Origin of the sequence: Aminobacter sp. BE322 (assembly GCF_050433525.1) — a bacterium.
Lineage (GTDB): Bacteria > Pseudomonadota > Alphaproteobacteria > Rhizobiales > Rhizobiaceae > Aminobacter.
In genome coordinates this window covers 53625-109961 of sequence record NZ_JBNPXB010000015.1, presented here as the reverse complement: position 1 = coordinate 109961, position 56337 = coordinate 53625, and the positions used below count along the sequence as shown (strand labels likewise).

The 56337-nt window shown below is 65.4% G+C and carries 51 protein-coding genes, 1 tRNA gene and 1 pseudogene (2 of these 53 running past the window's edge); 33 read left to right on the top strand and 20 right to left on the bottom strand.

The window, feature by feature from the left end; genetic code table 11:
- From J2X50_RS19345 to J2X50_RS19325, 5 genes and pseudogenes are all read right to left on the bottom strand, one after another.
- A protein-coding gene (locus J2X50_RS19345; protein WP_429097466.1) for a ribbon-helix-helix domain-containing protein crosses the window boundary here: on the bottom strand, positions 1–356 show its 5' portion. Its footprint begins 280 nt before the window's first position; only the first 356 of its 636 coding nucleotides appear in the window; it begins with the start codon at positions 354–356; its stop codon lies off the left edge, out of view.
- A complete protein-coding gene (locus J2X50_RS19340) occupies positions 346–1635 on the bottom strand; it encodes an HlyD family type I secretion periplasmic adaptor subunit (RefSeq protein WP_429097464.1) in 1290 nt (429 codons plus the stop codon). Before J2X50_RS19340 ends, J2X50_RS19345 begins: the two co-directional genes overlap by 11 nt.
- A 56-nt stretch (positions 1636–1691) precedes the next feature.
- Positions 1692–3827, bottom strand: coding sequence for a type I secretion system permease/ATPase (locus J2X50_RS19335; protein ID WP_429097463.1), 2136 nt, complete (start codon positions 3825–3827; stop codon positions 1692–1694).
- A gap of 30 nt (positions 3828–3857) precedes the next feature.
- A pseudogene (locus J2X50_RS19330) lies at positions 3858–5246 on the bottom strand (TolC family protein).
- Between the two features lie 350 nt (positions 5247–5596).
- Positions 5597–6511 carry a transglutaminase-like cysteine peptidase gene (locus J2X50_RS19325; RefSeq protein WP_429097461.1) on the bottom strand — a complete coding sequence of 305 codons (915 nt, stop codon included), beginning with the start codon at positions 6509–6511 and terminating at the stop codon, positions 5597–5599.
- A 298-nt stretch (positions 6512–6809) separates the two neighbouring features.
- Between J2X50_RS19325 and J2X50_RS19320 the strand changes: the two genes are divergently transcribed.
- The 9 genes from J2X50_RS19320 (at position 6810) to J2X50_RS19280 (ending at position 15052) form a co-directional block, all read left to right on the top strand.
- On the top strand, positions 6810–7496 hold the full coding sequence (locus tag J2X50_RS19320) for a thermonuclease family protein (protein WP_429097460.1): 687 nt from the start codon (positions 6810–6812) through the stop codon (positions 7494–7496).
- 143 nt (positions 7497–7639) lie between these two features.
- Positions 7640–8431 carry a GGDEF domain-containing protein gene (locus tag J2X50_RS19315; protein WP_429097458.1) on the top strand — a complete coding sequence of 264 codons (792 nt, stop codon included), beginning with the start codon at positions 7640–7642 and terminating at the stop codon, positions 8429–8431.
- 139 nt (positions 8432–8570) lie between these two features.
- Positions 8571–9797: a TadE/TadG family type IV pilus assembly protein gene (locus J2X50_RS19310; RefSeq protein WP_429097457.1), complete on the top strand. Its 1227-nt coding sequence runs from the start codon at positions 8571–8573 to the stop codon at positions 9795–9797.
- A gap of 128 nt (positions 9798–9925) precedes the next feature.
- Positions 9926–11026: a hypothetical protein gene (locus J2X50_RS19305; protein WP_429097455.1), complete on the top strand. Its 1101-nt coding sequence runs from the start codon at positions 9926–9928 to the stop codon at positions 11024–11026.
- 207 nt (positions 11027–11233) lie between these two features.
- Positions 11234–11905 carry an amino acid ABC transporter permease gene (locus J2X50_RS19300; protein ID WP_429097453.1) on the top strand — a complete coding sequence of 224 codons (672 nt, stop codon included), beginning with the start codon at positions 11234–11236 and terminating at the stop codon, positions 11903–11905.
- Positions 11905–12576: an amino acid ABC transporter permease gene (locus J2X50_RS19295; RefSeq protein ID WP_429097451.1), complete on the top strand. Its 672-nt coding sequence runs from the start codon at positions 11905–11907 to the stop codon at positions 12574–12576. Before J2X50_RS19300 ends, J2X50_RS19295 begins: the two co-directional genes overlap by 1 nt.
- Positions 12577–13308: an amino acid ABC transporter ATP-binding protein gene (locus J2X50_RS19290; RefSeq protein WP_429097449.1), complete on the top strand. Its 732-nt coding sequence runs from the start codon at positions 12577–12579 to the stop codon at positions 13306–13308.
- Between the two features lie 2 nt (positions 13309–13310).
- Positions 13311–14234, top strand: coding sequence for an isoaspartyl peptidase/L-asparaginase (locus tag J2X50_RS19285; RefSeq protein ID WP_429097447.1), 924 nt, complete (start codon positions 13311–13313; stop codon positions 14232–14234).
- A gap of 20 nt (positions 14235–14254) precedes the next feature.
- Positions 14255–15052, top strand: coding sequence for a transporter substrate-binding domain-containing protein (locus J2X50_RS19280; protein WP_429097445.1), 798 nt, complete (start codon positions 14255–14257; stop codon positions 15050–15052).
- Between the two features lie 181 nt (positions 15053–15233).
- Here the strand turns inward: J2X50_RS19280 and J2X50_RS19275 are convergent, their stop codons facing one another.
- Positions 15234–16232, bottom strand: coding sequence for a LacI family DNA-binding transcriptional regulator (locus J2X50_RS19275; RefSeq protein ID WP_429097443.1), 999 nt, complete (start codon positions 16230–16232; stop codon positions 15234–15236).
- Between the two features lie 65 nt (positions 16233–16297).
- Between J2X50_RS19275 and J2X50_RS19270 the strand changes: the two genes are divergently transcribed.
- Positions 16298–17212, top strand: coding sequence for an ROK family protein (locus J2X50_RS19270; RefSeq protein ID WP_429097442.1), 915 nt, complete (start codon positions 16298–16300; stop codon positions 17210–17212).
- 37 nt (positions 17213–17249) lie between these two features.
- Complete coding sequence (locus J2X50_RS19265; protein WP_429097506.1) at positions 17250–17975, top strand: copper homeostasis protein CutC; 726 nt, start codon at positions 17250–17252, stop codon at positions 17973–17975.
- 18 nt (positions 17976–17993) lie between these two features.
- Here J2X50_RS19265 and J2X50_RS19260 read toward each other — a convergent pair whose 3' ends face one another.
- From J2X50_RS19260 to J2X50_RS19250, 3 genes are read right to left on the bottom strand one after another with little or no spacing between them, the layout of a single operon-like run.
- The gene (locus tag J2X50_RS19260) at positions 17994–19550 is read right to left on the bottom strand and encodes a SpoVR family protein (protein WP_429097440.1); all 1557 of its coding nucleotides are present in this window, start codon (positions 19548–19550) and stop codon (positions 17994–17996) included.
- Positions 19551–19559: 9 nt separating this feature from the next.
- Positions 19560–20876 (bottom strand): YeaH/YhbH family protein, encoded by a 1317-nt coding sequence (locus tag J2X50_RS19255; protein WP_429097438.1) that lies wholly within the window; start codon positions 20874–20876, stop codon positions 19560–19562.
- Between the two features lie 25 nt (positions 20877–20901).
- Entirely contained in the window at positions 20902–22851 is a 1950-nt protein-coding gene (locus tag J2X50_RS19250) for a PrkA family serine protein kinase (protein WP_429097436.1), read from the bottom strand.
- A gap of 381 nt (positions 22852–23232) precedes the next feature.
- On the opposite strand from J2X50_RS19250, the gene J2X50_RS19245 reads away from it, so the two are divergent.
- The 6 genes from J2X50_RS19245 (at position 23233) to J2X50_RS19220 (ending at position 30104) form a co-directional block, all read left to right on the top strand.
- Positions 23233–24273: an ABC transporter substrate-binding protein gene (locus J2X50_RS19245; RefSeq protein WP_429097434.1), complete on the top strand. Its 1041-nt coding sequence runs from the start codon at positions 23233–23235 to the stop codon at positions 24271–24273.
- Positions 24274–24467: 194 nt separating this feature from the next.
- Positions 24468–25295, top strand: a complete 828-nt coding sequence (locus J2X50_RS19240) for an ABC transporter permease (protein ID WP_429097433.1) — start codon at positions 24468–24470, stop codon at positions 25293–25295.
- Entirely contained in the window at positions 25295–26083 is a 789-nt protein-coding gene (locus tag J2X50_RS19235) for an ABC transporter permease (protein ID WP_429097504.1), read from the top strand. Before J2X50_RS19240 ends, J2X50_RS19235 begins: the two co-directional genes overlap by 1 nt.
- Positions 26084–26089: 6 nt before the next feature.
- Positions 26090–27151, top strand: a complete 1062-nt coding sequence (locus J2X50_RS19230; RefSeq protein WP_429097431.1) for an ABC transporter ATP-binding protein — start codon at positions 26090–26092, stop codon at positions 27149–27151.
- A 179-nt stretch (positions 27152–27330) separates the two neighbouring features.
- Positions 27331–28653, top strand: coding sequence for an amidohydrolase family protein (locus J2X50_RS19225; RefSeq protein WP_429097429.1), 1323 nt, complete (start codon positions 27331–27333; stop codon positions 28651–28653).
- 41 nt (positions 28654–28694) lie between these two features.
- Positions 28695–30104, top strand: a complete 1410-nt coding sequence (locus J2X50_RS19220) for a M20/M25/M40 family metallo-hydrolase (RefSeq protein ID WP_429097428.1) — start codon at positions 28695–28697, stop codon at positions 30102–30104.
- 300 nt (positions 30105–30404) lie between these two features.
- Here J2X50_RS19220 and J2X50_RS19215 read toward each other — a convergent pair whose 3' ends face one another.
- Positions 30405–32279, bottom strand: coding sequence for an adenine deaminase (locus J2X50_RS19215; RefSeq protein WP_429097426.1), 1875 nt, complete (start codon positions 32277–32279; stop codon positions 30405–30407).
- A gap of 145 nt (positions 32280–32424) precedes the next feature.
- On the opposite strand from J2X50_RS19215, the gene J2X50_RS19210 reads away from it, so the two are divergent.
- Positions 32425–33198, top strand: coding sequence for a nucleoside hydrolase (locus J2X50_RS19210; protein ID WP_429097424.1), 774 nt, complete (start codon positions 32425–32427; stop codon positions 33196–33198).
- Between the two features lie 465 nt (positions 33199–33663).
- Here the strand turns inward: J2X50_RS19210 and J2X50_RS19205 are convergent, their stop codons facing one another.
- Positions 33664–34845, bottom strand: coding sequence for a M20 aminoacylase family protein (locus J2X50_RS19205; protein WP_429097422.1), 1182 nt, complete (start codon positions 34843–34845; stop codon positions 33664–33666).
- 91 nt (positions 34846–34936) lie between these two features.
- Here J2X50_RS19205 and J2X50_RS19200 point away from each other — a divergent pair, with 91 nt between their 5' ends.
- Together J2X50_RS19200 and J2X50_RS19195 are read left to right on the top strand one after the other, a co-directional pair.
- Positions 34937–35638 (top strand): phosphoribosyltransferase, encoded by a 702-nt coding sequence (locus J2X50_RS19200; protein ID WP_429097421.1) that lies wholly within the window; start codon positions 34937–34939, stop codon positions 35636–35638.
- Positions 35639–35804: 166 nt separating this feature from the next.
- Positions 35805–36284: a c-type cytochrome gene (locus J2X50_RS19195; RefSeq protein WP_429097420.1), complete on the top strand. Its 480-nt coding sequence runs from the start codon at positions 35805–35807 to the stop codon at positions 36282–36284.
- A 93-nt stretch (positions 36285–36377) separates the two neighbouring features.
- Here J2X50_RS19195 and recQ read toward each other — a convergent pair whose 3' ends face one another.
- Together recQ and J2X50_RS19185 are read right to left on the bottom strand one after the other, a co-directional pair.
- Positions 36378–38177, bottom strand: a complete 1800-nt coding sequence (gene recQ, locus J2X50_RS19190; protein ID WP_429097419.1) for a DNA helicase RecQ — start codon at positions 38175–38177, stop codon at positions 36378–36380.
- A gap of 189 nt (positions 38178–38366) precedes the next feature.
- Positions 38367–39131 carry a class I SAM-dependent methyltransferase gene (locus tag J2X50_RS19185; protein WP_429097418.1) on the bottom strand — a complete coding sequence of 255 codons (765 nt, stop codon included), beginning with the start codon at positions 39129–39131 and terminating at the stop codon, positions 38367–38369.
- Between the two features lie 384 nt (positions 39132–39515).
- On the opposite strand from J2X50_RS19185, the gene J2X50_RS19180 reads away from it, so the two are divergent.
- On the top strand, positions 39516–40124 hold the full coding sequence (locus J2X50_RS19180) for a tyrosine-type recombinase/integrase (protein ID WP_429097416.1): 609 nt from the start codon (positions 39516–39518) through the stop codon (positions 40122–40124).
- Positions 40125–40189: 65 nt separating this feature from the next.
- Here J2X50_RS19180 and J2X50_RS19175 read toward each other — a convergent pair whose 3' ends face one another.
- From J2X50_RS19175 to J2X50_RS19165, 3 genes are all read right to left on the bottom strand, one after another.
- The gene (locus tag J2X50_RS19175) at positions 40190–40411 is read right to left on the bottom strand and encodes a hypothetical protein (protein WP_429097415.1); all 222 of its coding nucleotides are present in this window, start codon (positions 40409–40411) and stop codon (positions 40190–40192) included.
- 11 nt (positions 40412–40422) lie between these two features.
- Positions 40423–40617 (bottom strand): AlpA family phage regulatory protein, encoded by a 195-nt coding sequence (locus tag J2X50_RS19170; RefSeq protein ID WP_429097413.1) that lies wholly within the window; start codon positions 40615–40617, stop codon positions 40423–40425.
- A 606-nt stretch (positions 40618–41223) separates the two neighbouring features.
- Positions 41224–41313, bottom strand: a tRNA-Ser gene (locus J2X50_RS19165).
- Between the two features lie 440 nt (positions 41314–41753).
- On the opposite strand from J2X50_RS19165, the gene J2X50_RS19160 reads away from it, so the two are divergent.
- The 4 genes from J2X50_RS19160 to J2X50_RS19145 all read left to right on the top strand — a co-directional run bounded on the left by J2X50_RS19160 (position 41754) and on the right by J2X50_RS19145 (position 44777).
- Positions 41754–42464, top strand: coding sequence for a hypothetical protein (locus tag J2X50_RS19160; RefSeq protein ID WP_429097411.1), 711 nt, complete (start codon positions 41754–41756; stop codon positions 42462–42464).
- Between the two features lie 92 nt (positions 42465–42556).
- A complete protein-coding gene (locus J2X50_RS19155; protein ID WP_429097409.1) occupies positions 42557–42877 on the top strand; it encodes a hypothetical protein in 321 nt (106 codons plus the stop codon).
- A gap of 51 nt (positions 42878–42928) precedes the next feature.
- Positions 42929–43588 (top strand): peptide-methionine (S)-S-oxide reductase MsrA, encoded by a 660-nt coding sequence (gene msrA / locus J2X50_RS19150; protein WP_429097408.1) that lies wholly within the window; start codon positions 42929–42931, stop codon positions 43586–43588.
- A 199-nt stretch (positions 43589–43787) separates the two neighbouring features.
- Entirely contained in the window at positions 43788–44777 is a 990-nt protein-coding gene (locus tag J2X50_RS19145; protein ID WP_347968379.1) for a BMP family lipoprotein, read from the top strand.
- A 62-nt stretch (positions 44778–44839) separates the two neighbouring features.
- Here the strand turns inward: J2X50_RS19145 and J2X50_RS19140 are convergent, their stop codons facing one another.
- Positions 44840–45049 carry a SlyX family protein gene (locus J2X50_RS19140; RefSeq protein WP_340035990.1) on the bottom strand — a complete coding sequence of 70 codons (210 nt, stop codon included), beginning with the start codon at positions 45047–45049 and terminating at the stop codon, positions 44840–44842.
- A 165-nt stretch (positions 45050–45214) separates the two neighbouring features.
- On the opposite strand from J2X50_RS19140, the gene J2X50_RS19135 reads away from it, so the two are divergent.
- The 6 genes from J2X50_RS19135 (at position 45215) to deoA (ending at position 51729) form a co-directional block, all read left to right on the top strand.
- Entirely contained in the window at positions 45215–46747 is a 1533-nt protein-coding gene (locus J2X50_RS19135) for an ABC transporter ATP-binding protein (RefSeq protein WP_429097406.1), read from the top strand.
- Positions 46744–47886, top strand: coding sequence for an ABC transporter permease (locus J2X50_RS19130; RefSeq protein ID WP_429097404.1), 1143 nt, complete (start codon positions 46744–46746; stop codon positions 47884–47886). Before J2X50_RS19135 ends, J2X50_RS19130 begins: the two co-directional genes overlap by 4 nt.
- A gap of 1 nt (position 47887) precedes the next feature.
- Positions 47888–48859, top strand: coding sequence for an ABC transporter permease (locus J2X50_RS19125; protein WP_429097402.1), 972 nt, complete (start codon positions 47888–47890; stop codon positions 48857–48859).
- 138 nt (positions 48860–48997) lie between these two features.
- Entirely contained in the window at positions 48998–49390 is a 393-nt protein-coding gene (gene cdd, locus J2X50_RS19120; RefSeq protein WP_429097401.1) for a cytidine deaminase, read from the top strand.
- Entirely contained in the window at positions 49387–50193 is an 807-nt protein-coding gene (locus J2X50_RS19115) for a purine-nucleoside phosphorylase (RefSeq protein ID WP_429097399.1), read from the top strand. Before cdd ends, J2X50_RS19115 begins: the two co-directional genes overlap by 4 nt.
- Positions 50194–50409: 216 nt before the next feature.
- Positions 50410–51729, top strand: coding sequence for a thymidine phosphorylase (gene deoA / locus J2X50_RS19110; RefSeq protein ID WP_429097397.1), 1320 nt, complete (start codon positions 50410–50412; stop codon positions 51727–51729).
- 79 nt (positions 51730–51808) lie between these two features.
- Here the strand turns inward: deoA and J2X50_RS19105 are convergent, their stop codons facing one another.
- The 3 genes from J2X50_RS19105 to J2X50_RS19095 all read right to left on the bottom strand — a co-directional run bounded on the left by J2X50_RS19105 (position 51809) and on the right by J2X50_RS19095 (position 54169).
- Complete coding sequence (locus J2X50_RS19105) at positions 51809–52351, bottom strand: retropepsin-like aspartic protease family protein (RefSeq protein WP_429097395.1); 543 nt, start codon at positions 52349–52351, stop codon at positions 51809–51811.
- Between the two features lie 114 nt (positions 52352–52465).
- Positions 52466–53092: a uracil phosphoribosyltransferase gene (gene upp / locus J2X50_RS19100; protein WP_429097393.1), complete on the bottom strand. Its 627-nt coding sequence runs from the start codon at positions 53090–53092 to the stop codon at positions 52466–52468.
- Between the two features lie 102 nt (positions 53093–53194).
- Positions 53195–54169 carry an adenosine deaminase gene (locus J2X50_RS19095; RefSeq protein WP_429097391.1) on the bottom strand — a complete coding sequence of 325 codons (975 nt, stop codon included), beginning with the start codon at positions 54167–54169 and terminating at the stop codon, positions 53195–53197.
- A gap of 110 nt (positions 54170–54279) precedes the next feature.
- Between J2X50_RS19095 and ubiE the strand changes: the two genes are divergently transcribed.
- Positions 54280–55056, top strand: coding sequence for a bifunctional demethylmenaquinone methyltransferase/2-methoxy-6-polyprenyl-1,4-benzoquinol methylase UbiE (gene ubiE, locus J2X50_RS19090; RefSeq protein ID WP_429097389.1), 777 nt, complete (start codon positions 54280–54282; stop codon positions 55054–55056).
- 13 nt (positions 55057–55069) lie between these two features.
- Positions 55070–56337, top strand: the 5' portion of a protein-coding gene (gene ubiB / locus J2X50_RS19085) for a 2-polyprenylphenol 6-hydroxylase (RefSeq protein WP_429097387.1). 307 nt of this gene lie beyond the right edge of the window; the window shows 1268 of its 1575 coding nt (coding positions 1–1268); the start codon lies at positions 55070–55072; its stop codon lies off the right edge, out of view.

Here is a 56337-nt window from a genome sequence, read left to right as displayed (position 1 = left end):
GACAGTGCGAAGGCGGGGGCGGGGCAGGCGCCGAGGATCGCGTTGATGGTGCGAAGCGAGGCGAGCGCACCGAGCTCCGCCTTCTGATCGGAGATCCAGCGCAGGCAGGCGACCCGTATCGCCGATGCGAGATTGCTGCTGTCGTCGTTGGCGGTGGCGATCTCTTCGACCATTTCGCCGATGGTGAGCCGGTTGTGCTCGGCGAGCTGCTTGAGCGTGGTCCAGAACAGGCGCTCGAGCCTGATGCCGCGTCGTGTTCCCTGGCGGACGACGACGCGGAAGTCGGTCGCCAGGTCGTCTGCGGAAAAGACGCTGACCGGGGGCGGTATCGGCTGTCTCGCGGCGCTATCGTTCACGCAGGGCCTCGTTGCGTGCCTTGGTGATCGGCTTGAGCAGGTAGCTCAGGATGGTCTTGCGGCCGGTGATGATCTCCACCGTGCTGATCATGCCTGGGATGATCGAATAGGTCTTGCCGTCCTTTTCCAGGGTCGACCGGTCTGTCGACACGCGGACCTGGTAGTATGGCTCGCCCGTGTTCTGGTCGACGAGGCTGTCGGCGGTGATGTTCTGCACCTTGCCGTCGAGGCCGCCGAAGATCGAGAAATCATAGGCCGAAACCTTGATCAGGGCCTTCTGCTCGGGGCGGATGAAGGCGACGTCGCGCGGCGACACGCGCGCCTCGACCAGCAGCGTGTCGGATGTCGGCACGATGCCGGCCACGACGCCGCCCGGCTGCACGAAGGCGCCGAGCGTGTTGACGTCGAGCGTGTTGACGATGCCGTCCACGGGGGAGCGGATGTCGGTGCGGGCGACGCGGTCGCTGGCGCCGCGGATGGTCTCGTCGACCACCGACAGTTCGGCCAGCGCCTGGGTCAGTTCGTCGAGCGCCTGCTGCCTGAGCTCGAGGCCGAACTCGTCGACCTGCAGCCTGGCTTCGACGATGGCCGCCTCGGTCCGCTTGATGGTTTCGCCGGCGAGCTTGAGCTGGCCGTTGAGGTCGGCCTGCTCGCGGTCGACCCGGATCTGCTCGGTCTGGGCCATCAGGTTGCGCTTGACCATCGAGGTCACCAGCGCGGCCTCCTTCTCGCTGACCGCGATGTTCTCGGTGAGCCGCTGCACGTTGGCCTGCGCCTCGCTCAGCTCCTTCTGGCGCTGGTCAAGCCGCGACTTGAGCACCGACAGCTTGGTGTCGAAATTCTGCCGCCGCGCGACCAGCAGCTTCTGCTCGTTCTCGCAGATCTCCGGCGCGGTCTCTATCAGCTCGTCCGGACAGGCGAGCGGCTCGCCGATCCTGCCGTCCTGTTCCTGCTTGAGCCGGGCGATCCGCGCCTGGAGCGTGCGCGCCTTGGCCTGCTGCTCGCCGAGGCTGGAGGTACTGACGGTATTGTCCAGCCGGACGATCAGGTCGTTCTTCTTGACGATCTGGCCGATCTTGACGGCGATTTCCTGCACGACACCGGCCTCGCTGGCCTGGACGATCTGCGTTTTCGACGCGGGAATGACCTTGCCCTCGCCACGGGCGATCTCGTCCACCTCTGCAAACGACGCCCAGCCGACGAACGCCGCAAACAACGCACCTATGATCAGCACCGAGGCCGACGCGAACAGCGGCGGCCTGTCTTCCCTGGCTATCATTCCTGCCCCAGTATATTGAACGGGTTCAATATAACCAATCGCCCAGACGTCCGTGCTCAGCCGTTCGGCCGCTGCAGCGCCTGGATGACCTTATCCTTCGGCCCGTCTGCAACTATCCGGCCCTGTTCGACGACAATTAGGCGATCGACGATCTCAAGCATACTATAACGATGCGTCGATATGATCAGTGTCGTCTTGTCGTCGAAGGCGATTTTCAGTTGTTTGATTAACTGCCGCTCCGAGGCCAGGTCCATGGAGCCCGACGGCTCGTCCAGGAAGACGATCTTGGGCTTGGTCAGGAGCAGCCTGGCGATGGCAACCGACTGGCGCTGCCCGCCGGAGAGGTTGGTTCCGCGCTCGCCGACATTCATGTCGTAGCCGCGCGGGTGGCGGGACACGAATTCGTCGACGCCGGCCGCCTTGGCGGCCGCGATGATCTCCTCGTCGCTGGCGTCCGGCCGCGCCATGAGGAGATTTTCCTTCACCGTGCCGGAGAAGAGATCGCCGGCCTGGGCGACGATGCCCACCGCGGCGCGCACTTCCGAGGGGTGGTATTGGCGCACGTCGATGCCGTCGAGCAGCAATTCGCCCGATGTCGGCAGGAACAGGCGGCCGATCAGGCGCCCGAAGGTGGTCTTGCCCGAACCGATCCGGCCGATGATGCCGACGCGCTCGCCGGGATTGACCGTCAGGTTGACGCCTGTCAGCACCTGCGCCTCGGTGCCGGGATAGGCGAAGCCGACATTGCGCAGCGACAGCGCCCCGAACCGGATCGGGCGGTTGACGAAGCCGACCGTGTCCGGCCGGTCCTCGGGCTGCTGCATGATGGTGTTCAAGACCTTCAGCGACAGCGTCGCCTGGCGGAAGCGCGAAATGGTGATGGCGAGCTGGCCGAGCGGCGCGACGGCGCGTCCCGACAGCATCACCGCGGCGATGATGGCGCCGGTGGAAACGGCGCCCAGCTCGAAAGCGTAGGCCCCGGCCACGACCAGCGCCACCGTCACCAGCTGCTGGATGAACTGTGTGATGTTGGCGGCGGCAGCCGAAAGCTGCTTGATCTTTTCCGACGTGTTGGCGGCATTCTTGGAATGCTCGCGCCACTTGCGCAGCAGATATGCCTCGGCGCGCAGCGACTTGATCGTCTCGACCGTCGAGATCGATTCGATCAGCAGCGCCTGGCGCTGCGAGGCCTCGTTCATCGACGCGGCGACCCGCTTGCCGATGCGGTGCTGCGCCACCAGGCCGATCACGATCGCGGCGATGAAGGCGACGACCGGAACGATGACCAGCCAGCCCGCGACCGCATAGATCACCAGCAGGAAGATGAAGACGAAACCGGTGTCGATGAAGGTGCTGACGGTGTTCGAGGTGAAGAACTCGCGTACGAATTCGTATTGCGACACACGATTGGCATATTCGCCGGTCGAGGCCGGCCGCGAGCTCAGGGACGAATTGAGCACCTTCTCGAACAGCATGTAGGAGATGCGCAGGTCGGCCTTGCGGCCGGCATGGTCGATCAGCGCCGCCCGCGCCGTCTTGAGCAGCAGGTCGAAAAGGATCGCGGTTGAAACGCCCAGCGCCAGCACCCAGAGCGACGAGATCGCCTTGTTGGGCAGGATGCGGTCGTAGACGTTCATGGTGAAGATCGGCGAAGCGATCGCCAGCAGGTTGATGAAGATCGCCGCCAGGGCCACCCGCGAATAGGATCGCCAGAAGGCGCCGACGGTGCCGAACAGCCAGTGCTTGCGCTCGATGCGGGCGGCGGTGCCGGCGCTCATCTCCTCGGCGGTGTTGGCGTAGGTGATCGAGAAGCTCGCGCCGCCTTCGATCGCTATGCTCAGCAGTTCATCGCGCGAGATCGAGGTGCGCCCGTCCTCCTGCGGTCCCGTCAGGAACGCCGCGCCGTCGCGCTGCTCGGCCAACAGTGCAATCGGCAGGCGGTTCTGGCGAAAGATGATGACCGGCAGGTCGAAGCGGCCGCGCGCGAAGTCGCGGTGGTCGAATTCCTCGGTCTCCAGCCCGATCCGTTCGGCGAGATGCCGGATCTCCTGCATCTCGATACGGGAATCCGAGATCGGGACGCCGGAGAACAGGACTGTCTCAGCGCTCGGGCGGCCTAGATAGGCCGCAACGGCCGAGAAGCATTTCTTGAATGCTTCGGCCGGCGTCTGGATGTGTGCCTGTTGGTTCATGAGCGGCGGGGGCGGCCGTCAGGCTACACCCTACTTCTTTCTGACGGGAGCCAGCAGGTCGAAAGGCAGATCGTTCGCCTGCTGCGACGGTGTCCGTGCATAGGTTTCCGTATCGGCGGTCTCGGGTACGTTGAACTCGCTCCGCGCGTAGGCGTCCGACTGCTTGGCCGGCGCGACGTTCATGGTCTTCAGCAACTGGCCGGTCGCGGCGTGCAGCCTGTACTCGGCAAACAGCGATGCGAAGGCCGCGGTATTCGACAGCGTCTCGGTGTTGAAGCGGGTGTTCTGCGCATCGAGCACGTCGAGCAGCGAACGCTGGCCCACCTTGAACTGTTCGCGATAGGAGGCGACCAGCCTGTCATTGGCGATGGACTGCTGGCGCAGGGTCTTGGCCAGATCCGCCTGGCGGAAGCGGCGATCCCAGGAAATGCGCACCGCCTCCTCGACTTCGCGCTGCACCTGGTGCAGCGCGAGACGCTGCTCGCTGACGCGGCGGATCTGCTCCTGCTCGTTGGCCTAGTCGATGCCGCCGCGGTAGAGGTTCCAGCGCAGCACCAGCCGGGCCTGCAGGTCGTTGGTGTCTTCCTCGGCGCCGTCGATGTCGTAGCCGACGCGCGCGCGGCCTTCGGCGACGACTTCGGGGCCGTATTTGGCCCGTGCCGCGTCGACCAGTGCCGCGGCCGCGTCGATGTCGCTGTTGGCCATGCTGACGCGCGGATTGTTGCGGCGGGCGATGCCCAGCGCATCGTCGAGCGAGCGGGGCAGGGCCTTGGCCACGGAGCCCGGCTTCGACGCATTGACCAGCGGCTTGCCGACGGTCTTGAAGAACCTGATCTTGGCGGCTTCCAGCTCTTCGGAAGCCTCCTGCACGCGTGCCTTGGCGGCAAACAGCCGCTCCTCGGCCTGCTGCCTGTCGGCGTCGGTCAGCGCGCCGCCCTTGATGCCTTCCTGGATGTCACCGAGGATCGACTGGTGGAAGCCGAGGTTCTTCTTGGCGTCGCCGACGATCTGGGCCTGGAGGATGTATTCGAGATAGTCCTGGACGACCGACAGCCCGATGAACTCCGAGCGCTCGAGCACGCGGAACGAAGCGCCGTCGACGCGCGATGCCTGGCGGCTGAGTTCGGCCCTGCGGGCGCCGTTGTCGAACAGCTTCTGGGTGACCACGACGCCGGCTTCCGACGGATAGAGCGCATCGTCCTCGCGGTCGCTCAGGCGCCGCGACGGGTTGTCGAGCCGGCGCACGCCGGTCGAGGCCTCGAGGTCGACGCTGGGCAGGTAAAGACCCTTGGCCTGGCGTAGCTCGAACTCGATCGCCTCGCGGTTTTCGATGGCCTGGCCGATCTCCGGGTTGGATTCGACTGCGACGGCAATCGCTTCCTTGAGCGTCAAGGCGCCGGCACTTGTGCCCGACAGCATGGTCGCTGCAAGCAGGAAGCCGAACCGCGTCGCAAACTTTCCAAGATGCATTTCGAAAACTCCCCGCTCCACCACGGCGTTCCCGCCAGCGTCGCCCCTCAGCACATCCACCGACTGCAATTATCCAGCTGTTGGCGAAAAGCGACAGCAAATTGATTGCGGTTGTACCGGATTGATCCGATTCGCGCCATTTGACCCAGGACCTGTAGCAAAAATGCTACATTCTTAAAGGCTAAAACTACTTTCGCTCCAAGGATATCCGAAGTTTTTCGGTCTTGCGGGAGTGCCTCGGTGATTGAAACCAGGAATTGTCGTGCGACCCCCTCATTCGAGGGACGTGCAGGCCAAGATTACTGCAGGCCTTCTCCGGGCGCGATCGTGGTGAAATCGCCGGATAAGGCAGCCACCTGATCCGATCCGGGGCGTCCACCATGGATCCAGGCGCGGTCGGTGCTGAAGGAATAGAGCGGCACGTAGCTCTTCAGCTCGTCGTCGCGGCGGACGTCGTTGTAGAGATTGTCGAGAATGAAACTGCCACTCTGGGTAGCAATCGACAGTACCGCGTGGAACACCTTCAGTTCCCTGTCCTGGAGCACGACCAGCGACATGCTCTGGGCCGGTACGCCGGCCTTGATCAACGCCGCCATCTTGAGGATCGCGAAGTCCTCGCAATCGCCGATGCCGCGCGCCAGCGTTTCCGCCGGCGTCGCCCAGTAGTCGAGGCCGCCGTAGATTTCCTTGTCCTTGCGGTAGCCGATCATGGTGTTGACCACGCGGTTGACGGTGGCGAGCTTGTCCAGGAACTTCTTGTCGCGGACGCCCACCGTAAGCATCGCGAAGGAGGCGCCCCGCTTGCCGCAGGCGACGCCTTGCGTGCATTCGCCGATCTGGCTGTAGACCTTCCTCCAGCGCCAAGCGACGGGAAAGTTGCGCATCGGAATGGCAACCGAGCCGAACACGCCCGGGACGATGCCGGAGGTCTGGATCGGGTCCACCCCGGCGCGCTCCTCGGCAGCTGCCGATGCGACGACCTGGACGGCGCGTTCGATGAGGCCGCTGGCGTCCGCCGCCGGATCGAACGATGTCGCTGCCCGGGTCGCGGCGGGCAGGCGCAGCGCCACGCCGCCGAGAAGGGCCGGCATCTGCACCGAGGACTGCATCTGGTCGTCGCTTGCGGTGGCATTTTGCAGTGTCGTGGCGACAAGTGCCGCCGTTGCAAGAAGTCTAATTCCACGTGCGATGTATTTGTTTGACGTTGCTTTCATGGCGCCCACCAATTTTGATGAACGGTAGCAACGGGGTCTCAAATTATCGCAAAGAGATACAGATAATCATGGAATAATTTGTAGAACGCATTTTTCTTCAAATTTTATGAGAATTCTGATCTTTGGAGATGCTGGCTGGAGCCGAGGTGCGTGCCGCCTCGACGAGGGGCTGGTGCGCCGGCGGGATTCGTGGCCTCCTGTGCCATCGATCGAGGTCGTCATGGAACGCCGTCCGCCTGATCCCATGCCGCCGGCTCCGGCATCCGCATGGAAAGATCGGTCACTGCGCGGGAGCGCCATGCTGGTCGCTCTCGCCGCCGTCGTCGCGGTCGCTGCCGTCGCCTTGCTGATCATGGCTGCGGGCAGAGTCCATGTGCCGCCGCAACCTGTGTTCAGGCATGCGGAGCGGCTACCTGCGGCCGACGAGACCTCGTTGCCTGGCCCGGCAGCCTCCTCCCACGCGCCGCCCGCGTCCGCGCGCCTGGTCGCCCCCGACGTCGTTGCCCCTCCGGACGTCCGTCCGCAGGAACTCGAGCGCGTCGCCGCCCGCGCGCCGCTCGGCGCGCTCGGCCTGGCCTCGTCCGGCAGGGGCTCGCGGCAGGACGATTGGCAAGGGACGCTGCTCTATCGCCCGGTCGTCACCTCTTCCGCCTCGTTCGAGGCGATGGGCCATGCGATCCTCATCGCGGGTACGGAACCGGTCGACCTCGAAAGCACCTGTGAGTTCGAGGGCGTGCGATGGCGCTGCGGCGAGCGCGCCTTGCTGGCGTTTCGCTATTGGCTACGGGGGCGGGCGCCGCGGTGCCAAGTACCGCCGGTCGCCGAACGCTGGCCCGTCGCCGCGCCCTGCCGACTGGGCAAGCAGGATGTCGGGGCGTGGCTGGTCTCCAACGGCTGGGCCCTGGCGCGTCCGGGCGGCGGCTACGAGAAGGCCGAACTGGTGGCGCGAGAGGCACGGATGGGTGTCTTCGGGAGCCCTGAATGAAGCTCTTTTGTCGGTGAAGATGCCTCGAAACAGGAATTTCCAACCGCTTTTCGACAAATTCGTTAAACTGTTCGAATTCGTACAAGGAATGTTTCATTCTCGCCCAGTAGATCGATTCGTCGACGAGTACGGAGGGATCTGGCGTGGACAATACTGGTTCGGGGCGATCGGGCGGCAACGGCACGGGACCGATCGTGCGCTACACACTTCTCGGCACCACTGCGATCGTGGCGGTTGCCGCCGGCGCTGCCGCAATCCTGTTCCAGGGCCAGGGCGACGCAACCTTGTGGCGCGGCGTCATCGGCGCGGGCGCCATCGCAGCGCTGGTCGCGGCACCCTTGCTCGCGTTGGTCGCCAACGAACGGCGCAAGTTCACTGCGCTCAGGTCCGAGGTCAGCCGGCTGTCGTCGATCGATACGCTGACGTCCTGTCTCAACAGCGGCGTCTTCGCCAATCTCATAGATGCTTTCCGCGGCAACTCGGCCCAGGGCGGGCGCAGGCAGGGAGCGCTGCTGGTCGTCGAAATCGATGATTTCCGCGCCATCAATGCCCGGTTCGGCCATGCCTGGGGCGACGAGGTGCTGAAGAGCGTCGCCGGCACGGTCAAGGCCTCGGTGCGCTCGGGCGATCTCGTCGGTCGCATCGGCGGCGAGGGGTTCGGCATCTTCCTGCCCGGCACCAGCCGTGAGAATGCCGAGCGCGTCGCCGAACGCATCCGCGGCACGGTGTCCGAAACCATCCTGGAGCCGGGCGGCCGCAAGCTGCCGCTGTCGGTCAGCGTCGGCGCCGTGCTGTTCGAGGACCAGCTCGAATTCGACGACCTGTTCCGCAAGGCGGACGACCGCCTGACCGAAGCCAAGGCGCGCGGCCGCAACCGTATCGAGTTCGCCGAGCTTCCCGCCGAGGATGGCGACCGGCCCGGCCTGGACGCCTGAGGCGGACATTCCGGCATGCTGCGGGTATAACTTCCCACAGCCTTTTCCGCGAGTTGTTCGGCATTTTAGCGGTTACCGCAACAAATCCTGAAATGTCAGCGTGCCCTAATGTGTCCACGGCTTGACTAGGGGGCGGGCAATGCGGGAATTCCTGCGGTCGCGGCGGGGCAATTTCGGGGTGATGACGGCGTTGGCCATGGTTCCGATCATGGCGGGCGTCGCTGGCACCATCGATTTCGTCAGCCTCAACAACAAGGCCGCCAAGCTCCAGAACTCGCTGGACGTCTCCGGCCTTGCGATCGCCACCAAATATTACTCCGGCATGACCAAGACCGAGCTGACCCGGCTTGGCCGCGACTTCTTCGATTCCAACCTGGTCAACGACCGCCCCGATGCGAGCGACCTCATCTACAACGACGAGGTGGCGGATTTTCAGGCCTCGGCGTCGTCCAAGGGCGACCTCAGCTTCATCGAGGTGACCTCGACGATCCAGCAACAGGGCATGATCGGAGGCTCGATCACCTGGAAGACGGCGCGCCGCGCCGTGGTCGAAGTGGCGCCGGGACAGCCCGCCTGCGTGCTGGCGCTCGATCCGCACGCCGCGACCGCGGTGAAGCTGCAGGGCTCGACCCAGGTGACCCTCGACGGCTGCGTCATCGCCTCCAATTCGGATGCGGGCGACTCGGTGTCGCGAGGCGGCTCGGCCCAGGTCGCGGCCGACTGCGTGGTGACCGTGGGCGGCACTTCCGGGCTGACCGGCTACAATACCAACCTCGATTGCGGCATTCCGCGCGAAAAGCAGTACGCGTCGATGGATCCGCTCGCCAATATCGTTCCGCCTGCCTATACGGCCTGCAAGTCCGTGCCCGGAGGCAAGACCAAGACGCTGACGCCCGGCACCTTCTGCAACAAGACGATATCCGGCGAGGTGACGCTCGATCCCGGCACCTACATCCTGCGCGGCGGCCAGATCAAGCTCGGCGGCAATGGCACGCTCACCGGAAAGGGCGTGACGATCTTCCTGATGGAGGGCGCGGAATTCACCTCGAACGCCAACGAGGTGATCAATCTGTCGCCGCCCGCGGCCGGGCCCTACGCCGGGATCACGATCTACCAGGAGAAGAGCAACACGCACGAGGTGCAGATCAACGGCGGCTCGGGATCCAACGTGACCGGCTTCATCTACGCGCCCGGCGCCCATGTCTTCTACGCTGGCAACTCCGACATGTCGGGCGTCGGACAGTGCATCCGCATCGTCGGCAACACGATCGAGATGACCGGCAACTCGGCTGTCACATCAAATTGCGAGGCCGAGCTCGGCGGCAAGAAGATGTATGCCGGCCGTATCATTTCGCTGGTCAGGTGATCGCGTGACCGTCCGCAGCCATCCCAATGTTGCAGCCTGCAACAGTTCGTGGATGGCGCCTATATCGCCGGCCCCTAATGTGTAGCGGGCTTGATTCGAACACCGCACCGAGAGAGGGAGAAATTCCGGTGGTCACCAGTAGGAAATTGCTAGTCTGCGCGGCGTCCGCGCTCGCCATCAGCGCGTTGCCGATCAAGCTCGACGCGTCCTCGATCGTTGGTTTCGCCAAGGCCTACGCCAAGAGCGAGAACGGCGGCGGCAACGACAAGGGCGGCGGCAACGACAGGGGCGGCGACCGCGGCAAGGGCGGCGGCTCGTCCAACGGCAAGTCGGCTTCGGCCGGCGGCAAGAGCGATACGTTTGGTGGGTCGCTGAAGTCTCTGTTCGGCGGCGGCCAGACCAAGAAGGCCTCGCTCCAGGATAGCAAACAGAAGGGGCCGAAGCACGCGAACGCCACGCAGAAGAAGGCGCCGGTCGCCGATGTGCTGCAGGCTTCCGTCCCGGGCAAGCAGAAGAACCTCAACGCCAGGCTTGCCGGCCTCAATTCGCTCAAGCGCAACTACCACGCCTACCTGAACTCGCAGTCGCCGCGCATGGCGCTTATCCGCGAGTACGTCATCAACTCCGCCAAGCTCGACCTCGCGGTCGAAGCCGCCGCTGCGGCGCAGGCCAAGGCCGACGCGGCGCAGCTCGAGCTCGACGCCGCCATGACCGCCCTGGGCGGCATCACCCCCTATGACGGTGCCGCGCCGGTCAGCGATCCGGCCGCGCTCCAGGATCGGCTCGACGCGCTGACGGCGGCGGGCGCCCCGGTCGATCCGGCGCAGCTCGAGGCCTACAATGCCGAGCTGGACGCCCTTTCGGACGCAATCGCGGCGGCCGACAGCCTGGCCACCGCCGAGCAGGAAGCGGCCGATGCCCAGGCTACGGCGGATGCGGCTGCCGAAGGCACGACGGAAGAGGACCTCCGCGAGGCGCTGTTGGCTGCGGCCAATCAGAATCGTGTCGCCGAATATGGCGACGCCTATCTCGACGACGGCGTGCTCGACTGGGCGAAGGACGTCCTCGGCGTCGGCGACGCCTATGGCAAGATCGACCAGGTCAAGGAAGTCCTGGCCGAGGAAGCCGCGGCGGAAACGCCGGCCGTTGAGCCCGAGCCGACGGCTGAACCCGTGCTGGAGCCCGTGGTCGAGCCGGCCCCGACCCTGGTGCTCGCCCCGGCCAACTGACGGGACCGGCAGGCCGTCGATACGGGCGGCCCCGGATAGCAGACCCTCGACCGCCGCCGGTTCCCCCGGCGGCGGTTGTCGTTTCGGCCCGCCGTTGGGCGCCGTGCACCGGATGCCCAAAACTGTGTTTCATGCCGGTTGGCCGTTGACAGCGGCCTGGCCGTCTTGCAAAAGTGAAACCGGTTTCACTCTTCGGGAACGTGCCGCTTGAAGTTCGACCTGTCGATCCTCGCCAAGCATATCCCCTTCCTGCTGGAAGGGGCGTGGCTGACGTTCCAGGTCTGCCTGCTGGCTGTCGTCGGCAGTCTGGTGCTCGGGCTTCTGGTTGCCGCAGCCCGCACTTCGGCCTCGCCGCTGCTCAACCGGCTGTCGGCTGTTTATGTCGACATCTTCCGCAACATCCCCTTCATCGTGCAGTTGTTCTTCTTCTATTTCGGGCTGCCCGAGATCGGCATCTACATCGATGCATTCACGACAGGCGTCATCGCCATGTCTATCGCCGGCGGCGCCTTCACCTCCGACGTCATTCGCTCGGGCATCCTGGCGATCGACCCGGGCATCATCGAGGCAGCCCAGGTCAGCGGGCTGACGAAGAGCACGATCTTCCGCAAGATCGTCATGCCGATTGCGCTCCGCGCCTCGGTCCGGCCGCTGGGCTCGGTGTTCATCAACCTGATCCTGACCTCGTCGATCCTGTCGACCATCACGCTCAACGAGCTGACCGGTTCGGCCAAGATCGTCGCCTCGCAGACCTTCCGGCCCTTCGAGGTCTATTTCGTGCTGCTCGTCGCCTATGCGGCGCTGACCTGGTTCGTCTCGATCCTGATCGGCATGCTGCACCGCCACCTCAATCGCAACCAGGCGGAGGGAGCGGTCTGATGCGCTACGGCGATTTCACGCCCTACGATCTCGTGCTCCTGCTGCAGGGGCTCGGCGTCTCGCTGGCGCTGTTCGTGTCGACCACGCTGATCGGCCTGGCCGTCGGCACGCTTTGGGCGGTGGTTCGCTTCTACCGCGTGCCGGTCCTGGCGCAGGTCGTCGCCTTCCTCGCCGAGCTGCTCAAGAACTCGCCGGTGCTGGTGCAACTGTTCCTGGTCTTCTTCGGCCTGCCGGCCTTCCTCAGGATCAACGTCACGCCGACCGAGGCCGCCGTCATCACGCTCTCGGGCAACAGTGCCGCCTTCATCTATGTCATCGCCGTTTCGGCCATCGAATCCGTCGGCCGCGACCAGCTCGAGGCCGCGCGCGTCTTCGGCCTCAGCCGCTGGCAGATCCTGCGCCGGGTGATCGCCCCGCAGGCAGCCGCCTTCGCCATCGGCCCGCTGACGGGCCTGCTTGTCAACCAGCTGCAGGTCACCTCGCTGATCTCGGTCATCGGCGTCATGGACCTCACCAAGGTCGGCAACATCCTCAACCTGCGCACGCTGAAGCCCTTCGTCGTCTGGACCGTCGTAGGCTTGCTCTACTACCTCGCCGCCAAGCTGGTGGCCCATGCCGGCGCCCGTTTCGAGAAGCGGCTTCGCGCCCATACCGCCTGGAAGGGTCTGTAAATGATCAGCATCGCCGGCCTGCGCAAATCCTTCGGCGCCGCCACCGTCCTCAACGGCATCGACCTCGAGATCCGCCAGGGCGAGGTGGTCTCCGTGCTTGGCTCGTCCGGCTCGGGCAAGTCGACGCTCATCCGCTGCATCAACGGTCTCGAGAAGATCGACGCCGGCAAGATCACGGTCGACAACTTCGACGTCTCCAAGCCGCGCGAACTCGCCGAGGCGCGCAAGCGCTCGGGCACCGTCTTCCAGCTGTTCAACCTCTACCCGCACATGACGGCGGTGCAGAACGTGGCGCTCGCACCGGTCGAGGTGCTCAGGGTGCCGCGTAAGCAGGCCGAGGCGGAAGCCCGCGAACTGCTGCGCTCGGTCGGGCTCTCAGAGCGCGCTGACGCCTATCCGGCGCAGCTGTCAGGCGGCCAGCGCCAGCGTGTCGGCATCTGCCGGGCGCTCGCCATGAAGCCGAGCTATCTCCTGCTCGACGAGGTCACCAGCGCGCTCGATCCCGAGATGACGGCGGAAGTTCTGTCGATCCTGGCGAACCTCGCCAAGGGTGGCACGACCATGGTGTTCGTCACCCACGAGATCGAGTTCGCCCGTTCCATCTCGACGCGCATCGCCTTCCTCGACAAGGGGCAGATGATCGCCGACCTGCCAACCCAGGAATTCTTCTCCGACAAGGGCATGGCGCTGCCGCGCGTCGCCCAGTTCCTCTCCAAGATGCGCAAAGACTGATTATGATCCTGCTTGCCAATTCCGAGGCCTGGCCCGGCTTCTCCAAGAGCGTCGAACTGCTGAAGGGCGGCAGCCATGGCCTCGACGCCATGGTCGCCGGCATCGGCGAGGTCGAGCGCGAGGTCAAGGTGCGCTCCGTCGGCTTCGGCGGCTGGCCCAACATGCTCGGACGCATGGAGTTCGACGCCGGCGTGATGGACGGCACCACGCGCGAGGTCGGCTCGGTCGGCGCCGTGCCCGACACGCTGCCGGTCGCAGCCCTCGCCCATGAGGTGATGAAGCGCCTGCCGCATGTGATGCTCACCGGCGACGGCGCCCGCCGCTTCGCCACCGAGATCGGCTTCGGCGTCGACGAGACGCTCTACGAGGACAGCAGGCGCGTCTGGTGGGAGCGGCTCGAAAAGGAGCTTTCGCCGGAAGAGCTGGCAAAGTTCCCCGACATTCCGCTGGCGCCGCTCAGCCGCACCATCACCGATCCCGAGCGCGTGCGCGACACTACGGTCTTCTTGTCCAAGGACAGCGCCGCCGGTCTCAACGTCGTCACCTCGACATCGGGCTGGGCGTGGAAATATCCCGGCCGCCTGGGCGACTCGCCGATCCCCGGCGCCGGCTTCTATGCCGACAGCCGCTTCGGCGCCGCCGCCTGCACCCACACCGGCGAGATGACCATGCGCTGCGGCACCGCGCGCACCATCGTGCTCGCCATGCGCCTCGGCCACACGCTGGAACAGGCGATCGCGCTCGCCGTCGAGGAACTGCTCGAGCTCGAGCAGGGCTTCCTCGCCGGCGTCGTCATCCATGCGCTCGACGCGAAGGGCAACCACAAGGTCGTCAGCCTGAATTGCGAAGAACAGATCCGCTACTGGTACTGGGACGAAAGCCTGCAGGAACCGGAACACCGCTTCGCCGAACCGTTCACGTCCTAAAACTCAAAGGGAGAGGAAACATGAAGAACCTGATTGCCAAACTGGCGGGCGTTGCCCTTGCCATCGGCCTGGCGGCCACGGGCGCGGCCCAGGCCGGCAAGATCGACGAGATCCGCGAGCGCGGCACCGTCCGCATCGGCGTGTCGCTCGGCGGCGAGCCGATCGGCTTCCGCGATGCCCAGAACAACCCGGTCGGCTATGACGTCGACGTTGCCACCATGCTCGCCGAGAAGCTCGGCGTGCCGGTCGAGTTCGTCGACGTGTCGGGCGACGCCCGCATCTCGATGCTTGTCTCGGGCCAGATCGACATTGCGGTTGCCAACACCTCGGCAACGCTCGAGCGCGCCAAGTCGGTGGATTTCTCGATCCCCTACAACCGCGCCGGCCTGCGCATCATCGTCCAGAAGGACGCCGGCATCACCAAGATGGAAGACCTCGCCGGCAAGAAGATCGTCGTCGGCCGCGGCTCGACCGGCGAGACCTTCATCAAGAAGGCCGCTCCTCAGGCTGAACTCGTCTACACCGACACCTTCGCGCCCGAGGGCGTGCTGCTGCTGCAGCAGAAGCGCGTCGACGCGGCAATCGAGGATTCCTCGCTGCTCGACTATCTCGCCACCAAGAACGACAACCTGGTGACGCTTGCCGGCCTCTACTCCAACGACCCGATCGGCATTGCGGTCGCCAAGGGCGACGAGGGCTTCGTGCGCTGGATCGACATGTTCGTGTCGGACTACATCCAGAGCGGCGCCTATGAGGCGAACTACAAGAAGTGGTGGGGCGAGACCGCCAACCCGCCGGCCCTGACCCCGCTCTGGTAAAATCTGATGGGGCTCTGCTGCCCCTCATCCCCTGCCGGACCTTCTCCCCGTAACGACGGGGAGAAGGAAGCTGGCCGGAACGCCGGCACCACCGAAGACAGCCGCAACGCTGACGCCTCCCTCTCCCCGTCCTTCACGGGGAGAGGGTAAGGGTGAGGGGCAATCAATCTCTCTATCCGTCCTACGACGTCGCGCGTGGTACGAAGAAGGTCGGCACCGTCACCTCGGCCTTGCCGTCGACGAACTCGCCGGGACGGCTGAGGAAGCGCAGGATCTCGCCGACATAGGCGTTCTTGTCGTAGCCGATGGACGAGATCGGATAGGCTTCGAAATCGGTCAGCGACAGGTTGTCGAAGCCATAGAGCCTGAAGCGTCCGGGCCGGTTTTGCGGGAACGCGTCGCGATGAACGTCCATCACGCCCATGGCCATGGCGTCCGACGTGCAGAACACGGCGTCCACGCTCGTCCAGTCGCCCGACTGGGCTATCTGCCTGCCGCTGGCGTAGGAATAGTCGCCGCGCAGTTCGGCAACGAGCCTGATGCCGTGGCGCGCCATCTCGGCCTTGTAGGCGGCGATGCGGCTCTGCTCGACCGGCGAGGACACGCGGCCGGTGACGAGGGCGGCGGTCGCAACCCCCTTGCCGGCGGCATCCGCCACGGCCTCGGCGATGCCGATGGCCTCGTCGGGCACCACGGAGGGCGAGGAGCCGTCATGCATGCCATTGAGCATCAAGACGTCGTCGCTGCGGAACATCTTGCGCACGCTTGCCGCGTCGGCGAAGTCGGAGAACACCAGTGCCGCGTCGACATGGTAGGCGACGCCGTTGCGCAGGAACTCCTCGATGCGCTCGACCGAGCCGACGCGCAGGAAGATGACCTGCTTGCCGATCGACTGGATCTCGCCGATCAGGAGGTCGAACAGGTCGAGGTCGGAGAAGTCGTGGATGTGGTTGACGATGACCGCGATCAGGTTGACCGTCTTGGTGGTCAGGCTGCGCGCCAGGAGATTGGGCTTGAAGCCGAGCTTCTCTGCTGCTTCAAGCACACGCGCACGCTTGTCGGCCGAGACCGGGCGGCTTTCGCTCGACAGCGCCCGCGAGGCGATGGCGCGCGACACGCCGGCCAGCTCGGCGACATCGGCGATGGTCGGCGAGGTGCGTCGTTTGCGCGTACTGTCCATTGCTGCCTTTGCTAAGCGTCTTGGGCCGGCATTGCGCCGCAGAATTCCAGTCGGGAACTGATTTGATGATTACCTGCTTCGATATTGGCGGTTCAACGATAAAAAGCGCCCGCGCCCGCTCGGCCGGCGAAATCGAGATCATCGACCGGGTGGCGACGCCGCTCGACGATTTCGACGCCTTCGCCGCCGTCATCGCTGGGCGCGTCGCCTCGGGCGAGGGCCGCTCCAGGGGCGTCTCGATCTCGATCGCCGGCGTGGTCGATCCCGCCTCCGGCAGTCTGAAATGCGCCAACATCCCTTGCGTCGACGGCCGTCTCATCGCCGCCGATCTCGAACGCGTCATCGGCCTTCCTGTGTGGATCGCCAACGATGCCGACTGCTTCGCGCTCGCCGAGGCGACCAGCGGCGCCGGCAGGGGCCACCGCAACGTCTTCGGCGTCATCCTCGGCACCGGCGTCGGCGGCGGGCTGGTCATCGACGGGCGCATCGTCGCCGGCGCCGGCGGCTATGCCGGCGAGTGGGGCCACGGCAAGGCGCTGCAGACGCGCGTCGGCCAGCCGCCGGTCGAGGTGCCGCATTTCGCCTGCGGCTGCGGCCAGTCGGGCTGCGTCGACACCATCGGCGGCGCGCGCGGCATGGAGAAGCTGCACAAGCTGCTCTGCGGCGAAGTCCTGTCGAGCACCGAGGTCATCGACCGCTGGCGCGGCGGCGAGGCCAGCGCCAGCCGCACCATCGACATCTATCTCGAACTGGTCAGCGTGCCGCTGGCGCTGACGCTCAACATCATCGGCTCGTCGGTCGTGCCGGTGGGCGGGGGCCTCTCCAACGTGCCCGAACTGATCGACGCGCTCGACCGCGAGGTCCGCGGCCGCACCCTTCGCCGCGCCGCCGGCCCGCTGGTGGTCAAGGCGGCGCTGACCACCGAACCCGGCCTGATCGGCGCCGCCGCCCTCGGCCTCCAGGAGATCGCCCATGTCTGAAGCGCCCATGTTTGAAACGCCCAGGTCTGAAGCGCCGATGCCTGAGACCATCCTGCTCGAAGTCTGCGTCGACAGCCCCGAGGGCCTTGCAGCGGCGATCGCGGGCGGCGCCGACCGCATCGAGCTTTGCGCCGCACTCGAAACCGGTGGCCTGACCCCGTCCGCCGGACTGATGGCGCTGGCCGCCAAGGCGCCGATCCCGGTCTACGCCATGATCCGCTCGCGGCCCGGCGACTTCGTCTATGGCGAGGGCGATATGGCAGCCCTGCTGGCCGACATCGATGCCGTGCGTGCTGCGGGCCTTGCGGGCGTGGTGCTCGGCGCCAACCGCCCCGATGGCAGCCTCGACCGCGACGTGCTCGCGCGCCTGACGGGCCGTGCCAAAGGGCTCGGCATGACCCTCCACCGCGCCTTCGATCTCGCCGGTCCCGATTTCGCCCCAGCCATCGACCTTGCCGTCGACCTGGGCTTCGAACGCATCCTCACCTCGGGCGGCGAGACGACGGCGCTGAAGGGGGTCGACGCGCTTCAAGCCTGCTTTGCCCATGCCGGCGACCGCATCGCCATCATGCCGGGGTCGGGCGTCAATTTCGAAACGCTTGGCGCGATCAGGGCGCGGCTGCCCTTCCGCCAGATCCATTCGTCCTGCTCGGTGGCTGCCGAAGCCGTCGGCGGAAAGGCGCTGGAGCTCGGTTTCGTATCGCCGCGCCCGAAGCGCACCGATGCCGCAATCGTCCGGGCGATGAAGGCGGCGCTGGCTTAGTCGGATAGGAGGGGGAGCTCAGGTCTTGTCGGCGAGGTCCTTGCTCGAAACCTCGTAGAGCGTGTTGTCGGTCTGGGCGTCGACGCCGAGAAGGCTCACCTCGTGTCCCCAGAGCCGCTGGACGTAGCGCAGCGTGGCGTCGCGGCTCTGCTCCACCAGCGTGCCGCCATTGTGGACGGTGTGCCTGAGCCGCAGCTTGCGGTCGCCCTTGAGGTCGGCGTCCACTGCCTGGATGTCGGGCTGCGTCATGCCGACGTCGTAGCTGTCGGCCAGTCGCGAACGCACCCGCTCGTAGCCGCGCTCGTCGTGGATCGCGGTCACCTCGTAATAGGGGTCGGAAGCTTCCTCGCGCAGCGAGAACAGCCGCATGTCGCGGATCAGCGCCGGGCTCAGGAACTGGCGGATGAAGGACTCGTCGCGATGGCTCGCCCAGGCGTCGAGCAGCGTCCCGCACCAGTCGCCATTGCCGGCGAAGTCGGGGAACCAGTCGCGGTCCTCGGCGGTCGGGTCGGTGCAGATCCGCTGGATGTCGCGCATCATGTTGAAGCCCAGCGTATAGGGGTTCAGGCCGCCGTAGCGCGGATCGTCGAAGCCCGGCTGGAACACGACGTTGGAGTGGTTCTGCAGAACCTCGAGCATGGTGCCTTCGCTGATGCGGCCCTTGTCGTAGAGGCTGTTCATGATGGTGTAGTGCACGAAGGTGGCGCAGCCCTCGTTCATCACCTTGGTCTGCCGCTGCGGATAGAAATACTGGGCGATCACGCGGACGATGCGCAGGATCTCGCGCTGCCAGGGCTTCAGGACGGGGCTGTACTTCTCCAGGAAGTAGAGCAGGTTCTCTTCCGGATATTCGATCGCCTGCTGCCGTTCGGTGGGATCGGCCTCGGGCTCCTTCGGCGCGCTCGCCTCCGCCGTGGCGGGCAGGGTCCGCCACAGGTCGCTGAAGGTGCGCTCCTCGTGCTCGAGCCGTTCGCGGATGCGCGCCTGCTCCTTCTCGACCGAGAGCCGCGGCCGGCGGCGATAGCGGAACACCGCCTGCGGCATCAGCGAGTGGGCCGCGTCCAGCACCGATTCCACGGCGGCCGGGCCATGGCGCTCCTCGCAGCGGGCGATGTAACTCTTGGCGAACTCCATATAGGCAAGGATGGCGCCCGCATCGGTCCATTGCTGGAACAGGTAGTTGTTCTTGAAGAAGTGATTGTGGCCGAAGGAAGCATGCGCGATCACCAGCGCCTGCAGCGCCATGGTGTTCTCTTCCATCAGGTAGGTGATGCATGGATTGGAATTGATCACCAGCTCGTAGGCGAGCCCCATCCGTCCCCTCCGGTAGAGGTTCGACTCGTGGACGAAGTGCTTGCCGAACGACCAGTGCTGATACATCAGCGGCATGCCGATCGACGAATAGGCGTCGAGCATCTGCTCGGATGAGATGACCTCGATCTGGTTGGGGTAGAAGTCGAGGCGCAACTCGTCGACGGCGATCTGCCTGATCGCGTCATAGACGCGGGAGAGGTCCGAAAAACTCCAGTCGGAACCGGTGAAAAGAAGCGGCGAGGTCTTCGGGCGCTTTTCCAACTTGCATCCTCAACTGCGCTTGCCGGATGGCGGCTGCTTGGCGAACAGTTCGTGAAAGACGGGATAGATGTCGGACGGCTTGGCGATGCGCGTCATCTCGAAATTGGGCCAGTCCTCGCTCACCGTGCGGTAGGCGTTCCACAGCGAAGTGCCGTTGTCGGCATGGCGGAACATCTCGCTTTCGCGCTCGTCGATGATCTCGACATAGGCGTAGTACTGGCAGAGCTTCATCAGCGTGTCGTTGAGCAGCGACACGCATTTGTCGGAGTCGTTGGGGATGTTGTCGCCGTCCGATGCCTGGGCGGCGTAGATGTTCCATTCGTTGCTGGGATAGCGCTCGCGGATGACGCGCAGCATCTCCTCCAGCGCGGTCGACACCACCGTGCCGCCGCTCTGGGTGCTGTAGAAGAACGTGTCCTCGTCGACCTCCGAGGCCTCGTGGGTGTGGCGGATGAAGACGATGTCGGTCTTCTCGTAGCGCCGCTTGAGGAACAGGTGCAGCAGCACGAAGAAGCGCTTGGCGAGGTCCTTCTCGCGCTCGCCCATCGAGCCCGACACGTCCATCAGGCAGAACATGACCGCATTGGCGTTGGGGACCGGCTGCGGCTCGAAGCGCTTGAAGCGGATGTCGATGGGATCGACATAGGGGATGAAGCTGCGCCGGCGCACCAGCGTGGCAAGCTTCTCGCGCAGTTCCTCCAGGCGTTGCAAGGTGGCCGCATTGGGCCGCTTGTCCTCCTCGAGTTTCCTGATCTCCTCGGCGACCTCGTCGAGTTCTTCCTGCTTCGGACGCCGCAGCGCGATGCGCCGGCCGAAGCTGTTGAACATGGTGCGTGCCACAGCGATGCTGGTCGGGTTGCCGCTCACCGTATAGCCGGCGCGGCGGGGCCGGAACGTCACCACTTCCTTGAGGTTGAGCTTCACCAGGTCCGGCAGTTCGAGATCCTCGAAGAACAGGTCGAGCACCTCCTCGCGGGTGAGCACGAACTGGAAATCGTCCTCGCCCTCGCCGGAGGCGGACGGCTCCGAGCCCTTGCCGCTGCCGGCGGCCGGCCTCGGGATGCGGTCGCCGGTGCCGAACACCTTGTTGCCCGGCAGCACCTCCTCGCGCCTTCCGGTGTGCGGAGCGCGCTGGAAGGTCGGCTCGCCGATCCCCTTCGTCGGGATCCTGATCGTCTGGTCGGAATCGGCTGTGGTGATCTTGCCGGACTTCACCCGTTCGTTGATCGCCCGTTTCAGTTCGTCCCTGGCACGTCTCAGGAAACGCTGCCTGTTGCCGAGGCTCTTGTCCTTGGGATTGAGGCGCCGATCGATGAAATTCGGCATTTGGGATCCCCGTCTCCTCGCTCGCTCAGCCCGCCTTGTTGACGCGCATGTACCAGTCGACCAGCCGGCGCACCTGGCGCTGCGTGTAGCCGCGCTCGGTCATGCGCTGGACGAATTCGGCATGCTGCTTCTCGGTCGTGCTGTCGCGCTTGGCGCCGAAGCTGATCACCGGCAGGAGATCCTCGACCTGGCCGAACATGCGCTTCTCGATCACCTCGCGCAGCTTCTCGTAGCTGGTCCAGGACGGGTTGCGGCCATTGTTCTTGGCGCGTGCCCTGAGCGTGAACTTGACCACCTCGTTGCGGAAGTCCTTCGGATTGGCGATGCCGGCTGGCTTCTCGATCTGCGACAGCTCGGAATCGAGGATGCCGCGGTTGAGGATCTGGCCGGTGTCGGGATCCTTGTAGTCCTGGTCCTCGATCCAGGCGTCGGCATAGGCGATGTAGCGGTCGAACAGGTTCTGGCCGTATTCGCTGTAGGATTCGAGATAGGCCTTCTGGATCTCGTGGCCGATGAACTCGGCATAGCGCGTCGCCAGTTCCGACTTGATGAAGTCGAGATAGGACTGTTCGATCTCGTTGGGGAACTGCTCGCGCTTGATCGCCTGTTCCATCACATACATCAGGTGCACGGGGTCTGCCGCGATCTCCTTGGTGTCGTAGTTGAAGGTCTCCGACAGCACCTTGAAGGCGAAACGGGTGCTGATGCCGGTCATGCCTTCGTCGACGCCGGCGGCGTCGCGATATTCCTGCATCGACTTGGCCTTGGGGTCGACGTCCTTCAGGTTCTCGCCGTCATAGACGCGCATCTTGGTGTAGAGCGGCGAATTCTCGTGCTCGGTAAGGCGCGTCGAGACGGTGAAGCGGCTGAGGATGTCGAGCACTTCCGGGGCGCAGGGGTTGTTGACCAGCTCGCTCTCGCGCAACAGCTTCTCGTAGATCTGCCGCTCCTCGGTGACGCGCAGGCAATAGGGCACCTTGACCACCAGGATGCGGTCGAGGAACGCCTCGTTGTTGCGGTTGCTCTTGAACTGCAGCCATTCCGACTCGTTCGAGTGCGCCAGCACGATGCCCTGGTAGGGGAAGGCGCCGAAGCTTTCGGTGCCGTTGTAGTTGCCCTCCTGGGTCGCCGTCAGCAGCGGGTGCAGCACCTTGATCGGCGCCTTGAACATCTCGACGAATTCGAGCAGCCCCTGCGTCGTGCGGTTGAGGCCGCCGGTGAAGGAGTAGGCGTCGGGGTCCGACTGGCTGAAATTCTCCAGCTTGCGGATGTCGACCTTGCCGACGAGCGCCGACACGTCCTGATTGTTCTCGTCGCCGGGTTCGGTCTTGGCGATGCAGATCTGGCGCAGCCGCGACGGCATCAGCCTGACCACGCTGAACTTGGAGACGTCGCCGCCGATCTCCTCCAGCCGCTTGGCCGCCCAGGGCGAGATCAGCCCGTTGAGCCGGCGCTTGGCGATGCCGTACTTGTCTTCGAGCAGGTCGGCCATGCGCTCGGGGTGAAACAGGCCGAGCGGCGATTCGAAGATCGGGCTGATCTGGCCGTTGACCTTCAGCGTGTAGATCGGCCGCTCTTCCATCAGCTTCTTCAGCCGCTCGGCGAGCGACGACTTGCCGCCGCCGACGGGGCCGAGCAGGTAGAGGATCTGCTTGCGCTCCTCGAGCCCCTGCGCGGCGTAGCGGAAGTAACCGACGATGCGTTCGATGGTGTCTTCCATGCCGTAGAATTCGGGGAAGGCCGGATAGATCTTGATGGTCCTGTTGGCGAATATGCGCCCCAGCCGTGGGTCCACGCTGGTGTCGACCAGCTTGGGTTCGCCTATCGCATCCACCATGCGCTCGGCAGCCGTCGCATACATGGATGGCTGGTCGCGGCAAGCGAGGAGATATTGCTGCAAGCTCATCTCCTCGGTCGTCTGACTGCTGTAGATTTCCGAGAACAGGTTGAAGACGTCGGTATCGCGTGTTTGCATGGCACCCTCACATCGCCGAAGTCGATAACGAGTGTATCACCACTTCGACTCTTTGCCTTCATCTCAAACTTCCCGGATCAGCCAAAGTTCCCTCGAGGAAGGACCTGACCGAACAATTAGTTGTGGATCAGAGGCGGCGTGTCGCAATCGGGGCGCGCACGACCTTTCCGTTGGGTAGCCTTGTGGTTGGAATCACCCTGCCGGGGGCATTGGGCCGGCGCGGAAAAGTGAGTCGGCTTCTCTGATTGGGACGCCGCCTGCCGCAAATGATGTGCGTCGCACCATATTTGGAGTTGCACCCCGGCCACCGTGAAAATAGGCTTTCTCGTCCCTCCGCGAGCCCGCGAGCCCGCAGGGCTGTCGAAACAGCAGAGGCTAAAAATGAACCGACTTCACACCCTTCTCGCAGCGGGCGTCGCCTCGGCCGCGGCGGTGCTCGCCGCCGCTCCGGCATTCGCACAGGGCAAGACGCTGACCATCTCCTGGTGGGGCTTCAACGGCGACAAGCTCGACGAATACATCATCAAGCCGTTCAAGGAGAAATGCGGCTGCGAGATCGTGTTCGAGACCGGCAACAACGCCGACCGCCTCAACAAGATCAAGATCCGCAACGGCGAGGGCGTCGACGTCGCCTACTTCACCGACGCCTATTCGCAGATCGGCATCAAGGAAGGCCTGTTCCAGCCGATCGACAAGTCCAAGATCCCGAACCTCGAAGGCCTCTACGACATCGCCAAGGCGCCGCAGGGCGAATACGGCCCGGCCTACACCATCGGCCGCGTCGGCGTCATCTACGACAGCGCCAAGGTGAAGGCGCCGGTCACCTCGTGGAACGACCTCTGGAAGGAAGACTTCAAGAGCTCGCTTTCGCTGCCGGGCATCACCACCACCGCCGGCCCGATGGCCGTCATGGTCGCCGGCTCGCATGCCGGTGTCGATGCCTTCGCCGATGCCGACGCCGCCTTCAAGGCCGTGGAGGAGCTGAAGCCGAACGTGGTCAAGAACTACAATACCGGCTCGGAGCTGGTGAACCTGTTCTCGACCGGCGAGATCTCCGCGGCAATCGCGCAGGACTTCACGCTGGCCCAGATCCAGGCCGCCGTGCCGACCGCCGCCTGGGCCAACCTGTCGGACGGGGCGATCGCCACGCTGAACACCATCAACATCCCCAAGGGCGCGGCCAATGTCGAACTCGCCCATGAGTTCATCAACTTCGTGCTGTCGAAGGAAGTCCAGCAGAAGACCGCCGCGAACGGTGTCGACGCGCCGGTCGTCAAGGCCGTCGAGCTGACGCCCGACCAGGCCAAGCTCTGGACCTACGGCGCCGACATGATCGCCTCGCTCAAGCAGGTCGACTACGAGAAGATGAATTCGGCCAAGACCGAGTGGGTCGACCGCTGGAACGAAGTCTTCGGCATGTAAGACCACGACGGGGGAAGGCATTCGCTTTCCCCCGCATCAATGCATTTCGGGGCGCCGGGCGCTCCATTTTCCGCCTGCATCTGCCTTTGCGCCATTCTGCACCTTTCGCTAGCGCGCAATGAAGGCTAGCAAGCCTCCCATGTACCGCAGCTGGAAGGCTGCGCGATCGAGGCAACTGGAAGAGATCGGACTTCATGCTTAAACGCTTTGCCGGATGGTGGCTCGCCGGGCCCGCTACGCTGGCGGTTGTGGTGTTGCTGATGCTGCCGGTGGCCGCCACCATCGCCACGACCTTCGGCGAGGATGGCGGTGTGCTGGCGCCATACCTCGCCTTCTTCAACAGTGGCTTCCGCCGCACCGTGCTCTGGCGCACCATCGAGATTTCGCTGGCGACCACCGCCATCTCGCTCGTCGTCGGCTTCCTGACCGCCTATGTCGTGTCGAAGTCGCCTGCCAAGCTGAAGAGCCTTTTGATCATCGCCGCCGTCTTCCCGCTCTTGACCGGCGTCGTCGTGCGCTCCTTCGCCTGGCTGATCATCCTCGGCAAGAACGGCATCCTGAACAATTTCCTCCTCGGCATCGGCGCCATCGGCGAGCCGCTGTCGATGCTCTACACGCAAGGGTCGGTCATCGTCGCGATGGTCTACCTGTTCGTGCCGCTGATGATCCTGACGCTGGTCGGCGTGCTTGAGAACATCCCCGACGACGTCGTCCAGGCCTCGTCTTCTCTGGGTGCCACGCCGGGGGCGACGTTCCGGCAGGTGATCCTGCCGCTCGCCGTGCCCGGCCTCATCGTCGGCGCCGTGCTCGTCTTCACCGGCTCATTCACCGCCTACGCCACGCCGCAGCTGCTCGGCGGCGAGCGCCAGATGGTCATGGGCACGCTGATGTACCAGCGCGCCATGGTGTCCTTCGACTGGGTCGGTGCCTCGACGATCGCAGCGATCATGGTGGTGATAACAGTCACCGTCGTGCTCGCCATGAGCCGCGTCGCGCGGCGTCTCAACCCGATGGCGACATGATGACCAGCCGTATCAATCCCCTGCTGATCCTGTTCGCCGTCCTGGTCTACATCTTCCTGATGGGGCCGCTGATCATCGTGCTCGGCGCGTCGGTCAGCGACACCACCTACCTGACCTTCCCGCCGCAGGGCTTCTCCCTGCGCTGGTTCGAGAACATCTTCGCGATCAGCGCCTTCAAGCGCACCATCATCACCAGCCTCGAACTCGCCTTCCTGGCGACGGGTCTGGCGCTACTGGTCGGCATCCCGGCGGCCTACGCGCTCAACCGCTACCGCATCAAGCTGCCGTCCTGGCTGTCGACGGTGTTCGTGCTGCCGATCCTGGTGCCCGAGATCGTGCTCGGCTTCTCGCTGCTGAAGTCGGTGGCGGTCGGCATGCAGACGCCGATCTTCCTGACGCTGCTGGTCGGCCACATGCTGCTCGTGCTGCCCTATTGCGTGCGCGTCGTCTCGGCCAGCCTCGCCTCCTTCGACTTCTCGATCGAGGAGGCGGCCGTCAGCCTCGGCAGCCCACCGCTGAAGACCTTCTTCACCATCGTTCTGCCCAACGTCCGCTCCGGCGTGATCGCGGCCTTCATCCTGGCCTTCATCACCTCGATCAACGACGTGTCGACGTCGCTGTTCCTCACCGGACCCGGCGTCTCGACCCTGCCGATCCAGATCCTCGCCCATGTCGAGCAGTTCTTCGATCCGACGATCGCGTCGGTGTCGGTGCTGCTGATGCTGCTGACCGTCGCAGTCATGGCCATCGTCGAGCGCACGCTCGGCCTCACCTTCCTTGCGAAGTAGACCCATATGACCCAGGCACTCACAGTCCAGAATCTCACCGCCCACTACGGCGCCACCAAGGTGCTGGAGGACCTGTCGCTGTCGGTCGGCAAAGGCGAGCTCGTCTCGCTGCTCGGCGCCTCGGGCTGCGGCAAGACAACCACGCTGCGCCTCATCGCCGGCTTCCTCGAACCGACCTCCGGCTCGATCAAGCTCGGCGACAAGGACCTGACCCGATTGCCGGCCTACAAGCGTGACATCGGCCTGGTGTTCCAGAACTACGCGCTGTTCCCGCATCTCAGCGTGCTCGACAATGTCGGCTTCGGCCTCAAGCAGCGTGGCGTGGCCCCGGCTGAGCGCGACAAGCGCGCCAAGGCGATGCTCGAACGCGTCGGCCTGTCCGCGCTCGCCGACCGCCTGCCCGGTGCGCTCTCGGGCGGCCAGAAGCAGCGCGTCGCACTTGCCCGCGCTCTCGTCATCGAGCCGCCACTTTTGATGTTCGACGAGCCGCTGTCCAACCTCGACGCCAAGCTGCGCGTCGACATGCGCGTCGAGATCCGCCAGCTGCAGCGGGCCAACGGCACGACCTCGGTCTATGTCACCCACGACCAGGAAGAGGCGTTCTCGATCTCCGACCGCGTCGCCATCATGAATGCCGGCCGCATCATGCAGTTCGACACGCCCGAGACGCTGTACCAGCGCCCGGCGAATGCCTTCGTCGCCCGCTTTGTCGGCTTCGAGAACCTGATCCCGATGAAGGTCGTCGGCCGCGATGGTGCTGTCGTCACAGCCGAAGCCGCCGGCGGCTCGCGCCTAAAACTGTCGCAGGAACGCTTCGGCGAGATCGCCGACAGCTTCGTGCTCGCCACCCGCGCCGACGGCCTTGCGGTGTCGACCGAGGCCGGCGCCGAGGGCATCCCCGCAGCGCTCGGCCTCAGGACCTATCTCGGCCGCGCCTACCAGTACCAGGCCGACACCGCCGCCGGCCAGCTGATCGCCAACGGCTCACTGTCGGCACCGCTGGAGCCGGGCGCCGAGGCCAAGCTGGTGCCCGTGCCCGACCAGTGCTGCGTGCTGAAGCCGGAATAGAGAGTGCTTAACGAGGGCACCCCCACCCCTAGCCCCTCCCCACAAGGGGGAGGGGAGTTCGGCGGCGCTTTCGCCCAGACCTGGTCTTCGACGGCTCTGGCGGCGAAGTCATCCCCCTCCCCCTTGTGGGGAGGGGTCAGGGGTGGGGGTATCTCGGGCTCGAACGCGGAGGTTGGCCTATGACCCTGATCATCACCAACGCCACTGTCCTGCCCTGCACCGATGACATGCCCGTCATCGACAGGGGCTGGGTCCATGTCGAGGGCGACGTCATCAACGCCGTCGGCTCCGGCGATGCGCCTGTCGTCGCTGGCGCTGAGCTGGTCGATGCCGGCGGCGATCTCGTCATGCCCGGCATGGTCAACCCGCATTGCCACATGGCGATGACGCTGTTCCGCGGTCTTGGCGAGGACGTCGACGACCGGCTCTACCGCTACATCCTGCCGTTGGAGCGCAAGTTCGTGCGGCCCGAGGCCGTTCGCGCCGGCACGGCGCTGGCGGTGCTCGAACTGATCGAGGGCGGCGTCACCTCGGTCGCCGACATGTATTACTTCGAGACCGAGGTCGCCCGTGTCGTTGCCCAGTCAGGCATCCGTGGCGTACTCGGCCAGACCATCGCTGATTTCGATCCACCTGATCACAAGAACGCCGACGAAGGTTTCGCGCTGACCGAGGCGCTGGTCGCCGAGTTTTCCGGCCACGGCCGCGTCATGCCCTCGATCGCGCCGCACGCGCCCTATTCCACCGGCATTGCCGTCATGGAGCGCATCGCGCGTTGGGCGGACGATCATCCCGATGTGCCCGTGCAGATGCATCTCGCCGAAAGCGACCAGGAGATGGCGTGGGCACAGAAGACCCACGGCATGCGTCCGGTCGAGGTGGTCGAGAAGGTGGGGCTGTTGCGCAAGGGCCTGATCTGCGCTCACTGCCTGCATGTCGATGCGTCCGACATCGAGCGCATGGCCCATGCTGAGGTCTGCGTCGCCCACAACGCCCGCTCCAACGGCAAGGCAGGGCGCGGCATCGCGCCCGTCGAGGCGATGCGCAGGGCCGGCATTCCGGTGGGTATCTCGACCGACGGTGCGATGAGCGGCAACACCCTCGACCTGTTCTCGCAGTTCGCGCCGGTGTCGATGTTCGCAAAGCTGCTCGGCCACAGCCGCAAGCCGATGGCTTCGGTCGACGTCGTGCGCATGGCCACGCGCGATGGCGCCAGGGTGCTTGGGCTGGACGCAAAAGTCGGCTCGCTCGAACCGGGCAAGCAGGCCGACCTCATCCGCGTCAGCCTGGCTTCGCCGCGCCAGCAACCGGTCTACGACATCTATTCGACGCTGGTCTTCGCCACCATGCCGACCGACGTGCGCGACGTCATGGTCGGCGGCGACTGGCTGATGCGTGATCGCGAGGTGCTGAGCCTCGAACGCAAGAAGGTGCTGCGCGACGCGCTGCAGGTTGCGCAGAGCTTCAAGGCCGAAATGGCCCACATCGACGCCGCCGGCTAGGCGGCTGCGGGCGTCAGGCGATTACAGGGAAGGACAAAGCCATGAACAGATCGGAAGCCACTGCCCGCCTCCAAGAGGTGCTCGCCAATGTCGACGCCAACATCGACGGCAGCCTGGAGCGCCTGTTCGACCTGATCCGCATCCCCTCGGTCTCGACCGATCCGGCCCATGCGGCCGACTGCAAGCGCGCCGCCGAATGGCTGACGAAAGAACTCGGCCAGCTCGGCTTCGACGCCTCGGTGCGCCCGACCGCGCGCCACCCGATGGTGGTCGGCCACGATCGCACCGGGCAGGGGCCGCACGTGCTGTTCTACGGCCACTACGACGTCCAGCCGGTCGACCCGCTCAATCTCTGGCACTCCGATCCGTTCGAGCCCAGGCTCGTACCGCAGCCCGACGGCGAGACCCACATCGTTGCCCGCGGCGCATCCGACGACAAGGGCCAGCTCCTGACCTTCGTCGAGGCGTGCCGTGCCTGGAAGGCCGTCACCGGCAGCCTGCCGATCCAGGTGTCGGTGCTGTTCGAGGGCGAGGAGGAGATTTCGAGCCCCAGCCTGCCGCCCTTCCTCGATAGCACCGGCGCCGAGCTCAAGGCCGATGTCGTGCTGGTCTGCGACACCGATATGTGGGACGCCGAGACGCCCGCCGTCACCACCATGCTGCGCGGCGTGCTGAAGGAGGAGATCGTCATCTCCTGCTCCAGCCGCGACCTGCATTCGGGCATCTACGGCAACGCCGCGCGCAACCCGCTGCAGGTGCTGTCCGACATCGTCTCCAGCCTGCGCACGCCCGACGGCGGCGTTGCGGTCAAGGGTTTCTACGATGGGGTCACCGAGCTGCCCGACGCCATCAAGGCGCAGTGGCAGCGCCTGCCTTTCGACGACAAGGGCTTCTTGGGTGACATCGGCCTGTCGATCCCTGCCGGCGAAAACGGCCGCTCGGTGCTCGAACAGGTCTGGGCGCGCCCGAGCTGCGAAATCCACGGCATCATCGGTGGCTACACCGAAGAGGGCTTCAAGACCGTCATTCCGGCCAGGGCGCAGTCCAAGATCTCGTTCCGGCTCGTCGCCGGCCAGGACCCGAAAAAGATCCGCGACGCTTTCCGCGCCCATGTCCGCGCCCGCATCCCTGCCGACTGCTCGGTCGAGTTCATCGACCACGGCGCAAGTGCCGCGACCGTGATGCCCATCGACGGCGCCTTCCTGACCAAGGCGCTCGGCGCGCTGACCGAGGAATGGGAGCGCGAGGCGGCAGTCTCCGGCAGCGGCGGCTCGATCCCGATCGTCTCGGCCTTCAAGGAAAAGCTCGGCATGGATTCGCTCCTGATCGGCTTCGCCCGCTTCGACAACCGCATCCACAGCCCGAACGAGAAATACGACCTGACGAGCTTCCGGAAGGGCATCCGCTCCTGGGCGCGGATCCTGGCGGCGTTTGCGGAAGACAAGGGCTGAACGCTCGGGTCGGCCACCGTTAGAAGCACCCCCTCACCGGTTCGCTGCGCGAACCACCTCTCCCCCTGCCTGCGGGAGAGGAATCGCCAATCTTGAGGTCCAGCCTCTCAGAACCCGGGCTCCTGCCCGCGAAGTGGGGAGAGGTGGCACGGCGAAGCCGTGCAGGTAATGGGGCTTTGAGCGAAGCCGTTCCAGTAGCCCTCATGGTGAGCCTGTCGAACCACGAGGGCGCCAGGCACGATCTTCAGCACCGGCGCCAAGTCCCCCATGGTTCGACAGGCTCACCATGAGGGTACCGTCCTACCAGACCACCTTGTGGCTCTCGCCCGTCTGCACGTTCACGAACCCCTCGGGCACCGCATCCGTCGGCGCCACCAGCACCCAGCGCCAGGGCGCGCAGGTCAGCGTGGCGAATTGCAGCCGCTCAGGGAAACCGGGGAACCAGCGCGGCGAAAACGTCGGCTCGTAGAGCCAGTCGATCTTGTTGGCCTCGAAGTAGAGCTTTTCCATCTCGGCATCGAGCGCCTCGGCCGGCCGGTTGGTCATCAGCCCGCCGACCTCGTAGTGCACGTCGGCCACCACCTTGCCGCCTGTGACCAGCGCCCAGCCGCCCTGGTTTTCCGAGATGCGGTTGACCACTTCGGCCATCGCCGCGTCCGAAGACCCGACGACCCAGATATTGTGCTGGTCGTGCGCCACCGTGCAGCCGACGGCCGTGTCGGGGGTCTTCGGCCCGCAGCCGAGCCAGAACATCTTTGCCACGCGGCCCTTGCCCGAATAGCGGTCGACGACGGCGAACTTGGTGATGTTGCGCTCGGTGTCGCGCTGCACTTCGCCATCCGCCACCGGCAACTCTGTGGTGATGAAGTTGTCGTCCCAGTGGAACGGGCGCAGCAGTGCCGCCTGCATCGTCGCGCGGCCCGGCTCGGCCGATATCGCGAAGTCTTGGGCGGTCAGCTTGCGGCCGACATTGACCGTCTTCGTCGCCCAGTCGGGCCAGTCGATGCGCGGCAGGTGGCCGGTGAAGCTCTTGCCCTCGGACACCTGCTCGCCGTCGGCCCAGACCTCTGAAATCGACACCGTCGCCGCCTTGTCGAGCAGCACCATGTCGGCGAAGCGGCCGGGTGCGATGGAGCCGACGAAGGGCGTCAGCCGCATGTGCCGCGCCGGGTTGATCGACACGCACTGGTAGGCGGTCTCGGGCGCAAGCCCGCTCTCGATGGCGAGGCGGACATTGTGGTCGGTGGCGCCCATCTTCAGCGTGTCGGAGGCGCTGCGGTCGTCGGTGGCGAACGCCACCTGGCTCCAGTCGCGCAGGCCGCGCTCGAGCAGGCCCTTGATGATGTCGGGCATCGAATGCGGGCGGATCTCGACGAAGATGCCGCGCCTCAGCTTGTCCCACGCCTCCTCGGGCGTCCATGCCTCGTGGTCGGAGGACAGGCCTGCGGCCGCGAAGGCGTTGATCGACGGCAGGTCGCGCAGGCCCGCGCCATGACCCTCGACCACGCCGCGCTTCTCGAAGGTCGCCTGGATCATGCCCCACAGCCGGCCGTAGGACGGGTTCTCGGGGTTCCACACGGCCGGCCAGTCCATCACCTCGTCGAGGCCGGCGACCATCGTGCTTTCGCCGAGGAAGCCGATCTGCTCGGCATAGCCGAAATACCCGCCGCCGCCCTCATAGGCCGTCGGCGGCACGGCCGAGCCGGGCAGCGGGAAAATCTTCATCGGCGAGCCGGCGCGGCGCGCCGTCAGCCAGAATTCGAGGTTGTTCGGGCCATTGACGTTGGAGAATTCGTGGCTCGCCTCGCAGGTCCAGGTGTTGCCGCGCGGCATGACCAGCGCCGCCTCATGCTCGGGCGTCAGGTGCGAGCTTTCGATGTGCTTGTGTACTTCGCCGAAGCCCGGCACGGCGGCCAGATGGGTGCGGTCGACGGTCTCGCGCGCGGTGCCCGCGAAGCTGCCGGCGGGGCCGACATAGGCGATGCGCCGGCCGCAGATCGCCACCTCGCAATCGTCCATCCAGGTGCCGGTGTGCACGTCGAGCACGCGGCCGAGCCGGACGAGGCGGTCGGCTTCGCGCTTGCCGAGGGCCACGAGGACGAGGTCCTGCCGGATCACGATTTCGTCGGCTGGGTCGATGAGCAGGTCGGCGGGCAGGGGGGCTGTCTTGGTCATGGCTCGCCTCTAATGCATCGCCCTAGGAATCGGAACCGGTTTCCGCTGTGCCAGCCCGGTTCGCCCAGGCGCTGGTGCAAGCATTTCGGCTTGATTCACCCGAGCCGATGATGCGAAGCGGGACCGGCTTGATTTTGAGACTGCCATGAAAGGCCGCGCCATGCAGCAGACCCCCACCCGCAAGGTGATCATCGACACCGATCCCGGCATCGACGACGCGGTGGCGATCCTTCTGGCGCTGAAGTCGGCCGAGTTCGACGTCATCGGCATCACCACGGTCGCCGGCAACATCGGCATTACCACCACCACGCGCAACGCCGGCCGCATCCTGGCGCTCGAAGGCCGCGTCGACGTGCCGGTGATCGCCGGCGCCGCCGGCCCATTGTCGCGAAAAGGCTTCGACACCGCCGACATCCACGGCAATGACGGCCTCGGCGGCGTGGCCTTCCCCGATGCGCTGGCATTGCCCGTAGCCGGCGACGCCGTCACCTGGCTGCGCGACACGCTCACCGCTGCCGAAGTCGGGACCATCGACATCCTGGCGCTCGGCCCGCTCACCAACATCGCACGTCTCGTCACCGACCATCCCGAGGCTGCGCGCCGCATCGGCCGCGTCATCGCCATGGGCGGCGCGGTCTACGAACCGGGGAACATTGGCCCGCGCGCGGAGTTCAACATCGCCGCCGACCCCGAGGCCGCCGAGATCGTCTTCGCCGCAGGCCTCGACATGACGCTGATCCCGCTCGACGTCACCCGCAAGGTCCGCGCCACGCGCGACGACACCGCCATGCTGCAACAGACCGGCGTGCCGGCGGCGGTCGCCTCGGGCGCGCTCATCGACGCCTATTTCCAGTCGACCACGGGCGGCGAGAGCCGGCCGCTGCACGACCCCTGCGTCATGCTTTTGGCGCTCGACTAGGCGCTGTTCACCTGCGAGACGCTGAAGCTTGGCGTCGACACCGGCACGACCCGTGATGCGGGTGCGCTGACGGTTTCGGGGCACGGCTCGCCCGTGTCGGTGGCGCTGAAGGTCGAGAGCGCCGCGGTGCTGAAGCTGCTCTATGACAGGCTGAAGGCGGAGTAGCGCCTTGTAGCATAAGGGAAGGCCCCCACTCCGTCACGGCTTCGCCGTGCCACCTCTCCCCCACTTCGTGAGGGAGAGGAAGCGCCAATCTTGCAGGTCGCTGACCTGGCGGAGCCTGTGTTCCTCGCGCACCAATTTCGTGAGGCAGAGGAAAGGGTGCCGAGCCTGCGGCCACTTTCCTCTCCCCCGTCGAATGGGGGAGAGGTGGTTTGCGCAGCAAACCGGAGTGGGGGTCGATAGCGCTTGAGTGGCCTTCATGGACGACCGCCTTGAAGGCTTGCCGCTGAACGACTTCGTCGCCTACGCCGCCGCGAGTTCCTGCTCGACCAGCGTCGTCCAGAACCTGACCCCGCTTGCCAGCGCGTCGTCGTTGAAGTCGTAGCGGCTGTTGTGGTGCAGGGCGCCATCGACGGCTGGGCCGTTGCCGAGCCAGACATAGGCGCCCGGCACCTCCTGGCTGAACATGGCGAAGTCGTCGCCGGCGGTGGATGGCGGGAACTCGGTCATCACCTTGTCGACGCCGAGCGCCGCCTGCGCCGCCGCCAGCGCCCGGCGGGTCGCATCGCGGTCGTTCACCACGGGCGGCATCTGCCTGAAATAGCGATACTCCGCCTCGATGCCGTAGAGCCGCGCCGAGCCCTCGGCCAGCGCGCCGATCTCTTCCTCCAGCTGGTCGCGCACGGCGGCCGAGTAGGCGCGCGACGTGCCGCCGATCCTGACCAGGTCGGGGATGACGTTGAGCGCCTCGAAGCTGCCCGCCTCCATCGCGCAGGCGCTGACCACCGCCGGCTGCAGCGGGTCGACGCGGCGCGCGACGATGGTGTGCAGCGCGGTCAGGAACTGGCCGGCGGCGGTCAGCGCGTCGCGGCCGAGATGCGGCTTGGCGCCGTGGGTGCCGATGCCCTTGAAGGTGACCGTCCAGCGGTCGGACGAGGCGAGCTGCGGCCCGGCGACCACGGCCATGCTGTCTGGCGCGATGCCGGGCATGTTGTGCAGGCCGTAGACCGCGTCGACCGGAAACTGCTTGAAGAAACCGTCGGCGATCATCGCCCTGGCGCCGCCGCGGCCTTCCTCGGCCGGCTGGAAGACGAAGTGCACCGTGCCCGAGAAATTCTTGCGACGGGCGAGTTCGCGCGCCGCCCCCAAGAGCATGACCGTGTGGCCGTCATGGCCGCAGGCGTGCATCTTGCCGTCGACGGTCGACTTGTAGGACCGGTCCTCGGCCATTTCGGGCATGGCGAGCGCATCCATGTCGGCGCGCAGGGCGATGCGTCGTGAACCTTCGCCGACCGTCAGCGTGCCGACGACGCCGGTCTTGCCGAGGCCCGTCTGTATGGCGATGCCGGCGTCAGTCAGCATCTTCTGCACGATGCCCGACGTCCGCACCTCCTCGAAACCGAGCTCCGGATGGGCGTGGATGTCGCGGCGCAGCGCCGTCAGCATCTCGATTTCGCCCTTGTCGTGCCCGGCCGTCGATGTCATCACGCAAACTCCGTTCGGCCCGCCTCGCTGCTTTCAGCGGCGCCCAGGGCCATCGGCGCCACGTACCCCTTCTGCATCAGAAAGGCCCATTGTGCCACTCGCTCCGCATGAATTCTGGCAGACGGTTTTTCCCGAGGGTACGTTCGACACCGCGCCTTCCGACGGCTTCAGCAACCTCTACCCGGCGTCGCTGGCCGACGGGCGCCAGATCGCGCTGCCGATCAGGATCCTGCCGGGCGACGGCAGCCGCGCCGTAGCCTCGATGATCGTCAACCAGGCGAGCTTCGCCGTCGAGGATGCCTTGTCGGATGCCATGGCCGCCCATGCTCGGGCCTACGGCCCCGAGGTCGTCATCGGCGTGCCGACGCTCGGCCTGCCGCTGGCCAACGGCGTGGCCCGGCGCCTCGGTCACGGCAGGATGGTGGCGCTCGGGACGTCCAGAAAATTCTGGTACGACGAGAACCTGTCCGAGCCGATGAGCTCGATCACCAGCCCCGGACACGCCAAGCGGCTCTATCTCGATCCGCGCATGCTGCCGCTGCTCGAAGGCCGGCGGGTTCTCGTCGTCGACGATGTCATAAGTTCCGGCACCTCTATGCTGGCGGTGCTGAAGCTGTTGGCCAAGGCCGGCATCAGGCCGGTGGCGGCCATCTTCGCCATGCTGCAAGGCGACAGCTGGCGCCAGGCGATCGGCGCGCACGACGCTTCGCTGGTTGAGCGCATCCACGGCGCCATTGCCTCGCCACGCCTGATCCGCACCGAAGCCGGCGCCTGGGTTCCGCTTCGGCCGTGAAGACTTTTGCCCGGTCGGCTCGCGACGAGCCGGCGCGCGGCCGAACCGTGCCAGCGCCGGGACCTGGGCGTGTCCAGAGGCCGCAGCCCTGCCCGATTGAGGGTATGAGGGCTCCTCGCTAGGATGAGCCCATCGCGTCTGTGGCTGGCAGGCGAGGGTGGGGACCATGCGGACAAGATACGTCGTTCTGGGTGCGGGCGTGCTCGCCGCCGCGGTGCTGGGCTATGCATTGTTTCCCGTAAAATCCGGAGGGCTTCTCCAGCCGGGGAACGCACAGGTCGTCGCCCGCGGCAAGGCGGTCTATCTCGGCACCTGCGCCGTCTGCCATGGCGCCAAGCTGGAAGGCCAGGCCGACTGGCAGACGCCCGACAAGGACGGATACCTGCCGGCCCCGCCGCACGACGCGGACGGCCATACCTGGCACCATGCCGACAAGCTGTTGTTCGACATCACCAAGCTCGGGCTGGCCGAAGGCGCCAAGCTGAAGGACTACAAGTCCAGGATGCCGGCATTCGAAGGGACATTGCCGGACGAGGACATCATCGCCGTGCTGTCCTACATCAAGTCGACCTGGCCCGAGGATATCCAGAAGGCGCATGCCGAATTCGAGCGCGCCTATGAAATCCAGTCGCGAGCCAAGCAATGATCGGCCGTAGCGACGCTGCGCGGTGTTGCCTCTTCCCGGTGAACAAGGTCGGCTATCCGCCCAAGGCTGCCTGACGCCGCCGCCACCATCTCGTCATGCGTGCTCGGCGATCACCGCGAGGAAGGCGGGGCCGTAGCGTTCGAGCTTGGCCTCGCCGACGCCGGGCAGGTTGGCCATCTCGGCGCGAGACGCCGGTCGTGCGGCGGCGAGCTCGATCAGGGTCTTGTCGTGGAAGATCACGTAAGGAGGCACGTTCTGCAGGCGTGCGATCTCCGTGCGCTTCCGCCGCAGCGCCTGGAACAGGTCGTGGTCCGCAGCGGAGACGGCAGACTGCGCGGCACTCCGCGCGACCTTGCCGCGCCTGGCGCGCGGCGGGGCAGGCTGGCGCAGCATCAGTTCCGGCTTGTCGCGCAGGAAGTCGCGGCCGGCGGCCGCGATCGACAGGCCGCCATGGCCGGCGAGGTCGACGTCGATGAGGCGCAGCGCGATCAGCTGGCGCAGGATCGCCCGCCAGGTGCGGTTGTCGTGCTCTTTCCCGATGCCATGGGTGGAGATGCGGTCATGGCCGAACTGGGCGATGCGCTCGTTTTCCACGCCCAAAAGCACGTCGACGATGTAGGCCTGCCCGAACCGCTCGCCGGTGCGGTAGATGCACGACAGCGCCTTTTGCGCCGCGATGGCGCCATCAAAGAGCTTTGGCGGCTCGGCACAGGTGTCGCAATTGCCGCACGGTTCGCAATGGTCGCCGAAATAGGACAGCAGCGCCTGCCGGCGGCAGCTTGCCGTCTCGGCCAGTCCCAAAAGCGCGTCGAGCTTCTGCCGCTCCATGCGCTTGCGCTGGTCGGGCGCCTCCGATTCCTCGATGAAGCGGCTGCGCAGCGCGATGTCGTCGTAGCCGTAGAGCATCAGCGTATCGGACGGCAGGCCGTCGCGCCCGGCGCGGCCGGTCTCCTGGTAGTAGGCCTCGATGCTGCCGGGCAGGTCGATATGGGCGACAAAGCGCACGTCGGGCTTGTCGAAGCCCATGCCGAAGGCGACGGTGGCGACCATGATGACCGCCTCGCCATGCTGGAAGCGCATCTGGTTGGCCTCGCGCGCCGCCTTGTCCATGCCGGCATGATAGGCGAGCGCATCGTAGCCGAGGCCCTGCAGCCAGGCCGCGGTCTCCTCGGTCCGGCGTTTCGAAAGGCAGTAGACGATGCCGCTCTCGCCCTCGTAGCGCTTGAGGAACTCCTTGAGCTGGGCGCGCGGATTGTCCTTTTCCTCGATCGCGTAGCGGATGTTGGGGCGGTCGAAACCGGCGATGAAGGCGTCAGTCTCGTCGATGGCGAGATGCGACAGGATTTCCGCGCGCGTCGGCTCGTCGGCGGTCGCCGTCAACGCCATGCGCGGGGTGCCGGCAAAGCGCGCCACCACCGCGTCGAGCTGGCGATAGGAAGGCCGGAAATCATGCCCCCACTGTGATAGGCAGTGCGCCTCGTCGATGGCGATCAGCGACAGCTTCACGCTCTCCAGCAACTCCAGCACATCGGGCCTGAGCAGCGTTTCGGGGGCGACATAAAGCAGGTCGAGCTGGCCGGTGCGGATGTCGCGCCACAGGGCGCGGCGGTCGTCGAGCGCAAGGTCGGAATTGAGCGCGGCCGCACGCACGCCGGCCTGGCGCAGGGCCGCAACCTGATCGGCCATCAACGCCAGCAGCGGCGACACGACGAGGCCCATGCCGGTCCGGACGATCGCCGGGATCTGGTAGCACAGCGACTTGCCGCCGCCTGTCGGCATCAGCACGAAGGCGTTGTTGCCGGCGATCACATGCTCGACGATGCGCGCCTGCGGTCCCCGGAAGGCATCATAGCCATAAACGGTCTTGAGGATTTCGAGGGCGGTGGCGGTCATCGGCGGCACGGAGAATCATGGAAATGTCCTTCATAGCAGCTTCGCCGCGATAGCGGTCGTCGTGCGCCTTTTGTCCCGTGCAACAATTCCTCCTTGAGCAATTCCAGGAAAAGAGCGCAGCGCTTTTTCCGTCCGGAATTGCGTCAAAACAAGGAGATGGAACGTTTCCGCGATTCGAAGAAAAGCGATCTAAGTATCGAGCTGCGCTGAATCCAGCTTTTCGAGTATGGCCGCGAACTCGAGATCATTTCTTTGGGTTGGGAGTATCTTGGTGACAACGAACGGCGAAAGCCCAAGGTTGTAAAGATCGTGGCAAATGGCCGCGAATGAGTCCGGCGTAAATTGCCACGCGTGAACATCTAAATAACCTTCGAGTGTGTGAAAGCTCTTTGCGGTCTGCAGGGCACGAGCGTGATTGCCTTCAGCATCCGCAGGGTCCGAATGATCTCCGTTCCAATGTCGAACCGAGTTGTTATGGGTTGTGTGCGCTTGGTGCCGGATGAAATGCTCAAAGGTGTGGTTTTGCCTTCGCTGAACGTAAGAGCAGATTACTTCGCTCAAGAGTGATTCCGGCAAGAAGTGGTCGAAGCAGTAGCGCTTGTCTGGGGCGAGCACATAGTATCGACCGCCATCGGCGAGCAGGCCTCCTACATTTTGCAGATGGGTAACCAAGTCAGGCTGATGTTCGATGCAGTGCGAGCTAACCACGTTCGAGAATGTGCGGTCGATGATAGTCAGATCGCCGTACGGCGACACGTAGTGGATGTGGGGAGGGTCCACGTCTCCCAGTTCGAGTGCCTTCGCACGGGCGACCATGGCCTCGCGGTCAATCACGTCAAAATAGCTAACAGAAGCCCCCTTGACCACCGGTGAGTAAAAGGGGCCAATCTCAAGGGTCGGCATGGAACTGTCGATCAGTGGCAGGAAACTGGCCCGAGTCCCGAGCGCATCCACTTTCCGTTTCCTTAGCCCGAGTTTCGTCCGAAGTTCTCGAAATAGCCCCATCGTCTTCCCCTCGCAGACAAAGGCAACGCCATTGTATAGCCCCGATATGTTCTGCTAGCGCCGATATCTGCGATGTTCAATCTTTTTGGGGCACCGCCGTGAGGCACCAAACTTCGCAAGCTTCCGGAGAAGTGACGCAAAATCAGCTGTTTATGGGGTCAAGAAGTTAATGGCGGAGAGAGCGTCCGTTTCGAAACCTTCCGCCGAGTTCCGAGATGTAGGGTTTGTTCGTTTTAGGCCAATGTCTTAACGCAATTTTTGTTATGGACTGTTCCAGCAAATTCCAGCAAAATCCAGCATTGTTTTGTGGGTAGAATTGTTGGTCATAATGCGATGGCAAGAACTATCAACAAGCTGAGCGCGGTCCAAGTCGCGAAGTTAGACCAACCTGGCGTCTACGGGGACGGAGGCGGTCTTTATCTTCAGGTGACCAAGAGTACCAGCGAGGCGGGCGGTGTCACCAAATCTTGGCTCTTCCGGTTCATGCTCGCGGGGAAAGCCCGCTATATGGGGCTCGGTGACATCAAGACTTTTGGACTCGGAGAGGCTCGTGCCAGGGCACGAGACGCCCGCAAGCAGGTGGCGGATGGGATCGATCCCATTGAGGCGCGACGGGCTCAGCGTGACGCGCTGCGGGCGGACGACGCCAAACGGCTCACATTCAAGGATGCAGCGGAGCGCTACATCCAGGCCCATCAGGCTGGCTGGAGAAACGCCAAGCACGCTGACCAATGGCGGAATACTCTGACAACCTACGCTTATCCCGTCATAGGGGGTCTGCCGGTCGCGAAGGTAGAGGTCGCCCACATAATGCAGATCCTCGAACCGATCTGGTCGGAGAAAGCCGAAACGGCGAGGCCCTTCTGCTCAATGAGCGCTGCAGTCCTCTTGTGTTCTTCCGGGAAGCGCTTGGCGCTTTGCTCGAAATTTGTCCGAGCCTGAGCCAGTTCCTCGGGAGTGAAGTTCATCATGGCTGAGCGGCGGTATTTTTCGGCCTTGTCCATATGTCATTCTCCATTCCCAATTTGTCGGGCCAACCATTCGGCAAGCCAGCGTTCTTCAGCCATCAGTGTTGCGAGCGCCGGGGGTGCATCGGGAAACGCCGCTAGGACGCGTTTGCGCGTGGCTTCCGCTTCGCGATGACGCTGCATGTCCCGGTCGTGCATGCGGCGCATCTCGCCGCCTGGATCGGAGGTCAGGGGCACTTTTGTTTTCGCAATCGGGGTCATCTCCATTTTCCCTACGCTGCCGTGCTATCGCGCCGAGCGATGGCTCTCTCTTGCCACTCGGTGATTTCGTCCACGTCCCACGCCACAGCGCGTGGACCCATTTGGATGGCTTTCGGGAACCAGCCGAGGCGCATCCCCTCGTAGATCGTTGAAGTACATAGTCCCGTAATTCGTTCTACCTGTTGCCGTCTTATGAATGTCCTCATGATTAAATCCCGTTGATATTTGTAATGTTCCGTTTAGTTGCGATATTTGTTATTGCAACATGGAAATTTGCAAATGTCGATTGGGATTTGCCGTCAATATACGCAATGAAATTGGGGTGTTGTTGTGATATTAATCACGAATTATTAAAGCCATACTTTGTGCTGATGACTTTGCAGTGTCGCGTGTGCTGCTGTGGAAGGGGCGGGCGCGACGGGCCTATGGCAACAATTGGCCGGTTCGCCGACTCCGAGCGCCGATTTTTCTCGCAAGGGCCAATTGTAGTGCTGCAGAACGCACTCTTTGTGCGGCGAGTCCTAAGTATGGTCTTTCCGCAAGGCGGAATGTCCATACTTAGTGCTGGTCTAGTAAAAATCGTCGCTAGCACTGCTTGTACTCGACGACTCCTCTGGGCTGCGCTCGATCCCGGAGTCATAACGACGCGATTGGCTAGGGAGTCCCCTTGGTGCGGTGGAGGGGAATTTTAGCTGGTGATAGTATAACGCCACCATCCGCGCATTACAAACTAACCATTTGTGGGTAGAAACGGGGGTTGGACAAAGAATCGATATTTAGCTTATTGATATTATTGATTCTTTTAAAGAAATTGGCGGAGAGAGCGGGATTCGAACCCGCGATACGGTTCCCCGTATACACACTTTCCAGGCGTGCGCCTTCAACCACTCGGCCACCTCTCCGCGTCGCGCGCCTTGCGCCGGCCGGTTTCGCCGGGCTGGTTGGGAGTGCGTGCATCTCCTGGGCGTGGCTTGCGGCCGCTCGGGCCGGCAAATCGGGCGCAGTCAACCTGCCTGACGCCTTCGCCTGCAGCCGAACGCGATCGCTTGCGTTCCGCTGCGGGGCTCATCTAGTCGATCCGGCGCCGCTTGCCAAGCGGCTGCGTCGCAAATCTTGCCGGCGAATCGGCCTTGCCGGCAAAATGCGGTGCACTGCGCCGGCATGGGGCGGGAATGCATGGCCGCAACGAGGGCGGCCGGTGCCGTGGGCGCGTCCGCCGGCCGGGCTCTGGTCGCGCGTTCGGGGCGCGGTCGGACGGCCGGCTTCGCTCCCTGTCTTGCCAGCGGCGACGCTCGTGAGCAGACTGACCGTGGAGCGGAAAAGCGTGCGGGGGAGAAAAGAGATGTCCACAGAGGGCGGTGAAGGCGGCGCGGGCGACAGGAGCATGCTGGGCTGGCTGCCGGTGGCCTGGGTCTGCATCGTCATGGCGCTCGCCGCGCGCGGCATAGACGGCAGCCTGGCCAGCATCTGGAGCTATGCGTTCCCCGGCTCCGTGCTCGCCTTCATCTATGGTTCGATGGCCGTTGGCGTCGTCACCATCGGCTGGGGGCTCTGGCTGCTCTGGCTCGTCTACCAGCGCTCGCCACGGTTCGCCCGCCAGTTCACGCTCTGGCAGGGCGCGGTCATCGCGGCCCTCGTCGTCAAGCAGGCCTATGTGCTCGCCGCGCCCGACTTCGCCTTCAGCCTGACCGCGCTTGCCTGGAGCCTGGGCGAGATCGTCGTCGGCGTCGCGATGATCGTGCTCGTCAAGCGTGAGCGCCAGGATCGGCCGGCGCCCCTCGCTGCCCCGGGCGCGCCGCGGCCGGCGTTGTCGATCGCGGCTGCCATCGGGCTCGTCCTGCTCGGCATCGTCGTTGGCGGTGCCCTCGGCCTCGGGCTGGGGATCGGCGGCGGCCAGATCTATGCCTCGGCAACCGACATGAGCTGCTTCGAAGGCGGCTGCGGCTACTTCGTCATCTTCATGGGCCTTGCCGGCACGATCGTCGGCGCGCTCGCCGGCGGCATCTTCACCCTCTGGCGCGTCCTCAGCCGCCGCTCCGGCCAGCCGGCATAGGCCATTTGCCTGTCAATTCGCCCTGTCCGTGATTGCGCGCGCTGCCCGCACACCTTATCTCTGATGGCGAAACCGATACTTCAGGACCTCTCATGATCCGCTTCGTGTTCCGTCTCGCTGCGGCGATCGCGCTTTCGGTGGCCGTCATCATGGCGGTGCTCGACGCGACGCGGACCGTTGCGGTGTCCCGGCTGGTCATGACGCCGCTCGATACCAGCTGGTCGACCGCCTCGCCGAGCACGTTCGCCGCCACCGAGGGCTTCGTGCGCGACAAGGCCGGCCCCGCGGCCTGGGATGCGGTCGTCGTCCCGCTGCTCGACCTGCCGGGCTTCGCGATCTTCGCCGCGATCGCCTTCCTGCTCTATGCGGTAGGCCACCGCCGGCGCCCGGGGCGTTTCAGCGGCGAGGTCTGAAACCATTCGCCTGCCGCGACCGTATCGGCAAACGATGAAGGGAGAATGCCCATGTTTTTCCTGAGCGACATGCTGAACAAGAAGCTCAAGATGCCGGCGCCCGCCGAGGCGCTGCCCGGCCGCGACCGGCCGATCCCGACCGCCTCGAAGCACTATGTCTCCAAACGCCCGCTCAAGGCCCCCTATCCCGAGGGCACGGAGCGGGCGATGTTCGGCCTCGGCTGCTTCTGGGGCGCCGAGCGGCTGTTCTGGCAGACGCCGGGGGTCTGGGTGACCGCTGTCGGCTATGCCGGCGGCATCACCCCCAACCCGACCTACCAGGAAACCTGCACCGGGCTCACCGGCCATGCCGAAGTGGTGCTGGTCGTGTTCGATCCCGGGGAGGTCTCCTACGGCCAGTTGCTGAAGATCTTCTGGGAAGCCCACGATCCGACCCAGGGCATGCGCCAGGGCAACGACGTCGGCACCACCTATCGCTCGGCGATCTACACTTTCGGCGAGGCGCAACAGGCCGAGGCGGTCGCCTCGCGCGATGCCTACCAGGCGGCGCTCAAGTCCGCCGGCCGCGACAAGATCACCACCGAGATCGCGCCGGCGCCCGCGTTCTACTTCGCCGAAGAGGATCACCAACAGTATCTGGCAAAGAATCCATACGGCTATTGTGGCCTCAAGGGCACCGGCGTGAGCTGCGCCATCCCCCAGCAGGCATAGCGCTAGCCGTTGGTTTTGCTGTGGATTTGGATGGCCACAGCATTTTTCCAAAAGGTCAAGATTCCGCGTGAATTTTGCCTTGGCCCGTGCAAGATATGGCCATGAGCGGGGGGACACGATCCTCGCCATGCGCCGGGCGGCAGCCAGAGGAACGGCACGCACGGTGATCGAAAAAGACAACCGACAGGGTGTGGATCACATGAAACGTATCGTTCTTGGCCTCCTGGCGGCCACCGCCATGTGCCTTCCGGCGTTCGCAGCTGAAGTTCAGCCGGCGCTGCTCTACGATCTCGGTGGCAAGTTCGACAAGTCGTTCAACGAAGCCTCCTTCAACGGCGCCGAGAAGTTCAAGGCCGAGACCGGCATCGCCTATGTCGAGTTCGAGGTCTCCAACGCATCGCAGCGCGAGCAGGCGCTCCGCCGCTTCGCCGAGGACGGCCGCAATCCGATCGTCATGGCAGGCTTCGCCTGGTCGGAAGCGCTCGACAAGGTCGCGACCGACTATCCGGACATCAAGTTCGCCATCATCGACATGGTCGTCGAGAAGCCGAACATCCGTTCGGTCGTCTTCAAGGAGAATGAGGGCTCGTACCTCGTCGGCGTCATGGCCGCACACGCTTCGCAGTCCAAGAAGGTCGGTTTCATCGGCGGCATGGACATCCCGCTCATCCGCAAGTTCGGCTGCGGCTATGTCGGCGGCGCCAAGGCGGCCGGTGCGACCGAAGTCATCCAGAACATGACCGGCGACACGCCGGCCGCCTGGAACGACCCGACCAAGGGCGGCGAGATCGCCAAGACCCAGATCTCGCAGGGCGCCGACGTGATCTACGCCGCGGCCGGCGGCACCGGCGTGGGCGTGCTCCAGGCTGCGGCCGATGCCGGCAAGCTCGGCATCGGCGTCGATTCCAACCAGAACGGCCTGCACCCGGGCAAGGTGCTGACCTCGATGCTCAAGCGCGTCGACACGGCCGTCTACAACGCCTTCATGGACGCCAAGAACGACAAGTTCACCGGCGGCGTGAACAATCTCGGCCTCAAGGAGGGCGGCGTCGACTACGCGCTCGACGACAACAACAAGTCGCTCGTCACCGACGACATGAAGGCCGCCGTCGAGAAGGCCAAGGCCGACATCATCGCCGGCACCATCCAGGTCCACGACTACACCTCGGACGACAAGTGCCCCTATTGAGCGCTGGGTGAATGAAATGCGCCGCCGGGCCTGGTCCGGCGGCGTTTTTTATAGCCGATCGGCTACCAGTGCGGAGGCTTGGTCACCGGCGTGTCGGGCGCGGCGCTTTCTTCGAGGGCGAGGAAACGCTCGGTCAGCGCGTCGAGCTTCTTCTGCATGCGGTCGATGACCGTCCACTGCTCGGCGATCTGGCCGGAAAGCTCCTCGATCATGTGCTCCTGTTCCGCATTGCGGATTTCGAGCGTCGTCAGCCGGTCCTCGGGCGTGGTCATGGTCTCTTCTCCTCGGTCCGCAGCATGGGCAACTGGTCGAAAGTGGGCATCGCTCGGCCGTTTGTCGAGGGCGCAGGCCCTAGTCGATTGGCAGGGCCAGGTGGGCGTGCTAGCTCTTCCGGCAAGCCATAACAAGAACATAAGAAACGTGAGTGGGACAGGCGTATGGCGGAAGCTGCTATCGAGCTGATCGGCATCAACAAGAGTTTCGGCGCCGTGCGCGCCAACCGCGACATCGCGCTCGAGGTTCCGCGCGGCACCATCCACGGCATCATCGGCGAGAATGGCGCCGGCAAGTCGACGCTGATGTCGATCCTCTACGGCTTCTACCAGGCCGACAGCGGCGAGATCCGCGTCAACGGCAAGCCGACCGCCATCAAGACGCCGAACGACGCCATCGCCGCCGGCATCGGCATGGTCCACCAGCACTTCATGCTGGTCGAGAATTTCTCGGTGCTGGAAAACGTCATCCTCGGCGCCGAAGGCGAGGCCCTGCTCAACAAGTCGATTTCCAAGGCGCGCTCGGAACTGCGCCGGCTGGAGCAGGAATACGGCCTCGAGGTCGATCCCGATGCCATCATCGAGGAACTGCCCGTCGGCCTGCAGCAGCGCGTCGAGATCCTCAAGGCGCTCTATCGCGGCGCCGAGATCCTGATCCTCGACGAGCCGACCGGCGTGCTCACCCCGGCCGAGGCCGATCACCTGTTCCGCATCCTCAAGCAGCTCAAGGACCAGGGCAAGACGGTGGTGCTGATCACCCACAAGCTGCGCGAGATCATGGCCATCACCGACAACGTCTCGGTCATGCGCCAGGGCACCATGGTTGCCACCCGCAAGACCAGCGAGACCACCGTCGAGGAACTGGCCGAGCTGATGGTCGGCCGCCGCGTGCTGTTGCGGGTCGAGAAGGGCGAGGCCAGGCCCGGCGACGTCAAGCTCTCGGTCAAGAACCTGACGGTCAAGGATTCGCGCGGCGTCACCATGGTCGACGACGTGTCCTTCGACGTCCGCGCCGGCGAGATCGTCGGCATTGCCGGCGTCGCCGGCAACGGCCAGTCGGAGCTGATGGAGGCGATCTCGGGCATCCGCAAGGCGGTGTCGGGCACCGTGCTGCTGGACGGCAAGCCGATCGAGGTGACCGGCAATGCCGACCCGGCCGAGCTGCGCGACCGCGGCCTCGCCCATGTGCCGGAGGACCGCCACCATGTCGGCCTGGTGCTCGCCTTCGAGGAGAACGAGAACTCGATCCTCGGCTATCACGACAAGCCGCAATATCTGAAGGGTCCGTTCCTCAACCTCGACGCGATCCAGAAGGACGCGCAGGACAAGATCGCCAAATACGACATCCGCCCCGCCAACCCGCGGCTCAAGACTGCCAATTTCTCCGGCGGCAACCAGCAGAAGATCGTGCTCGCGCGCGAGATCGAGCAGGACCCCGGCGTGCTCGTCGTCGGCCAGCCGACGCGCGGCGTCGACGTCGGCGCCATCGAGTTCATCCACAAGCGCCTGATCGCCATGCGCGACCAGGGCAAGGCCGTGCTCCTGGTGTCGGTCGAACTCGACGAGATCCGCTCGCTGTCCGACCGCATCCTGGTGATGTTCGCCGGCCGCGTCGTCGGCGAGCGCGGACCCGAGGCCGGCGAAGGCGAACTCGGGCTTCTCATGGCAGGCGTCGAACACAAGGAGGCCGCCGAATGAGCACGCCTTACGCAAAACTTCCGGCCTGGGCCGACTACGGCCTGATCCCGCTGATCAATCTGCTGGTCGCCTTCGTCGTCGCCGGCCTCGTCGTGCTGCTCGTCGGCGAAAATCCGTTCCGCGCCGCCGTCATCCTCGTCGAGGGCGCCTTCGGCAGCGGCCAGGGCCTCGCCTACACGCTCTATTACGCCACCAACTTCATCTTCACCGGCCTTGCGGTCGCGGTCGCCTTCCACTGCGGCCTGTTTAACATCGGCGGCGAGGGCCAGGCCTACATCGCCGGCCTCGGCATCGGCATCGTCGCGCTTGCCTTCGACAGCGTGCTGCCGTGGTGGCTGACCTTTCCGCTGGCGATCATAGCCTCGGCACTCGTCGGTGCGCTCTGGGCGCTGATCCCGGCCTATCTGCAGGCCAAGCGCGGCTCGCACATCGTCATCACCACCATCATGTTCAACTTCATCGCCGCCTCGGTGATGGTCTACATGCTGGTCAACGTGCTGAAGCCGGTCGGCGCCATGGCGCCGCAGACCCGCCAGTTCCTCGAGGGCGCGCAGTTGCCCAAGCTCGGCTGGCTGCTGGCCGAATTCGGCCTCAAGGTCCGCCCCTCGGCGCCGCTCAACGTCTCGTTCCTGCTGGCGCTGGTCATGGCCTTCCTGGTCTGGGTGCTGATCTGGCGCACCAAGCTCGGCTACGAGATCCGCACCATGGGCTTCAGCCCGAAGGCGGCGCGTTATGCTGGCATCTCGGCCTCCCGCATCACCATCGTCACCATGCTGATCTCGGGTGCGCTCGCCGGCATGATGGCGCTCAACCCCATCCTCGGCGACCAGCACAACGTGCCGCTCGACTTCGTCAGTGGCGCCGGCTTCGTCGGCATCGCGGTGGCGCTGATGGGCCGCTCGCATCCCGCCGGCATCGTGCCCGCCGCCATCCTGTTCGGCATGCTCTACCAGGGCGGCGCCGAACTCTCCTTCGAGATGCCCAACATCAGCCGCGACATGATCGTCATCATCCAGGGCCTGGTGATCCTCTTCGCCGGCGCGCTCGAACACATGTTCCGCCCGGCCATCCAGGGCATCTTCGCCAGCGTCAGTCCGAGATCCGTCGGCATCGCCGCCGCCAAAGGGGAGCGTGCCTGAGATGGAATTCATCGACACGCTCATCAATGTCCTGAACTCGACGGTCCGCCTGTCGGTGCCGCTGCTGCTCGCCTGCCTGGCCGGCCTCTATTCCGAACGCGCCGGCGTCTTCGACATCGGCCTCGAGGGCAAGATGCTCGCCGGCGCCTTTGCCGGCGCCGCCGCCGCCGCCGTGTTCGATTCCGCCTGGATCGGCCTCTCCGTCGCCGTCATCGTCTCGATCTGCATGTCGCTGGTCCACGGCTTCGCCTCGATCACCCATCGCGGCAACCAGATCGTCTCGGGCGTGGCGATCAACTTCATCGCCGCCGGCTCCACCATCATCCTCGGCCAGGCCTGGTTCCAGCAGGGCGGCCGCACGCCGTCGCTCGAGCCGGAAGCGCGCTTCGGCGCCATCAACCTGCCGGGCGCCGATGCGCTGCGCGACGTGCCCGTCATCGGCCAGCTCTATTCGGGCCTGCTGTCGGGGCATTCGCTGCTCACCTACGTCGCCTTCCTCGCCGTGCCGTTCACCTGGTGGGTGCTGTTCCGCACGCGCTTCGGCCTGCGCCTGCGCGCCGTCGGCGAAAACCCGGCAGCCGTCGACACCGCGGGCATCTCGGTCGCCTGGCTGCGCTACCGCGCCGTCATCTGCACCGGCATCCTGACGGGCCTCGCCGGCTCCTACATGGCGCTCGCCCAGAACGCCGGCTTCGTCAAGGACATGACCGCCGGCCGCGGCTACATCGCCCTTGCCGCCCTGATCTTCGCCAAGTGGCGCCCGGTGCCGGCCATGTTTGCCTGCCTGCTGTTCGGCTTCCTCGACGCGCTGTCGATCCGCCTGCAGGGCACGCCCCTGCCGGTCATCGGCAAGGTGCCGGTGCAGTTCATGCAGGCGCTGCCCTATGTGCTGACCGTCATCCTGCTCGCCGGCTTCATCGGCAAGGCCATCCCGCCGCGCGCCGGCGGCGTGCCCTACGTGAAGGAGCGGTGAGCATGGTCGAATTTACCCCCACCCCTAACCCCTCCCCACAAGGGGGAGGGGGACTTGGCGTCTGCGCTTCGTTGTTCCCCTCCCCCTTGTGGGGAGGGGTTAGGGGTGGGGGTATCCAGCCAGCTACGGGCCTCCGCCATGTCTCATGATCTCTTCCAGGCGGCGACCGCCGCGATGGCCAAGGCTTACGCGCCCTATTCCAAGTTCCCCGTGGGCGCGGCGCTGAGGACCGAGGACGGCCGGGTCTTCACGGGCGCCAATATCGAGGTGGCGTCCTATCCGGAAGGCTGGTGCGCCGAAACCACGGCGCTTGGCCACTACGTCATGGGCGGTGGCGGCAAGATCACCGAGATCGCCGTGGTCGCCGAGCGCATGGCCCGCATCACGCCCTGCGGCGGCTGCCGCCAGCGCCTCGCCGAGTTCGCCAGCGCCGACACCAAGCTCTATCTTTGCGACGAAACCGGCGTGGTGGAGACCGTGACCATGGGCCAGATGCTGCCTTACGGATTCCAGGGGGAGATCCTGAAATGAAGGAAGCCGTCGATCGTCTCGTCGAAAGCCTCGGCGGGCTCGCACCGTCGTCCGCGCTGGTGCTCGGCTCCGGCCTCGGCAGCCTCGTCGACGAGGTCGAGAACGCCGCCCGCATCCCCTATGCCGAACTTCCGGGCTTCCCGCGCAGCGGCGTGACCGGCCATGCCGGCGAGATCGTCGCCGGCCTGTTCGGCGGCCGCCCGATCATCATGATGGCCGGCCGCGCCCATTATTACGAGCACGGCGATGCAGCCGTGATGCGCCCGGCGATCGAGGCGCTCGCCGGCATCGGAGTGACCCGGCTGCTGCTCACCAATGCGGCGGGCTCGCTCAGGCCCGAGATGCTGCCCGGATCGATCATGCTGATCGAGGACCACATCAATTTCGCCGGCACCAACCCTTTGTTCGGCGAGCCGACCGACCGCCGCTTCGTCGGCATGACCGAGGCCTATGACGCCGGCCTGCGCCGCGCCTTCGAGGCTGCCGCGGCTGACGCCGGCATCGAGCTGCACAAGGGTGTCTACATGTGGTTCTCCGGCCCGTCCTTCGAGACCCCGGCCGAAATCCGCATGGCGCGCCTGTTCGGCGCCGATGCGGTCGGCATGTCGACCGTGCCCGAGGTCATCGTCGCCCGCTTCCTCGGCCTCAAGGTGCTGGCCTGCTCGGTCATCACCAACCTTGCCGCCGGCATGACCGGCGCCGAGCTGTCGCATGGCGAGACCAAGGACATGGCCCCGATCGGCGGGGCGCGCCTCGCCTCGGTGCTGCGCAAGGCCTTCGAGAAGGGCTCGTTCGATGCGTGAACTGGGCGAGGCGCAAATGGAGAGCCTTGCATTCCTTCGCGCCCCCCTCTGGCCTGCCGGCGTGGTCTTCGGCCGACCAGGAAATTCCGTTCGGCTGCAGACGAGTGGGCGAGGCGCCGATGACGGCGTGATCTCCCCCCTTGTGGGGGAGATGGCCGGCAGGCCAGAGGGGGGCAACGTAGAGCGCCGTCCTGTCCAGTCCGCGAGCGCCAATTGATGCTCCCGCAGGAGATCATCCGCCGCAAGCGTGACGGCAAGGCGCTCACCGCCGACGAGATCAAAGCCTTCGTAGCCGGCATCACCTCCGGCGCGGTCTCCGAGGGCCAGATCGCCGCCTTCGGCATGGCGGTCTTCTTCAACGGCATGGGCCGCGACGAGGCGGTGGCGCTGACGTCGGCGATGCGCGATTCCGGCGACGTGCTCGACTGGTCCGACCTGCCCGGGCCGGTCACCGACAAGCATTCCACCGGCGGCGTCGGCGACAATGTCTCCCTCATGCTCGCGCCCATCGTGGCGGCCTGCGGCGCCTATGTGCCGATGATCTCGGGCCGCGGCCTCGGCCACACCGGCGGCACGCTCGACAAGATGGATTCGATCCCGGGCTATGCCAGCCAGCCCGACCTTGCCCTGTTCCGCCGCACCGTGCGCGAGGCCGGCTGCGCCATCATCGGCCAGACCTCGGACCTCGCCCCCGCCGACAAGCGCTTCTACGGCGTGCGAGACGTCACCGCGACGGTGGAATCGGTGCCGCTCATCACCGCCTCGATCCTGTCCAAGAAGCTCGCCGCCGGCCTCGGCTCGCTCGTGCTCGACGTCAAGCTCGGCAACGGCGCCTTCATGGAAAGGACGCGCGATGCGGCAGCCCTCGCCACCAGCCTGGTCGAGGTGGCGAATGGCGCGGGGCTCGCGACAACGGCGCTGATCACCGACATGAACCAGCCGCTGGCATCCGCCGCCGGCAACGCCGTCGAAGTGCAGAACGCGGTCGATTTCCTCACCGGCCGCGTCCGCGATCCGCGCCTGGAAGAGGTTACGCTGGCGCTTGCCGCCGAGATGCTTTTGTCCGCCGGGCGTGCCGCCACGCAGCGCGAGGCCCTGGCCAGGGCGCGCACCGCGCTCGCCGACGGCACCGCCGCCGACATCTTCGGCCGCATGGTCTCCGTCCTGGGCGGACCAGCCGACTTCGTCACCAAGCCCGGCAAGTATCTGCCCGAGGCCGATGTCGAGCTTGCGGTGAAAGCGCCGCGCGCGGGCCATGTCAGTGCCATCGCCACGCGAGATATCGGCCTCGCCGTGGTCGCCCTCGGTGGCGGCCGCACGCGACCGCAAGACAAGGTCGACCACGCCGTCGGCATCATCGGGCTCTTGCCCGTCGGTTGCGAGGTGAGGTCGGGGGAGGCGCTGGCACGAGTCCATGCCCGCAGCCAGGCTCAGGCCGAGGCGGCGGCCGCGGCCGTGCTTGCCGCCTATGCGATCGGCGAGGTGAAGCCCGCCGCCGCCAGGGCGGTTGTCCGGCGCATCGCGCCGCAGGATTGAGGTGCGAGCCCGCACAACGCCACAGGTCGGCTCCAGATAGCAAGGGCGGGCCTCGAAGGACGAGCCACCTTGCCGGCCCCTACTGCGTCAGCAGCAGCGCGCCGTTCTCGACCTGGTATTTCTTCAGCCGCGACAGGAAGCTCATGCCGATCAGCGTGCCCTCCAGCGCCTTGTCCTCGAGCACCACGGCAGCCACGTCCTCGACGCTGATGCGGCCGATCTGCAGCCTGTCGATGCGCGCCACCGCGGCCTTGGCGACGCCGTTGGCGGTGTTGACCTCCTGGGTGAAGTCGGCCGCCGCAACTTTCACGCCGGCCTTGCGCGCGGTCGAGAGGTTGATCGCCACCACCGTCGCCCCGGTGTCGACCATGGCCTCGACGGAGCGCCCGTTGAGCTTGAAGGTCGCGGTGAAATGGCCGCGCAGATCCTGGTCGATCACGACGCGCCGCGCGCCCGTCGATGCGGCCGCCACGTTGACCTGCACCGGCTTCTCGACCGCCGTTTCGCTTCCCGATGAAGCCGCCAGCAGCGCCCTGAACGTGCCGCCGTTCTTTTCGTACAGCGTCGGCAGCGACGCCGACGTGCCGGCGGCGACGCCGAATATGATCAGTTTACGCAGCATGGTGACGCCTCTTGTTTTGGCGTCATCCTAGGCGGCACAAGGTGATCGCGGCTTTAACGGCGGCGGCCCGCGAGGGCGCCGTCGCGAAAGGCGGTGAACAGCCGGTTAAGCCGGCTATTTGGTGCCGTACATCCGATCGCCGGCATCGCCGAGGCCGGGCACGATGTAGCCCTTCTCGTTGAGCGATCGATCGATCGAGGCGGTGAACACCGGTACGTCGGGATGCGCCTTGGTGAAACGCTCGATGCCTTCCGGCGAGGCGAGCAGGCAGAGGAAGCGCAGATTGGTCGCGCCGCGGCCCTTGAGCTTGTCGATCGCCGCGATCGCCGAATTGGCCGTCGCCAGCATCGGGTCGACGACGATGACGAGGCGGTCGCCGATGTCGCTCGGGGCCTTGAAGAAATATTCGACCGCCTCCAGCGTCTCATGGTCGCGGTAGAGCCCGACATGGGCGACGCGCGCGGCCGGCACGAGGTCCAGCAGGCCTTCGAGCAGTCCGTTGCCGGCGCGCAGCACCGAGGCGAACACCAGCTTCTTGCCCTCTAGCGTCGGCGCTTCCATCGTCTCGATCGGCGTCTCGATGGTCTTGGTGGTCAGCTCGAGGTCGCGGGTGACCTCGTAGCCGAGCAGCAGCGAGATCTCGCGCAGCAGGCGCCGGAACCCGGCCGTCGAGGTTTCCTTGTCGCGCATGATGGTCAGCTTGTGCTGGACAAGCGGATGGTCGACGACGGTCACGGTCATGGCTTACGCTCCTGGAAACTCGGAAATTGTCGCCATTCTATCGGCAGGCACGTCGCCTACCAACGACCTGCCTGCCTCGAACCACAGTTTTGTCGGCCGAAATCAGCGTTTCTGGCCATCCAGTTTGGCCAGCAGGGCCGATTTGGTCTTCCGGTCGACGAACGCCGCCTCGATCGCGGTGCGGGTCGTGGCCGCGAGCGCCTTCTCGTCCATGCCGAAATGCTCGGCGGCGATGTCGTATTCGCGCTTCAGGCTGGTCCAGAAATAGGGCGGGTCGTCCGAGTTCAGCGTCACCTTGCAGCCGGCGCTGCGCAGCCGCGTGAAGGGATGCTCGGCGAAGCTGTCGAACACCTTGAGCGCGATGTTCGAACCTGGGCAGACCTCGAGCACGATGCCCTCGTCGGCGATGCGCCTGACCAGGTCGGGGTTCTCGATGGCACGAACGCCGTGGCCGATGCGCGAGGGGCGGATATGGTCGAGCGCGGCCGCAACGCTTTCCCAGCCCAGGAGTTCGCCGGCATGGATGGTGATGCCCAGCCCCGCCTCGCGGGCAATCTCGAAGGCGCGAACATAGTCCTCGAAGTCGCCCATGCGCTCGTCGCCGGCGACGCCGAAGCCGGTCACCAGCGGATGGTCGCATTTGGCGGCAAAACGCGCCGCCGCCTCGATCGAATCGACCCCGACATGGCGCACGCCGGTGACGATCATGCGGCCCTCGATGCCGGTCTTGGCCTTGGCCCGCTCCATGCCTTCGCCCAGCGCGTCGGTGTAGGCCTTGGGCGTGAGCCCCGCCTTGATGGCGTGGTCCGGCGAGGTGAATACCTCGGAATAGATCGCCCCGTCGCGGGCGAGGCTGGTCAGGTAGTGCTCGGAAAGCCGGGCATAATCCTCTTCGGTGCGGAACAGGTCGGCGGCGAAGTCATAGGCGGCGAGGAACGAGGTGAAATCGTTCCACACGAAAGAGCCGTTCTGGATGAAGGGAGAGTGATCCTTGCCGTATTTCTGCGCCTGGCGGATTACGAGTTCGGGAGCGGCCGCGCCTTCTATGTGGCAGTGCAGCTCGGCTTTCAATGGCATATGTTATTCCTCGTCCTCTCGGCGCGGGCGCGGCTGAAAACCGCGCCTCAGACAATAGCGCCGGCTGGTGTGATCGGCTATGGTCCCGCCGGATTTGATTGGACAAGAAAATGTCAGAACAACGGACGACGGCCGTCGGCGGCATGGAAACTTCGTATGGTTTCCGCAATGTCGGCGCGGCCGAGAAGCAGGGCCTGGTCAACGAGGTCTTTCACAAGGTCGCCAACCGCTACGACCTGATGAACGACCTGATGTCGGGCGGCCTGCACCGGGTCTGGAAGGATGGCATGGTGGCCTGGCTCAATCCGCCGCGTCGCCCCGGCTGGAAGGTCCTCGACGTGGCCGGCGGCACCGGCGACATCGCCTTCCGCATCATCGATGCCTCGCACGGCAACGCGCACGCCACCGTGCTCGACATCAACGGCTCGATGCTGGCCGTCGGCCGCGAGCGGGCCGAAAAGCGCGGACTTGCCGGCCAGGCCGACTTCGTCGAGGCCAATGCCGAGGAACTGCCCTTCGCCGACGAGACCTTCGACGCCTACACGGTCGCCTTCGGCATCCGCAACGTGCCGCGCATCGACGTCGCGCTCACCGAAGCCTGGCGCGTGCTCAAGCCGGGCGGCCGCATCATGGTCCTCGAGTTCTCCGAGGTCGACATGCCGCTGCTCGACCGCGTCTACGAGGCCTGGTCGTTCAACGCCATTCCGCGCATCGGCCAGGTCGTCACCGGCGAAGCCGAGCCCTATTCCTATCTGGTCGAATCGATCCGCAAATTCCCCAATCAGCAGAATTTTGCCGCGATGATGACCCGCGCCGGATTCGATCGCGTCTCCTTCCGCAACTATACCGGCGGCATCGCGGCCCTGCATTCGGGCTGGAAGCTTTGACGGACGGCGCACGATGAGCAGTATCGGGGCGTCTTTCCGGCTCGCCCGCGCCGGCTGGATCATGGTGCGCGAGGGCGTGGTCGCGGCATTGCCGGGCGACCAGCTCGACGGCCTGCCCAGGTTCGGCTGGCGGGTGGCGAAGCTGTTGACCCGTCGCCGCGCCCGCACCAAGCAGCGCAGCGACCGCCTTGCCAACGCCATCGCCCGTCTCGGCCCGTCCTACGTCAAGCTCGGCCAGTTCCTGGCCACCCGTCCAGACGTCGTCGGCGACGAGATCGCGCTCGACCTGGCACTGCTTCAGGACAGCATGGCGACCTTCCCGATGCCGGAAGCCGTTTCCGCCATCGAGGGTTCGCTCGGCCGCAAGGTCGAGGACCTCTATGTCCGGATCGGCGAGCCGGTCGCCGCCGCCTCCATCGCCCAGGTCCATCCGGCCGAGGTGGCGACCGCCGACGGCGTCCGCAAGGTCGCGGTCAAGGTCATCCGGCCCGGCGTGCGCAAGCGCTTCTTCCAGGATCTCGAAAGCTATTTCCTCGCCGCCAGGCTGCAGGAACGCTACATCCCGTCGAGCCGCCGCCTGCGCCCGGTCCAGGTCACCGAGACCCTGGCCCAGACCACCAAGGTCGAGATGGATTTCCGCCTCGAGGCCGCCGCCTATTCCGAACTCGGCGAGAATACCAAGGAGGATCCGGGCTTCCGCGTGCCGTCGATCGACTGGGAGCGCACCGGCCGCGACGTGCTCACCATGGAGTGGATCGACGGCATCAAGCTCAACGACATCGAAGGCCTGCGCGCCGCCAACCACGACCTGAAGGCAATTGCCGCGACGCTGGTGCAATCCTTCCTGCGCCACACGCTGCGCGACGGCTTCTTCCATGCCGACATGCACCCGGGCAACATGTTCGTCGACGCCAAGGGCGAGATCGTCGCCGTCGACCTCGGCATCTCGGGCCGCCTCGGCAAGAAGGAGCGCCGTTTCCTCGCCGAGATCCTCTACGGCTTCATCACCCGCGACTATACCCGCGTCGCCGAGGTGCATTTCGAGGCCGGCTACGTGCCGCGCAGGCACGACGTCGCGGCCTTCGCCCAGGCCATCCGCGCCATCGGCGAGCCGATCCACGGCCAGCCGGCCGAAACCATCTCCATGGCCAAGCTCCTGACCCTCTTGTTCGAGGTCACCGAGCTGTTCGACATGGAGACGCGGCCGGAACTGGTGCTGCTGCAGAAGACCATGGTCGTGGTCGAGGGCGTCGCCCGCTCGCTCGATCCCGCCTTCAACAT

Excerpts from the sequence above, each read along its gene's own strand:
- J2X50_RS19340 (WP_429097464.1), bottom strand. The coding sequence starts at position 1,635 with ATGATAGCCAGGGAAGACAGGCCGCCGCTGTTCGCGTCGGCCTCGGTG.
- J2X50_RS19335 (WP_429097463.1), bottom strand. The coding sequence starts at position 3,827 with ATGAACCAACAGGCACACATCCAGACGCCGGCCGAAGCATTCAAGAAA.
- J2X50_RS19325 (WP_429097461.1), bottom strand. The coding sequence starts at position 6,511 with ATGAAAGCAACGTCAAACAAATACATCGCACGTGGAATTAGACTTCTT.
- J2X50_RS19320 (WP_429097460.1), top strand. The coding sequence starts at position 6,810 with ATGCTGGTCGCTCTCGCCGCCGTCGTCGCGGTCGCTGCCGTCGCCTTG.
- J2X50_RS19310 (WP_429097457.1), top strand. The coding sequence starts at position 8,571 with ATGCGGGAATTCCTGCGGTCGCGGCGGGGCAATTTCGGGGTGATGACG.
- J2X50_RS19295 (WP_429097451.1), top strand. The coding sequence starts at position 11,905 with ATGCGCTACGGCGATTTCACGCCCTACGATCTCGTGCTCCTGCTGCAG.
- J2X50_RS19290 (WP_429097449.1), top strand. The coding sequence starts at position 12,577 with ATGATCAGCATCGCCGGCCTGCGCAAATCCTTCGGCGCCGCCACCGTC.
- J2X50_RS19285 (WP_429097447.1), top strand. The coding sequence starts at position 13,311 with ATGATCCTGCTTGCCAATTCCGAGGCCTGGCCCGGCTTCTCCAAGAGC.
- J2X50_RS19280 (WP_429097445.1), top strand. The coding sequence starts at position 14,255 with ATGAAGAACCTGATTGCCAAACTGGCGGGCGTTGCCCTTGCCATCGGC.
- J2X50_RS19275 (WP_429097443.1), bottom strand. The coding sequence starts at position 16,232 with ATGGACAGTACGCGCAAACGACGCACCTCGCCGACCATCGCCGATGTC.
- J2X50_RS19270 (WP_429097442.1), top strand. The coding sequence starts at position 16,298 with ATGATTACCTGCTTCGATATTGGCGGTTCAACGATAAAAAGCGCCCGC.
- J2X50_RS19265 (WP_429097506.1), top strand. The coding sequence starts at position 17,250 with ATGCCTGAGACCATCCTGCTCGAAGTCTGCGTCGACAGCCCCGAGGGC.
- J2X50_RS19255 (WP_429097438.1), bottom strand. The coding sequence starts at position 20,876 with ATGCCGAATTTCATCGATCGGCGCCTCAATCCCAAGGACAAGAGCCTC.
- J2X50_RS19250 (WP_429097436.1), bottom strand. The coding sequence starts at position 22,851 with ATGCAAACACGCGATACCGACGTCTTCAACCTGTTCTCGGAAATCTAC.
- J2X50_RS19245 (WP_429097434.1), top strand. The coding sequence starts at position 23,233 with ATGAACCGACTTCACACCCTTCTCGCAGCGGGCGTCGCCTCGGCCGCG.
- J2X50_RS19240 (WP_429097433.1), top strand. The coding sequence starts at position 24,468 with ATGCTTAAACGCTTTGCCGGATGGTGGCTCGCCGGGCCCGCTACGCTG.
- J2X50_RS19235 (WP_429097504.1), top strand. The coding sequence starts at position 25,295 with ATGACCAGCCGTATCAATCCCCTGCTGATCCTGTTCGCCGTCCTGGTC.
- J2X50_RS19230 (WP_429097431.1), top strand. The coding sequence starts at position 26,090 with ATGACCCAGGCACTCACAGTCCAGAATCTCACCGCCCACTACGGCGCC.
- J2X50_RS19225 (WP_429097429.1), top strand. The coding sequence starts at position 27,331 with ATGACCCTGATCATCACCAACGCCACTGTCCTGCCCTGCACCGATGAC.
- J2X50_RS19220 (WP_429097428.1), top strand. The coding sequence starts at position 28,695 with ATGAACAGATCGGAAGCCACTGCCCGCCTCCAAGAGGTGCTCGCCAAT.
- J2X50_RS19215 (WP_429097426.1), bottom strand. The coding sequence starts at position 32,279 with ATGACCAAGACAGCCCCCCTGCCCGCCGACCTGCTCATCGACCCAGCC.
- J2X50_RS19210 (WP_429097424.1), top strand. The coding sequence starts at position 32,425 with ATGAAAGGCCGCGCCATGCAGCAGACCCCCACCCGCAAGGTGATCATC.
- J2X50_RS19205 (WP_429097422.1), bottom strand. The coding sequence starts at position 34,845 with ATGACATCGACGGCCGGGCACGACAAGGGCGAAATCGAGATGCTGACG.
- J2X50_RS19195 (WP_429097420.1), top strand. The coding sequence starts at position 35,805 with ATGCGGACAAGATACGTCGTTCTGGGTGCGGGCGTGCTCGCCGCCGCG.
- recQ (WP_429097419.1), bottom strand. The coding sequence starts at position 38,177 with ATGACCGCCACCGCCCTCGAAATCCTCAAGACCGTTTATGGCTATGAT.
- J2X50_RS19180 (WP_429097416.1), top strand. The coding sequence starts at position 39,516 with ATGGCAAGAACTATCAACAAGCTGAGCGCGGTCCAAGTCGCGAAGTTA.
- J2X50_RS19175 (WP_429097415.1), bottom strand. The coding sequence starts at position 40,411 with ATGACCCCGATTGCGAAAACAAAAGTGCCCCTGACCTCCGATCCAGGC.
- J2X50_RS19170 (WP_429097413.1), bottom strand. The coding sequence starts at position 40,617 with ATGAGGACATTCATAAGACGGCAACAGGTAGAACGAATTACGGGACTA.
- J2X50_RS19160 (WP_429097411.1), top strand. The coding sequence starts at position 41,754 with ATGTCCACAGAGGGCGGTGAAGGCGGCGCGGGCGACAGGAGCATGCTG.
- J2X50_RS19155 (WP_429097409.1), top strand. The coding sequence starts at position 42,557 with ATGATCCGCTTCGTGTTCCGTCTCGCTGCGGCGATCGCGCTTTCGGTG.
- msrA (WP_429097408.1), top strand. The coding sequence starts at position 42,929 with ATGTTTTTCCTGAGCGACATGCTGAACAAGAAGCTCAAGATGCCGGCG.
- J2X50_RS19145 (WP_347968379.1), top strand. The coding sequence starts at position 43,788 with ATGAAACGTATCGTTCTTGGCCTCCTGGCGGCCACCGCCATGTGCCTT.
- J2X50_RS19140 (WP_340035990.1), bottom strand. The coding sequence starts at position 45,049 with ATGACCACGCCCGAGGACCGGCTGACGACGCTCGAAATCCGCAATGCG.
- J2X50_RS19135 (WP_429097406.1), top strand. The coding sequence starts at position 45,215 with ATGGCGGAAGCTGCTATCGAGCTGATCGGCATCAACAAGAGTTTCGGC.
- J2X50_RS19130 (WP_429097404.1), top strand. The coding sequence starts at position 46,744 with ATGAGCACGCCTTACGCAAAACTTCCGGCCTGGGCCGACTACGGCCTG.
- J2X50_RS19125 (WP_429097402.1), top strand. The coding sequence starts at position 47,888 with ATGGAATTCATCGACACGCTCATCAATGTCCTGAACTCGACGGTCCGC.
- cdd (WP_429097401.1), top strand. The coding sequence starts at position 48,998 with ATGTCTCATGATCTCTTCCAGGCGGCGACCGCCGCGATGGCCAAGGCT.
- J2X50_RS19115 (WP_429097399.1), top strand. The coding sequence starts at position 49,387 with ATGAAGGAAGCCGTCGATCGTCTCGTCGAAAGCCTCGGCGGGCTCGCA.
- deoA (WP_429097397.1), top strand. The coding sequence starts at position 50,410 with ATGCTCCCGCAGGAGATCATCCGCCGCAAGCGTGACGGCAAGGCGCTC.
- J2X50_RS19105 (WP_429097395.1), bottom strand. The coding sequence starts at position 52,351 with ATGCTGCGTAAACTGATCATATTCGGCGTCGCCGCCGGCACGTCGGCG.
- upp (WP_429097393.1), bottom strand. The coding sequence starts at position 53,092 with ATGACCGTGACCGTCGTCGACCATCCGCTTGTCCAGCACAAGCTGACC.
- J2X50_RS19095 (WP_429097391.1), bottom strand. The coding sequence starts at position 54,169 with ATGCCATTGAAAGCCGAGCTGCACTGCCACATAGAAGGCGCGGCCGCT.
- ubiE (WP_429097389.1), top strand. The coding sequence starts at position 54,280 with ATGTCAGAACAACGGACGACGGCCGTCGGCGGCATGGAAACTTCGTAT.